Origin of the sequence: Sporosarcina sp. P20a, assembly GCF_002743175.1 — a bacterium.
In the GTDB taxonomy this organism is placed as follows: domain Bacteria; phylum Bacillota; class Bacilli; order Bacillales_A; family Planococcaceae; genus Sporosarcina.
Genome location: NZ_PDYT01000023.1, coordinates 1 through 49,293, shown reverse-complemented (window position 1 = coordinate 49,293; position 49,293 = coordinate 1). Strand labels below are relative to the sequence as shown.

Here is a 49,293-nt window from a genome sequence, read left to right as displayed (position 1 = left end):
GCGATCATTGGCCCCACTTCGGCGGTGGTGGATGGCTTCCGCAATGAGCCAGACAGGAAGAGCACCTGGCTGTCTCATTACTACGCCTACCACGTGCAGCCGCCTTCGTTAGATAATGTGTAGGACAGTTCAGGTACTCGTTTTTCGAGGACTTGGATAAAATGTTCGCACAAGTAAGTAGGATACGATGTTAGGTAGTTGTTTATGTAACCCCTTACTCTTCTTTGTTTTATGCAGAGGTAGTTGTTTGACTGGCAGTGTAAGTGGAGCGATCATTGGCCCCACTTCGGCGGTGGTGGATGGCTTCCGCAATGAGCCAGACAGGAAGTGCGCCTGGCTGTCTCATTACTACGCCTACCACTGGCAGCCGCCTTCGTTAGATAGTGTGTGTCAGTTCAGATACTTGTTTTTGCAAAAATAGGAACTAGTACTACCCTGTCACAGGTTTTCTTCTTTTATAAACCGCAACTTGACTTGGCAAGTACTTAGTAGCGCAGGCACAACTGCGGGGTAGGCCGTGGCCAGGTTGCAATCCCCACATGCCTGCGCGTGTCCAAAGCTTGACACTCACTACCTTCAATGACCAAGCCAAATTCGAGCAACGCCCCCACGCCAGTCAATACATCCAAATACATTTTTAGACACAAAAAACGCATGCTCCATTGTGCGGAACATACGTATAGGATGTCATCTGATTTTAGTTTACAGTTGAATCAGTCAGCAAGTTATCCTCTTCTGGCTCCACGACCGCCACGCTTGGACTCTGTCGCTCTCTTTAAGGTAGTTAGACGTTCTTCGCTGTCCTTCATGAATTTTGCCATCTTTTGCTCAAAATTCTCTGGTCGTTCAAAGCTCGGTTTGCTTCCTTGACGAGGTCTAGTTGGACGTTGTGGACGCTGTGGACGTTGTTCTGACTCAGGTTTAGCCTTACGGATGGAAAGACCGATTTTACCGTCAGATCCCACATTCATTACTTTGACTTCAACCATATCGCCGACTTTTAAATGATCATTAATATCTTTGACATAATTGTCAGCTACTTCACTAATATGGACTAATCCTGTGGATCCGCTTGGCAATTCAACAAATGCCCCAAAATTTGTGATCCCGGTTACTTTACCTTCTAACTTGCTGCCTACTTCAATTGACATAAAAAAAATGCTCCTCCTTAAGTTTTAAGCGGCTCGTAAGCCTATCAACCATATTGGCAGTGCCTGTATTTTACAGGCTCCTACCTATATTATAGCCAACAAAAAAAGAGTGTCAACATGACTACTCTTTTCTTATGTCTTTTTCTGACTCTTTTTTCTTATCGGGAATGGAAAAAATGATCTCATTGGACTCAGAAAGAAAATATTCTTTCCGTGCGAGTTTAGCAATATACTCGTCATCATCCAATCGAATCAACTGCGTATTTAGTTGTTCTTGCTGCTCTTTCAAATCCTCTAGTGTAGCTGTTGCCTCGGCTTTTTCCTTATGTTTGGCAGCCAGGATTTCTTTCTGTCCGGCATTCATATTGAATAAACTTCCAGCAACCACACAGACGATGACAAAAAATACAGCCAACCTATTTCGCAGACGTTTTTGTTGTGCTTTTTTAAAATTTTCTTTTTTTTGCATGGAGCGCACATAGTCTGTATCGATTGATGTCACATTCTTCGTTGAGGTCTTCTGTGTTTTTTTCATGGCGCACACACCTTTCTAGCGTAATTCTACTATTGCACTCTATTATATAGTACTCTGCATTTATTTTGAAGGTATTTCCCTATGTTCTTTACTAATCTTATAAACGGCGACGTGATTAGTGTCAGAATAGAGGCAATTAAATAGAGAATACGTTGAATCGTTAGGTAGACAAGACGAATGATGAGCCAAATCGGCCTAAGCACCACAAGTAACAGTAGTCTACCTACGAATCTCACAGGATAATGGAAGATGGCTGCGTACAATAACAAGCCACTAACCTGCGCAACAGGGTCATACATTCTCCATGCCCCGTCGCGTACCATGATTAATACCCAAAACGACCCGATTCCCAACACAATCCAGATCAGGCATTCCAACCAGAATGCCCATCTTCTTATGAACGAACGTTTATCGCACCCTGCGACAATCGTTCCGAATAAATCCATTACAATTCCAGCAGTAATCCCTGTCCCGATCATCGCCAATAGACTGAAGAACTGGACGGTTAAGCTCATCCGAATAGTTTATGGAGGAAATTGCGTGAGCCTGCTTCTTCATCATCGTATTGAAGTGTTTGGACGGTACCTTCAAGCGTGAGCAGGCCCTTGTCCACATCTAAATGTACAATACGCAGTTCCTCCCCACGGATTTGCAGTACGCCAAGCGATGTTCTAACAAGAAATTCCTCCTGGTCAAAGCGGTCAATCGTTTTCACGGATGTGAGGTCCATTCTTTTACGATTGCGCATCGTCACTACGTGGTCTCCTGATGGAATAGTATACATCGAGCTGTCTGTTTGAATCTGCATATGCGTCCCCCTTCTCTAGTACGTTCCCCTTATCATATGCAGAGGCTTGGCCAAACATGACAAGCTGTTTTGATAATGAGAGGTTTTGAGTTCAAGATCTTTAGCGAGTTAATTAGGGAGTACGAGGGAATTGAAGCGCCAGCCGGGGACCCTTTCCGGGGAACCCCCCATACCCTTAACACTTTTTACTTCTATATGAAAAAAAGACAGCCTGATGTCAGACTGTCTCTTCCTTAAATAAGCATTACTCTTCGTCATCAACAAACTCAGGTTCCACTTTCTCTAAGCGCTCTTCGCTAGTGATCGTGTACATACCTGCCGCATCTTCCTTTTTAGTCGATGCCTTCAGCTCATTTACCGTAGCATTGACAATCTTCTGTCCAAAGCGAATTGAAAGCTCATCGCCTGGCTTAACGACCGACGAGGCTTTGGCTACTTTCCCATTAATCGTAATTCTGCCTTGGTCAGCCACTTGCTTCGCAAGCGTCCGGCGTTTGATAAAGCGTGATACTTTCAAAAACTTATCGAGTCTCATTTGGATTCTTCCCTTCGTTTGGCCTGTTGCCAGAACTTTTCCAGTTCATCTAATGTATAGTCTGCAAATTTTCCGCTTCCTTGTTTCACAGATTGCTCTACGAACTGGAAGCGGTATTTGAACTTTTCGTTTGTGTGCCACATGGCCTCTTCTGGTGAAATCTTCAAAAACCTTGCGATGTTGACGATCGTGAACAGTACGTCTCCAAGCTCGTCTAGCTGTTGCTCAGGCCCGCCATTTTTCACTTCGTCTTGAAACTCTTGCCACTCTTCCTGGAACTTGTCGAAAGCCCCTTCAATAGAAGGCCAATCAAATCCTACTTTAGCTGCGGTCTTTTGATAATTATAAGATGTCAGCAAGGAAGATGCCAAACGTTCTTGTCCTTCTAACAACGTAGTTGGTTTCGGTTTTTCTTGTTCCTTGATAGCTTGCCAGTTCGTCAACACTTCTTCCGTTGTGTCCGCTTGCGTTTGTGCAAATACGTGTGGGTGACGACGGATCATTTTGGAACCGACAGCTTCGAGTACATCTTCCATAGAGAAGTACCCATTGTCTTCACCGATTTGTGCATGAAGGAAAACTTGCAGTAAAACATCTCCTAGTTCTTCGATGATTGCGTCGTCATCTTCTTCATCGATGGCTTGGATCAGCTCAAAGGATTCTTCGATTAAATAGCGCTTCAATGATTCATGTGTTTGCTCGCGATCCCAAGGACAGCCGTCCGGGCCTCGCAACGTTGCAATGATGTCCCTAAATGAACTCCACTCTTTCAGTCGTTGTTCGTGATCAAGTAAAGGTGGCACGTAGACAGTCGTTAAGTTATTTAATGTCACTGTACGGTCAAGCTCAAACAGCGGTATTTCAGTCAACTTTTCATCGCGGGAACCCGCTGACGTAACAATTGTGACAACATGATGATCGGGATATTTCTCCATCAAAGACAATTTCACGTCTGAAGCGACGAAAGCATCATAGACTTGTCCAATTAATACGTGCTGATCCATGCGTACGTCGTCGCGTTTCAAGTCCGTACCGTCAAGCAACTGGAATCCTTCAATCGGATCGATACGCAGCGCTGTGAAAATCGGATCCAAAAAACTACTGCCGCCTGCGATATGAAGTTCAATCTCACCCATACGATCTTTTTCAATCAATAGTTGAACTGTACGTTCCGCTACAAGCGGGTGTCCTGGCACAGCGTATGTAATCGGCTGTTGCGTACTCAGTTCAAGAAGTTTATCGACGATTTGTTGATAGACGTCTTCAAATGCATCATTTTCTTCATAAATCGAATCAAAGCTTTCCATTTTTAATCCTTCTGAACGCAACTCTGCTACGACGGGATGTTCTTCCGTACGAATATAGAGATGGTCCGCTTGTTTCAATAATCGGTACGTGCCTAGTGATAGCTGTTCCAAATCACTTGCGCCAAGTCCGATAACAGTTATTTTATTCACATAATTCACCTTCTATTTTTAGTTAGCCATAGTTGTGCAGTCGCCAATCGTTTTCCAAAAGGCAGTAAATACCACTCTTTTTCTTTCATTATACGTGATTTCAAGATGACGAAAAGGAATATGATTGCTCCAATTGCGACAGCAGATAGTGCCGTTAACGCTGAGCTTATTCGTGAGGATAATCCGTCAAAAAGCCAATAGTCCGCTATAAGCATCCAGGGAATCAATACCACTGCCATTGCAACGCCTGCGCTAATCAGCACGGTATAAAAACGTCGCGAGGCCAGCGGGAACTTCCAAAATCTCTTAAAGTAAATAATTAATAACACAGCAACGACCGCGAACGCAATAGTGCCTGATGCCGCTGCACCTTCAATTCCATACTGGCGAACCATCAATGGTGTAGTCGACAGTTTTATTACGACGCCAAGCAGCATGAGTAGTAGCGGTCCACGCACTTTTCCGCTTCCTTGAAGAATAGCCGTCAAGGGTAAAATAATCGACAACCAGAAAATCTGAATGCAGAAGATGATTAGCGCAACCGATCCTGTTCGTGTTTGGAACAGCATTTCATTGACGAAAGGTAGGACGAGAACCAATCCGATCGTCGCAGCCCAGCCGAATAAAATAGATGTACGGAACGTTAAGCTAATGAACGGTAACGCGCCTCGTCCATCCGTTTTGGATGCATGGTGTGCGATTAACGGCACGAGTGCCAACGCCAAAGTAGATGCAAGCAAAATACCCATTTGCGCAAGCGGCTGTCCTCTGTCATAGACACCTTTCATTTCCATAGCAGCCTCACTCATTGCACCCGCTTCGACTAATGCGTTATAGATCGTGAAAGAGTCGACCAATTGAAAGACTAATAATATTAGTGAACTCGCACTGACACCGATGCTAATCTTAGTCAGATCTTTGATCACTTGCCATGGTTTTATAGTAGCTACCGCCAAACTTTCCCGTCGCAGGAAGAACCATGTCAAAATCAAGACACCTACTGCTTCACCTGCGACCGCTGCCCACATCGTAATTTCCCCTATTTTATAAAGCGACGTTCCAGCACGTATCGCAAACCACGTACCCGCCAGTACGATGATCACCCTGAACAACTGCTCTGAGACATTTGAGATCGCTACAGGTATCATTTGGCCTTCCGATTGAAAGACGCCCTTCAGTACAGCCAGGAACGGTAGTACGAGAACTATATATGCACCGGTCTGCAAAACGGGTGCCAGTGCGATGTCTCCCATTAATTCGGCAAAAAAAGATGAACCCGAACGCAATAATAGAAAGATTCCTACCGATAAAACGAGAAGATATGCGAGTGACACACGTAAAATCCCACGCGATTCTCCAGGACCTTTGCTTTCCGCAAGCATCTTAGACACCGCAACGGCAAAACCCGAAGACGTCCAAACGATAAATATTCCGATGAACGGATACACTTGCTGATAAATATAGAATCCTTTATCTCCAACTAAGTTTTGAAATGGCACACGATAGACCGCGCTCAACACTTTTACAATAATAGCGGCAATAGTTAAGATCGATGCACCTTTCATAAACGACTTCATATTCCATTTAGTCAACGCCATATACGCGCCTCTTTCATTTGATGATGATTTCTAGTATACCATCACATCAGAGTAGTCGCGTGATTGCAATCAATAAAATAATAACACCACTCATGAATGTTCCGAACTGACCAACTGACATCTTACCAATCTGCACCCCTGCCAGTTTTGCGCCCAGTCCCACACCAATAGACAATGTAATATAACTGCCAACCGCTGCTGATAATGCGATTGTAATCGGGGATAACGCCAAGAGACCTGCTCCGACACCATTCGTTAATGCATTCGCAGAAAGCGCAATACCGAGCAGTAAAGCTTCCCCCAAACTAATATGCGAGGATCCATCAAAATCCATCTTTTCCGGTTCACTGAACACATTTGCTTGGTTTTTTCTTTGTTGACGAAACGCGATAATCATAATTCGGATTCCGATAATACTTAGTACAGCAAACGCTATAAGATCAGGTAGTATGCCTGGTAACATTTCAGCTAGCCAGACACCCGATACGATGCCAATCAAACTGAAGATAAAACAAATTACCGCAATAAGTGCATTCGACGTGAATGGAATGCGGACTCGCTGTACCCCGTAAGAAAGTCCGACTCCAAAGTTGTCAATGCTAGATGAAATTGCAAAGCCTGCGATCAGTAGCCAAGTCATTCCGCTCCCCCCAGCCTATTTGGTTTTATCATACTATACGTGCGCAACAGAGCAGGCGTGTGTGCGCTAGGCGCATAGAAGAACTAGTTTTTTCTATGCGCGAAGGGAGGCTGGGTTGGGATTTGTGCTGCAGACTACAAGTAGCTCGAGACTTCATTGTAGGCGTTGACTGAATTTGTAGCGTCCTTTGACTTGCTTGAGGTCAAGACCAAACAAGTTCGCAAACGTATTGAGCGGTTGGGCGCGAAGTATGATCGGTTGTAGAGTGTGATAGAGCGGTTGTGCATGTAGATAGAGCGGAAGGCGCGCATCATAGAGCGGATAAACATGAACTATGAGCGTTTGTGAGAATTTATGAGCGCCGTCCCCCCGCCCACGTTAATAATCCGCAAGCCAATGACCAAGAGTCCACCTAAAACATCGAACAACGCTTCATCCTGTTCATCCATTCATTTCATAAAATAAAAAACGTCTTCCCTATACTTGATAGGAAAGACGGGTCATTATTCATCTTCATCTGGGAGTAGGCAAGATCAGTTCCTTTACAACGGATACGCCTGTACGCATTGCTGCTTTTCCTACAGCATGTGCAACAATTGTCGGGATACGATCATCAAATGGATCCGGAATGATGTAATCATCACGTAGATCTTCATCCTTGATCAAATCTGCAATTGCATACGTAGCAGCAAGCTTCATCTCTTCATTAATCTCTGTCGCTCTAACGTCCAAAGCTCCACGGAAGATCCCAGGGAATGCCAAGACGTTGTTGACTTGGTTAGGATAATCGGAACGGCCTGTCGCAATAATACGCACACCGTACTCCTCTGCCAATTCAGGCTTCAACTCAGGCATTGGATTCGCTAGTCCGAATACGATAGGATCTGTATTCATTAGTGCAATTAATTCCTTCGTCAGCAAGTTCGCAACGGATACACCAACGAATACATCAGCGCCCTTCATTGCAGCTGCTAATGAACCTTCAATTTTCTCGAGGTTCGTGACGCGCGACATTTCATGCTTGATGTCATTCATCGAATTCTCGCGGCCTTCAAAAATAATGCCTTTTGAATCACACATAATAATGTTTTCGAAGCCCATACTCAACAATAGTTTCGTAATCGCAACTCCAGCCGCACCCGCGCCATTCAAAACGATTTTCACGTCTTCTTTCTCTTTTCCGACTACTTTTAATGCGTTTAGCAATCCCGCACCTACTACAATTGCTGTACCATGCTGATCATCATGGAAGATTGGAATATTACACTCTTCACGCAATCTACGTTCAATTTCGAAACAACGTGGGGCTGAAATGTCTTCTAGGTTTACAGCACCGAATGTGGGGCTGATCGCTTTTACAATGTTAACAATCTCATCTACATCTTTCGTATCCAGACAAATCGGGAATGCGTCAATCCCTGCGAATTGCTTCAACAATAGAGCTTTCCCTTCCATTACCGGCAAAGCTGCTTCAGGGCCGATATCTCCGAGTCCAAGTACAGCCGTTCCATCTGTCACAACTGCAACTAAGTTCCCCTTAATTGTATATTCATACGCAAGAGAAGGATCCCGAGCGATTTCTACACAAGGTTCAGCAACTCCTGGCGAGTACGCTAAACTCAAATCCTCTTTATTTTCTAATGGCACTTTCGAAACAACTTCCATTTTTCCATTGTGAATTTGATGCATGTGTAAAGAAGATTTGTATTTCCTGTTCATAATATCGCTCTCCCTGTCTGGTTTTTTATTGTTCATTCGTGTTGGTAGTGATTATAAGCGTAAACACGAAGTAATTACAAGCAGCAATATTCTGCCAACTCCAAAAATTGAGAATTCGTAAGCGGTTACATTGCCTTTATCTCGGGTTTTTCAGCGCATAAAAAAGTTTTGAAAAAAGTTTTGACTTTTATGCCTTTTCGTAGTATGTGAAACCTTTCACTTTTCAATTTATGCCTTGTGAAGCCCTTCACTAAGGGCTTTTGTGAAAAGCTTCACGTAAAGAAAAGTGGTCCTAAAAAAACGATTTATGTATATAGTATGTGAAAATCTTCACTTTTTAATTGATGAAAAATATTGAAATGTATTTGGTGTTATAAACACACAAATGGTTTTTTGTGTAAAATGCTCGGCTGTGTATACTCCAATTTATAGATTGAATGAAACTTTTTCATTTGTTACTGTTCTAAAAAAACATGCTGAAATAAATTTTTAATATATTTCACGCAAAAAAACTCACAGTAGATTTTTCTACTGTGAGTTTTGGCTGAAAGTTTAACTTTTTTATAAAAAATGTTTAGCTTTCCATCTGTTTTGCCAGGAAGTTGGCAGCTGTCTCTGCTGCTTTTTGCTCGACGTCTCCAACAAAATGTACTTTGGACAGCAAATAGACGGCACCGATTGCGTCGCCATTTGTAATGATTGGCGCAATACAATAAGATTTAATCTGTTCTACTTGACCCGGCACCCATTCTACCGTCTTCTCATGCTTCTCCATGACAGTAGATCGGCCGTTTAGGATTTCTTCACATATTGGGGCCAACTGCCGGTTCATATAATCCTTCTTGGCAAGTCCCGCTACCGCCAGCATTTCGTCACGGTCACTGATTAGCGCAGGTGTACCAATCGTTTCATAAAGTGATTCTGCATATTCCACCGCAAATTCGCCAAGCTCTGAAATAGGTGAATACTTCTTTAAAATGACTTCCCCTTCTCGATCAGTGAATATCTCCAAAGGGTCCCCCTCACGAATGCGAAGTGTCCTTCTAATTTCTTTTGGTATAACTACTCTTCCCAAGTCATCAATTCTGCGGACAATACCCGTTGCTTTCATGTATAATGCCTCACTTTCTCGAAATTAAATGTATTTCTGAGAATAGTATGCATCAACATTGGTCATTTTATGCAATCAAGGTGTTACAAGGCATCCGTAGATTCTATTTCCTTTGCTGTTTCCTGCATCGTGTGTACCATATCTTCTACCATATCGAATTCTGTAAATTGATTGGACTTCTTTTCATTCACAGTTACAGTAATTTGTCCGTTGTCAATCGTCAGTCCAACCGCGTGACCAAACTTCAAGGAACTTTCCATAAGCTTTGCACCGTCAGCGCGAGCTGTTCCTTCTGCTGACAAGCGAATTTCTACTATTCCCTGTACATTCTTGATAGAAACTACGCCAGCGTCACGTCCCCACGCTTTCATACGTCCAACGCGGAGTAGTAAATCGGCTTCAAATGGCATATCACCGAATCGATCGATCATCTCATCGACAAGCTCCAGATAATCCTCATCGCCCGTAATCGCTTTTACGCGTTTGTACATTTGAATCTTTTGATAACCGTCATGAATGTATGATTCCGGTAAGTAAGCATTAATAGGCAAGGAGATTTCGACATCTGCTTTGTCTTCTTTCACGACACCTGTCTGTCTCTCTTCTATCGCCTCTTGTAGTAATTGGGAATACAGATCGAAACCAACAGAATCAATGAATCCATGTTGTTGCGAACCAAGTAAATTCCCTGCTCCGCGAATGGATAAATCACGCATGGCAATTTTAAAACCTGAGCCTAACTCCGTAAACTCTTTGATTGCCTGCAAGCGATTTTCTGCTACTTCCGTTAGCACTTTATCGCGCTGATAAAGCATATAGCTGTATGCTACGCGATTGGAACGGCCGACCCGGCCACGTAATTGATAAAGCTGTGATAGCCCCATGCGATCTGCATCATGGACAATCAACGTATTGACGTTTGGAATATCGATTCCAGTTTCAATAATGGTAGTTGTCACCAGTACATCAAATTCTCCTTCTAGAAAACTTAATATGACTGCTTCGAGAGCCGCCTCACCCATCCGACCATGTGCAGAGGCGATACGCGCTTCTGGTACCAAGTCACGAATTTCCTGAACCTTACGATCCATATCTTCTACACGATTATATAAATAGAAGACCTGTCCGCCACGTCCCATCTCCCGTTCAATTGCTTCACGAACGAGTCCACCATTATGTTCCATGACATATGTTTGGACAGGGAAACGATTGGCTGGCGGTGTTTCGATTACGGATAAATCGCGTACTCCGACCATCGACATATGCAAAGTCCTTGGTATCGGTGTTGCAGTCAACGTCAGTACGTCTACGTTGTTTTTCAACTGCTTCAATTTTTCTTTATGCGTTACACCAAAACGTTGCTCTTCATCGACAACGAGAAGCCCAAGATCCTGATAAACAACGTCTTTCGACAATAAGCGATGTGTACCGATGACAATGTCAACAGTACCCGCTTTCAATCCTTTAATTGTATCATCTTGCTCTTTCTTAGAACGGAAACGATTGAGTAATGAAACCGTTACAGGATAATCTGCGAACCGTTCTTTCATCGTCTCGAAATGTTGCTGTGCAAGTATCGTAGTGGGCACCAAGAACGCCACTTGTTTACCATTCGTTACTGCTTTAAATGCTGCACGGATCGCAACTTCCGTTTTTCCGTATCCTACGTCACCGCATAATAATCGATCCATAGGTCGTATACGTTCCATATCTTTCTTAATTTCCTCTATGGATTGTAACTGATCCTGTGTCTCTTCATAAGGGAAAGCATTTTCGAATGAACGCTGCAAATCGTCATCTTCACCAAAAGCAAAGCCTTTTTCTGCTTCTCGTCTGGCATATAACTTGATCAAGTCATCCGCAATATCCTGAATGGCCGCTGTTACTTTACGTTTGGTTTTTACCCAATCCGTCCCGCCAAGTTTATGTAGCTTTGGCTCTTTCTCTCCTGTAGCTACATACTTTTGAATTAAATCAATCTGGTCAGCCGGCACGAAGAGCTTATCCTCACCGCGGTAACGAATATCCAAGTAGTCTTTCTGGATACCTTTAACGTCCAATGTTACGACGCCATAGTATTTCCCGATCCCGTGATGAACGTGGACAATATGATCCCCTGGCTTGATCTCTGAATAACTTTTGATCCGTTCGGCATTCGTTAGTTTAGAGGGACGCGCTTTACGTTTCGGCTTACCAGTAAACAATTCTGCATCTGTAATGACAGCTAGCTTCTGGAACGGTAATTCAAAACCTGCCGACAAATCACCTTCTATAATGGACAACACGCCCTTTTTACTAGGCCTGCCGTCAATCGCTGCTTCAATTTCATATTCACGTAAAATCTCTTGAATAGCCTTCATTCTCTCAGATGAAGAAGCCAAGAGAAAAACATTATAGTTCCCTTGTTTCCAACGCTCTAATTCACTTTTCAATAGGGGCATCTGACTATGGAACTGTTGCATCGGCTTACAAGAAATCGAAATGAACTTCTTAATAGTGAAGCCAGGCACTGTACGTGTAAACAAAGACAAATAGAGTCGTTGTTGATGAATATCCGATAGTACTTGCTCGTATTTCCACGCAAGTTTCGTATCATGCAACATTTTTCCATCTTCGAGCATTGAAAGCTGGTATTCCTGCTCCTCTGACTCCAAAGTAGCCACAGATTCTTGTATTCGCCCCAGCTCGTCAAATAAAATGACACCATTTTCGGGGAAGTAGTCAGTCAGCATGGCGCTCGCTTCGGAAGAAAACGAAGCATATTTCTTCATCGTGTCCGGCACAATCCCGTCTTTCATCATGCTGATATCCTGCATGATCGTCATCAATAATTGCTGCTGTAATTCTTCACTTTTGATTCTAGACAAGCTTTCACCAAGTGCTTGCTCCACCTTTTGTGATACTTGCTGCAATTCTTCAGGAGTCCAGATGAATTCGTTCGCCGGCAATAACGTAAGCGATTCCAATTTGCCTGTTGAACGCTGGTCTTCCGCCGAAAACGTTCGAATGGAATCAATTGTCGTATCGAATAACTCAATACGAACTGGTTCTGCCATCGTAAGCGGATATATATCCAGTATTCCACCGCGTAACGCAAATTCACCCGGTGCGCTCACCAGGTCTTTTCGTATATAGCCCATGGATACTAAGTTTTTCAGCCAGACACCTATATCAATCTCTTCATCTGTTGAAGCCGTTACGTAATGAGCTAACCATCGTTCCTTTGATGGCAACAACTTCCGCAACCCTGCAACCGGTGTAATATAAATACCACTGCCTGTACGCGCCATGTGATCCAACGTATCAATCCTACCAGCACGCAATTCATAGCTCGCGAATGAAAAGTCTGCTGCAACGAGTTCTTCTGCCGTATATAAGTGAATATGTTCGTCACCGACCAACTTGCTCAAGTCTTCATATGTTCGCTGCGCTTGAAGCATATTGGGTGAAACAATCAAGACAGGACGTGTCAATGACTGCTGAATCAATTTAAAGAAAACCGCTTTGGAACCGCCTGATAGACCTGTGATCAACTGCTGATCCTGCCCGTCTTCCAAGTCGTTCAGCAAACCTTGAATCTCTTTCTCTTCTAGAAAAAGCTGTTCTATTACTCCCACTTGACTACCCCTCCTTATCTATCAACTTAGTCTCTTTATATATATTGAACAGAATGCTTTATGCACAAAAAGCTTTGGCTATCAGCGCCAAAGCATCTGTTACTTATTGTAACCATTTTTTTAAGGTGTAATAATCCGGGAACGTCTGCAATGATTGCTCGCAGTGTTCACAAATACATCGTATATGCAGGCCACCATCTGGATCTACGGACAAAAATGTATTTTTATCAGCAGCGTCTATTTGACTTAGGGTATCCTTGGCCGATTCAAATGGAATGGAACCGATTTCCGTATGACAGTGATTACAAGAATAACGGATCATATTCTCTTCACCTTCCTTTTTCAAAGTATAGGCAAAGAGTCGATGTATTATGCTTATCCGTTAAATTTATTCATCACTTCAAGGAATGGCATCTTTTTTGTTGTCCATTCTTCACAGGCCTCTGCACTCTTTTGTATTGCGTCTTGGATCAATGGTTGCTCGTCCTTGCTAAACGGAGATAATACATAGTCAGCAACCTTCATACCACCAGTAGGACGGTCAACACCAATACGAATTCGGTTAAATTCAGAAGTGCCTAGATGTGCAATAAGGGACTTCATGCCATTATGACCGCCCGCACTTCCCTTTTGACGAAGTCGGATTTTCCCTGCAGGTAAATCCAAGTCATCGTATAGCACGACGATTTCTTCATCATTCACTTCAAAGTAGTCTGCTAAAGGACGGACGCACTCGCCAGACAAGTTCATATAGGTCATCGGCTTTAATAATATCACTTTACCTTCGGCTGTATGGACAGTCGTAAATTGGCCATTGAATTTTTGCTGAAATGCTGGAGCTTGCCAGCGCTTAGCCAATTCATCAATGACTTGAAAACCAATATTATGACGCGTGTTTTCGTAGTTTTTCCCGGGATTTCCGAGACCAATTAATAATTTCATGTTCTTCTCTTCCTTTTCTAAACGATATATATACATAGAAAAGGAGCGCACGGTTCAAACTCGTGCGCCCATTTTGTAACTTATTTCTCTTCTTTAGCTTCACCGATTACTTCCGGCTCAGCTCCAGTGTTTTCAGTTGCTTCATCTAATGCTTCTAGTTCTTCTTCAGTACGTGGTGCAGAAATAGTTACTAATCCTACTTCATCTTCAGTCAAGATTTCGAATTTCACTTTATCACGGATATCGCCAACAAGAATTGTTTCCCCAATTTCAAGTGCTGAAACATCTACATCGATATGATCAGGAATATCAGATGGCTTTACGCGAATTGTAACTTCCCATACCGGTTGTTGAATTGTTCCGCCTGCTTTTTCACCTGGCGCGTCTCCAACAAGGTTGATCGCTACGTCTACTTCAAGCTCTTCTGTCATGTTGATAGCCAAGAAGTCAGCGTGTGTTAGGAAACCAGTCAATACGTCAGCCTGATAATCGTTTAATACGACGTTTACATCTTTTCCATCAACAGTCAATTTGATTACACCGTTTCTTCCTGTTTCATGAAGTGTGTCTAGAAGGTCACGTTCTTTAACTGCAATTGGTGTGCTTTCTGTTTTGTAACCATAAACTACGGAAGGAATCCATCCACTTTTGCGTAATTCGCTTACTGTCTTCTTGTCAGTTTCTCTTAAATTAGAATTAATTGTGCTCATTTGTATAGTCACCTATCCCATCAAAAAGTTTTTTTAGTAAATCTTTGGATTTTCAAAATCACAAGATATCAGATAACTGTTTATCACTCAAATAATGTGCTTACAGACTTGTTCTCAAACACCCGAACAATTGCTGATGCCAATAAAGGCGCAATCGATAGCTGTTTAATTTTTGGAGATTGTTTACTTTCCGGCAATTTAATAGAATTCGTAATCACCAATTGCTTGATTTTAGAATTATTAATGCGCTCAATCGCTGGTCCAGATAAAACTGGGTGTGAACAACAAGCATACACTTCTTTTGCTCCACTTTCAATTAGGGCGCTCGCAGCAATCGTGATAGTACCAGCTGTATCAATAATATCATCAATTAGAATGGCCGTTTTTCCTTCTACATTGCCAACAATATTCATCACTTCCGCTACGTTCGGACGCGGACGTCGCTTATCAATTATTGCAATTGGCGCTTTCATACGATCCGCCATTTTACGCGCACGCGTCACACCGCCATGGTCAGGTGAAACGATAACAAGATCATCGCTTGCTAATCCTTGGCTCTGGAAGTACTCCGTTAAAATTGGTTCTGCAATCAAGTGATCGATTGGAATATCGAAGAACCCTTGAATTTGTGGTGCATGTAAGTCTACTGCAATGACGCGGTCAGCGCCTGCTTTTTCAAGCAAGTTTGCAACTAATTTAGCCGTTATAGGTTCACGTGAACTCGCTTTACGGTCTTGGCGTGCATACCCGTAATAGGGCATGACTACGTTAATCGTACGCGCGGATGCACGCATTAAGGCATCTAGCATAATGAGAAGCTCCATCAGGTTATCGTTGACCGGATTAGAAGTTGATTGAATAACAAACACTTCACAGCCACGGATGCTTTCATCGATATTAATTTGGATTTCTCCGTCACTAAAACGTTTGACTGAGAGCTTGCCGAGCGGAAGCCCGACTTGATCTGCTACTTCTTTTGCAAGTGGTTCGTTCGCAGTTAAAGAAAAGATTTTCAGTTTGTCGTTTGGATATTGATTTGCCATGATGGCCCTCCTGTTGGTTGGGTAAGATTAGTTTTTTACGTATCCTTCTTTATTCTCTTGCCGAACGCGTCCAATTGCAAGTGAATTTTCCGGAACATTTTTTGTGACTGTGGATCCCGCTGCCACAATCGCATTCTTTCCTATCGTGACCGGTGCAACCAAATTGGCATTGCAACCAATAAATGCATTATCTTCTATCTCTGTTTTGTACTTGTTTTTACCATCGTAATTCACTGTAATCGTACCACAGCCAACGTTAACATTCTTGCCTATTTCTGTATCCCCTATGTAACTGAGGTGAGAAACTTTACTATCGTCACCAAGCTGAGACTTTTTCACCTCAACAAAGTTACCTACTTTGACATGATCACCAAGCTGTGTGTCGGGACGCAAGTGTGCAAATGGACCAACTGCCGTCTGATTCCCAATCATACTATCACGAACTACGGATGAGTGAATCGTCGTGTCGTCACCCACTGTACTGTTTTGTATATGACTGTTCGGACCAATGACACATTGTGACCCGATCTTTGTAGCACCTTCAATGATTACGCCAGGTTGGATGACAGTGTCACGTCCAATTTCAGCTTCTGCACTGATCACTGTCTGCTCAGGGCTGATGATTGTGACACCGTTGCGCATATGCTTCTCCGCAATTAATTGGCGCATGCTTTTTTCTGCTTGTGCTAGTGCCACACGGTCGTTGACGCCTAATGTTTCATGGAAATCTGGCGTTGTATAAGCCGAAATCCGCTGTCCTTCAGATTTCAAAATTCCTAATACGTCTGGGAGATAATATTCGCCTTGTGCGTTATCGTTGTTCACTTTTTTCAGTGTTTCAAATAACACGCGGTTGTCAAAACAGTATGTGCCTGTATTAATTTCCTTAACGAGACGCTCACCGTCGTTTGTGTCTTTATGCTCGACGTTTCGCATTACGTCACCATTCTCTGCACGGATGATGCGGCCGTAACCTGTTGGATCATCTGCTATTGCAGTAAGTATTGTCGCTTTTGCTTCCGTTTCATGATGCTGTGCGAGGAGCGCTGCCATCGTCTCCGTGCTAATCAATGGTGTATCACCGCAGACAACTAGTGTTGTGCCTTCAAGATCCGCAAGTACCGTCTCAGCTTGTTGCACGGCATGTGCTGTGCCCAGTTGTTGCGCTTGCAACGCGTATTCACTTTTGTTACCCAGTGCCTGCTCTACCATTTCGGCACCATGACCGACAATCGTGACGATACGATCTGAGTGGAGGTCACGAATGTGATCGATTACGTGCTCTACCATCGGCTTGCCACAGACTGGATGAAGTACTTTATAAAGATCCGACTTCATTCGCGTGCCCTGTCCTGCTGCTAGGACGATCGCATATGTATTTGTCATCTGCCAGCCTCCATCCTTGTTTGATAAATTCATAATTGACTATATCGGAAATGACTGATTTTTTCAAGCATTTCCCCTTGACAATTACATAACTTTATTTTATGATTGTTAATCTTTTTGCGATTATATTGGTATAGGAATAAAAATTTTAAGTAAATATAGATGAGGTGTTCAAAGTAAGTTTGGTTGTGGGTGTGGTTGAACTTATTTAAGTTCAAAAGCACTTTCTCAGTAATAGTAAATGAATTTGTGAGTGCGAGGGGATGGAAGCTCCAGTTGGCGGACGCTTTCCCATGGGCCCGCGGTGAGCCAACCAGGTCGCGGGCTCCCTTTTGGTTGGCTCACTTGATGGGGCTGATCCTGCGGGAAGAGCCGTTACGAGGAACGGCTTTTGCTAGTAAAAGCAAAGCGTTAGGAGCACATCTTTGCACTTCGCCGCCAACTTCCGCTTCCATCCTACGTTGATAGTGTGGGTACTTAGATCACTTACTGTAGGTGGTATGTGAATTAATGTTTTGTCTTAACTTATTTAGATTCAAGTACTGTAGATCAAAACCTTTAACAACACTAACTTTAATGCACAACAAAAAGTATCACCCACTTACATTGCTAGGAATTGGCGCGTAGGAGGGGGCGACTCCCAGAGGATCAGCTCCAATCAAGGGAGCTACGCGACTGGTTGGCTCACCGCGAGCCCTCTAGGAAAGCGTCCCCCTCCGAAGTGCGAATTCCTCCCCTAACCCTTTGCCAACTCCTCCACTTCAACACGACAAAAAGGCCATCTACTCGAATAGATGGCCTTTTATGGATACGACATATGGTAACGCTTTCTCTTACATTATAAAATTATAGAACAGCCTCTTGCAATTCCCCTTGCTGTTCGTCTACTTGATGATAAGCTGCCAGGATGGACTCCTGTACCTTTGTTCGTGCATCTGAATTGATTGGATGTGCCACGTCACGAAACTCCCCATCTGGTGTGCGCTTACTCGGCATTGCCACGAATAATCCGTCATTCCCCTCAATGACTCGGATATCATGGATGACAAACTGATCGTTAAGCGTAATGGAAGCAATTGCTCTCATTCTACCTTCCGTGTCTACCTTGCGTAATCTCACATCTGTGATTTCCATTTTCCCCACTCCCTTGTTGTCGTTTTCACACTGAACGTATTCTAGGTTAGTTGGTATGATTACTTTTTTAACCATAATACTGGTGCTGATTCTATAATACTAGTTTTCACTGCAAATGAAAATAGAATCTTTTGTGATTTTTTAATATTTGTATATTATTTCAAATCTATAGCTACTTTCAACCTAATCATTTTCTAACAATAAGAAAAACCCGACCGGATCTTGACTAGATCGGGTCGGGTTTCACATCCAATTATTCACAAAGCGCAATTGCTTCGATTTCTACTCGTACGTCTTTTGGTAGTCGAGCCACTTCCACTGTCGAACGAGCCGGCTTATGCTCCCCGAAATGTTCTTCATAAATGGCATTTAATGCTCCAAATTCATTCATATCCTGAATGAATACTGTCGTTTTAATGACTTGTTGTAAACTTGAACCTGCTTCTTCCAGTACTTTACTTAAGTTTTGGAGAACTTGGTTTGTCTGTTCTTCTATGCCGCCACTTATTACTTCACCAGCAAGCGTCAAAGGAATCTGTCCTGACGTGTACACCACGTCGTTCACTTTTACTGCTTGTGAATAAGGTCCAATTGCCTGTGGTGCTTGTTCTGTTTTTACGTATTCCATAACTCATTACCGCCTCTCGTGAAATAATTCCCTTCTTCCAACTCAATCTTACGGCGTTTCTCATCGACTGCATGCAATTTCACTAATGAAAGATAATCATCTACCAGAACTTCTTCAAGGTGTTCGGCTTCTACTAACACAGCCACACCAGCCAGTTCACAGTTGAATTCTTCAAGTAGACTTTTCATACCTTGCATCGTGCCGCCCACTTTCATAAAATCATCTGTCAACAATACTTTTTGACCGCTTTGCATACTTCTCTTTGACAACACCATTGTCTGGATTCTGCGCGCAGAACCAGAAACGTAATTAATGCTGACAGTAGGACCTTCCGTCACTTTGCTGTCCCGTCGAACGACGATAACAGGTACGTTCAAATGACGGGCAATAGCATGAGCAATGGGAATTCCTTTTGTTGCAACTGTCATAATCGCATCGATTTCTTTATCAAAGAAAGCAGTTGCAATCACTTTGCCAATTCGATCGAGAAACCGAGGATTTCCTAACAAGTCAGTCATATACAAATAACCGCCAGGAAGCAATCGATCCGATTTTCTTAGTTCATTCATCAATGAATGAATGACTTCCTTTATCTCCTCACGACCGACTAACGGAATATATTTAATACCGCCAGCAGCACCTGAAATCGTCACTAGACGACCCGTGCCGCTCTCTTCAAATGTCTCTTTCAAAATACCAAGATCTTCACTAATTGAGGACTTGGCGGCTGAATACCGGTTCGAAAAAAACGTCAAAGAAATGAGTGTGTGTGGATTTTCCAGCAAATGACGTGTCATATCGACAAGCCTTTCACTTCTTTTCCATTTCATATAATACCGACTCCTAAATCCGAATGATTTATAAGTAGATTATCATAATCGTCCGGTATTAATCAACTACAATAGGTTCCCCAAGCATGCGCACGGCATGTACGTCTTGGCAAAATCCCTTCAAGGCATTGACAATTTTCGGTACACGCGATTCATGTTTCACCAGTCCGAATACCGTTGGACCGCTACCGCTCATTAAAACGGCATCTGCCCCAAAACGCTCCATTTGTTCCTTGAGTATAACAACTTCCTCATGAAGTCCCATCGTGACAGGCTCCAGCACATTCCCAAGTGATGCACACATCTTGTCATAATCACTTTCTTGCAATGCTTCCATCATACGCTCCGTTTGCGGATGCGTAATAGAAGACAAGTTCAACTGTCCGTAGATATTGCCGGTCGATACACCGATTGTCGGCTTCGCCAGCACGACCCAGCAGTTAGGTGGAGCAGGTAGATGCGTGATGTCTTCTCCTCGCCCTCTTGCAATAGCAGTGCCGCCATAAACGCAGAATGATACATCTGATCCGATTTCAGCACCCAGGACTGCCAGCTCATCTAAAGATAATCCGAGTTCCCAAAGTCGGTTTAATCCACGAAGCGTTGCGGCAGCATCTGAACTACCACCGGCTAGTCCTGCAGCAATCGGAATATTCTTATCCAGAGTAATTTCAACTCCGTAATCCAAGTGATAGCGTTTGCGCAATAAATCCGCTGCTTGGTACGCCAAATTTTTGCGATCATTCGGCACAAATCGATGAGATGACTGAATTGTAATGGCATGATCCGTCGTAGGACGAAGCCAAATACGGTCAGCCAAATCAACCGTCGTCATAATCATCTCGACATCATGATAGCCATCCGGTCGTTTGCTTAACACATCTAATGTTAAGTTGATTTTCGCAGGCGCCTTTTCGTAAATCATGATAAAAGCTCCCTCCCCACTGCATTGTTCTTGCTCATATATTACCACAGAATGAATAGAACATAAGGGGATTAAATAAAAAAAAGAACTGCAAAGGCTTCGCAGTTCTTTTTGTCACGTTAATTTTCGTTCCATAGTTCAGAAGTAGATGTTTTCCTACAGCTATTTTTGAACACTTAGAATTCCATTTGTTATTTGCGCAAGATTTTTTCCATTGCTTTTCCTTTTGCCAACTCATCAATCAGTTTATCCAAATAACGTATTTCCTGCATCGTTGATTCTTCTATATCTTCCACTCTAACCCCACATATAACACCTTTAATTAGTGTACGTGATGAATTCAGCCCAGGTGCTTCCGCAAAGAATGTCTCGAAGTCTGTCTGGTTTTCCAACTGGACTTCCAGTTCTTCTTGGCTGTATCCTGTCAACCAACGAATAATTTCATCAACTTCTGATTTTGTACGTCCCTTTTTTTCTACCTTGTTAATATAGAGCGGATAGACTTTGGCAAAACTCATAGTATAAATCTTATGTGTAGTCATCATTCACCCTCCAATTATCTAGTACTTATTATATTTTCTATTTGAAAAACGATGTCCGTCAGCAAATCCGCGACATGTTGTCTAGTACTTAAGCGAGGAGACTGTCCGCTCCAAAGATGGATCCATTCAGGACGATTTTGCTTGGCAGCTTCACTACGAATCGCTGTCGTTAATGTGTTCATTATAGGATAATCCGGCAGATCTTCTTCGTATGGTTTTAGTTCACGAATAAAGTCATTCTGAATCCCTCTTGCAGGCTTACCACTAAATACGGATGTAATGACGGTTTGATCTTCCGTACTTTTAAGAATAGCTTCGATATGTTGAATTTTCGCACCGCTTTCAATAGCCGTCACGAAAGCTGTTCCCATTTGAACCCCTTGCGCTCCAAGTGTAAGAGCTGCCAAAACACCTCTTCCATCCATAATTCCTCCAGCAGCAATAACAGGAATCTGGACATGGTCTACAGCTTGAGGAACAAGCGACATTGTTCCAATCATAGAGTCAGTGAAACTTCCTGAAAACGTACCACGATGTCCTCCGGCTTCGCTTCCTTGCATTACGACCATATCAACTCCGTACTCTTCATTGACAGCTGCCTCTTTCACAGTTGTAGCAGTCCCCATCACGATGATGTTCTCTTCTTGTAATTGTTGGATAGTCTCTTTAGATGGCACGCCGAATGTGAAACTACAAACCGCTATATGTTCTTGAATAATGACTTCCACTTGCTTATCAAAATTTGTGGTAGATACTTCCTTTATTTCAGGCTCAGCTACACGTAACTCTTCACGATAAGATCGTAATAATTCATTGGTCTTTTTAACCTTATCTTCGGATATCTCTGATGCTTCAGGAATAAACAAATTGACCCCAAAAGGCCGATCCGTTAATTCCTTAATCTTCTTTATCGCTTCTCTCATATCTTCTGCATTCATATAGCCTGCCCCGAGCGTACCCAGGCCCCCCGCATTGGATACTGCAGCTATCAATTCAGACGTGGTCGTACCGCCAGCCATTCCCGCTTGAATGATGGGGTATGTAATTCCCAGTATTTTTGTTACGTCATTTTCATTCCACATCTTGTTGGACCCCCTCTAGCATAATTATGTATTTTACATAGTCGTTTTGCTACTTTTCTCTCCCTGACGCTTTAGCAACACTTTATTTCCCAGAAAATAACCCATTATGGCGGCCACTACCATAAGTAAAATCGACAAAAATGAGTGCATGTCAGGATAAAGTAACTCCTTGATAAAGCTGACCATACCGACAAACACTCCCACAAATAATGCTCTGCCTAGATTTCCTTTCTTCACACTCTCACCTCCTACTTTTTCAGAACTACCATAACCCTCCAAAGAATCCTTTTACTTATAATGAATATTCTCTCCATCATAACGTAAACCACAAAAAATTGGTGCTCCCTTGTTCGTTCTAAGTAATAGAAAAAGAGCTGCAAATGGGATTCACTTTGCAACTCCGATAATCTACACACTATTTTATCATTGAATTCGGTAAATAAACTAAATTTGCCGTTGTACTGACATCGTCATCATTCACTGTCAGTATGACCACGTAGCCGGTCTTTTCCCATCCTGAATTAAAAGTAGTTTCATAGTCAGTGTCAGAATAATAGTCCGCCCCAAATTCACGTTGGGCACGCTCGTTTAATTCATTGTACATCGCAAACATCTCATCTGAAGTATGATAGTAATCTTCTCCGCCCATAAAGTCATAGGTTATGAACTGCAACTTGTTATTTTCGAAGTAATAAATTAAATCTGTATAGTAATTATACTTTGTAGTTCGGTAGATCAATAATCGTTTATTCCCCTCACGTAAATTTGAAAGCAATATCGCCGGTGACTTCGATTCAACACTCATCACTTGAGCTGGATCCATTCCAAAGTGAATGCCTCTCGTCACCATGACAGGTGGTGCAGGTCGGAAAGCCGGATCCATAGCTCTTGCCACGAATGCAGCAATATGCGAACGTGTTAATGTTTCATTTGGTTTAAATGTACCGTCAGGATAGCCCGAGGTGATATTTTCAAATGCTAGTTTACGCACGGCACTATACGCAGTAGAACTCTTGGACACGTCTTTAAATCGAATATCTTTTTCCTTGCTAAGCTTAAACGCATTCGCAATGAAGGCAGCCATATGACCACGTGTCACTTTTTGCGTGGGCTTAAATGTACCATCAGGATAGCCATTGATGATTTTTGCTTTCACGGCAGAGTTGATATAACCAGAGGAATACCTGCTCGCGGGAACATCTTTAAATTTCGTCTTTGCTTTCTTTCCATCCAATCCCGTAGCTTTAGCCACCATGACAGCGACTTCTTCGCGCGTCACTTTATCATTTAATCCAAAGCGTGCACTAGGCTCAATCACTTTATTCTCTAATAAATACATAATAGCCGTGTAGTTCGGATGATTTTTCGGGACGTCTGTAAAAATTTTAGAAGAAGCTTGTGTTTTTGGAGCTACTGAAAACGTCAATAGGAGTATTAAAATTATTGCAAAAACCTTTTTCATACGTATTTATCCCCTTTTTCCATAAGATGTAACGACTATATCATGTTAAATGGTTAAAAAGTTGAATACACGAAAACATGTTATTTTACTACACAAATGGACTAAATTTGCTAACATATAATGATAAGTAGCGTATATAAACTCCTATAGGGTCTACTTTCAATTTGTTTTATTAATAGAATGCTATAAAAAAGAAGCACGTAGTTAGAGTGAATTCTGTGTGTTATGTTATGCAATACACAGAAAATAAACCGCATAAATATAATAACTTACTCTAACTTTTACTATTAAATAGTGCTGTTTTCCAACCATTAATTTCTACAAATAAAAATGCTATGACTAAATGTAGTTTTACCAAACTCTGTAGCAAAAAAGGAACTGCAAAGCAATTTCCCCTTTGCAGTTCCTTTTGTCAGCCTGTTTTGGATTCTACGGACATTGGTTGGATTATTTCTTTTCCTCCACTTGTCTACTCGCCATTTCAATTGCATGTTTTACCATGTTTCCTGCATCACGTGAGCGAATACCGCCCCAGCCTTCTTTCTGTACTACATCATAGAAGCCAAGCTCTTTCGCGATTTCTACTTTCAATTGATCTGACATGACGCCTTTTCTCGCCATTATAGTTTCCTCCTTTTCGGCTGACATATGTAATGTGTGCCATTCAGGGGAAATTACACTTAGATTATGTAACATAATAAAAAATCCGCCAGAACATTCGGGCGGATTCACTAGGAAATAAATTAAAATAGCATGATGAATTATTTGATGATAAAGGCCGTTTGGTCCGAACCATCAAGGACTGTTATTTCAACCGCTTCGGTTAAAATATCAGCATAGCTGTAAGAAACTCTTTCAAACGCATTGTCATCCTGATCCAACTCTACTACGAAAACGGCACGATACGTATCGCGCAAGACTCCAGCATGTTCGATCGTCTTCTTACGACCACCATTTGCTTTCAAGTGGAGACGTTTCCCTAAATGAGCGTCCAGTGACTTTTTAATGTCTGCTAATGTTTTTGGCATGTTACTTACACCTCACTAAATATAAGCATAACATTTTCACATGCGTTCGTCAACAAAATTTTTATTTTAACAGTTTGCCTATGTCTTTGTCAATCACTTTATGATGAATTTCACTATTTTTTCATATAAAATTGTCATTAATTTTATTCCGGTTTTAGCTTGCCAAAGTGAGGGTATAGTGCATTGGCCAGTTTGATGAACTCTGGAATCGATAATGTTTCCCCTCTTCTGATCGGATCTATGCCTGATTGTTCAAATGCTTGTTGAATCAACTGCTTTTTTTCCTTACCTTCAGGGAGTGAAGACTGAAGGTTGTTCCACAGCGTCTTGCGGCGATGCAAGAACGATCCTTGTGTCACAGTGAACAAGAAGTCTTCATCCGCTACAGGAGCGTGTGGCTCTTCTCTGCGCGTCAAACTAAGTACAGCTGACTCTACATTCGGTTGCGGAATGAACACTGTCTTTGGGACAATCATAGATACTTCTGCGTCCATATAGTACTGGACAGCGATTGATAACGAACCATACGCCTTCGTGCTGGGTACTGCTGTAATTCGATCTGCTACTTCTTTCTGCATCATGATGACAAGCTGACTTACGCGGGCTTTTTCCATCAAGAATTTCATAATAATCGGCGTTGTAATATAATACGGTAAATTGGCCACGACTACGATGTCTTCGTAGTCTGCGAACTGTTCTTCAATCACTTGATGAATATCCGCTTTTAGTACGTCTTGGTGAATCACCGTAACATTCGGATAAGGTGACATCGTATCTTCAAGTACAGGTAACAGTCGGCCGTCTATTTCAAATGCTACAACCTTCCCCGCCTGTCGTGCGAGATGCTCTGTTAACGCACCGATTCCTGGTCCTACTTCAATGACTCCTGTGTCTTTCGTAATCGCTGCATGAGAGACGATGTTATGCAATACGTTCGAATCCACCAAGAAATTCTGACCTAAACTCTTCTTGAATGAAAACCCGTGTTTTTGCAAAATTTCTTTCGTTCTCACTGGCGTTGCTATATCTTTATACATCTGTTTTCATTTCCTCCTCATCGAGAATTTGTATCGCTTCGTTCAACTTTGCGACAGAAATCCGGAACATCTCTAGCCGTTTCTTCAATCCTTTGCCGTTTACCTGTCCAATATGCAATAACTCCGACAGACGTTCTCTTCGTTTTCTGGAGTCCATGTGACCGATTAGTCTAGCCTCTAGTAAAGCCGCCATCGGGATCTCTTCTATTGTATGCTCACTCACCGTATAAACAGAAGCCAAAGCTTGACGAATCGCTTCGTCATTCGCATGTTCAATTCCTACTCCACGTCCGTTTTTTGCTATGGTTTCTTTCTTCGGTAAAAATGCATGCTTTACATCGGGAATCTGTTCTTCGATAATTGCCCGAATACGGCGACCAGGAAAGTCCGGATCGGTAAAGACAATGACTCCACGCGTCTGCTGTGCGTGGCGTATCCGCTCGATCGTCTTGTCTGAGATCGCCGAACCGTTCGTTTCAATTGTATCCGCTCCTGTAGCACGTTTGACAGCCACCGTGTCGGATTTCCCTTCCACCACAACTACTTCTTCTATATTCACACTATTCCTCTTTTCTTACGATATCATTCTTACTATTTTACTGTGTTTTTTCAATTCTGTACAACCATACCGGCAGGAAACAGAAAAAACCGATAAGGGGAAGAGTTTTTCTTCTCCTTATCGGTATACTACTATTAGTTGATGACTTTAATCTTTACTTGACGACGACCAAATGAATAAGCCGCTTCTTTTGTAGGCATGTGTAAATCGATACGGTTTCCTTTGATTGCTCCACCTGTATCTCCTGCGACTGCATAACCATAACCCTCCACCCAAACCTTAGATCCTAGTGGAATCACTCGTGGATCAACTGCAATTAATTTCATATTCGGGTTCGCGCGCAAGTTAATACCTGTCGCTGTGATTCCTGAACATCCATTACAATAAGCTGTATATGCACTTGCATTCGCGTAAAATTCTTTTCCACCGCTTGGCTCGCTACTGTTACCACGTGATACTGCCACTTGCGCTTTTGCTGGTGTACTTGTAGATGCATTTGCAGTCGCTTTTGCTGCAGTCGGAGCTGCAGTTGCTACTTCTACCTTCGGTGCTTTAGCTCCTACATGAACTACTTTATGTGTAGGTTCTTCTACCATTGTCTTACCAACTAATTCACGAGAAACAACTTTTCCATTCTTTTTCGTAATTTCAAATTTTTTTTGTAGTTTACCCTGTTTTCCGTTAGTGACAACTTTCTCTTTACCTTGAAGCATAGTCATATCTGTTTTTCTTTTTGTTTTGAAATCTGCTGTCTCTTCAATTACATCTGTGATCTTTTCTACACGGGCAATGTTAACCACTGCATTAGATGCCGCCAACTTTGCATTTGTATCGCCTTCTACTTTATCTAAGTTTGAAAGACGGATATTTTGATCTGTCAAAAACTTTCTAACTGTAGTTTGAGTCGACCATACTGTGCGCTCTTTACCACCGTCTTTAACAGTAACGGGGAATGCTTTAGCAATCGCAATCGGTTGATTTTCTGTAATCTTCGTTTCTAGAGCTGGTTCAATTTCGTCATGTGTAGCAACTTCAATTTCTGCTGTTTTAAGTACATCATTTACGGTAGCTTCTGTTGTCCAAAGCTCTTGTGTCTTACCATCTACGTCAATTACTACTTTGTTTGCTTTTTGCCATTTGATCTCTGTATCGTTTTCAAGCGGCGTGTTGACTGTCGGTTCTACTAGATCATGCTTTTGTACGTTTACGTCATTAGCCGCAAGTACTTCTCCAACTGTAGATGCTGCTGTACGTAATTCTATTTGCTTACCATTAAGGTCCATTGAGATGTTCTTCTTTTTTCCGTCAATCAATACGAGTGACGTTGTTGCTACGAATAATGCCATTGCCATTAATAAAACCCCAATGCGCATAAACTTAGTATTCTTCTGAGACATGTTAAAAAATTCCCCTTTCATTACTCGGCTGAGTATATAGCGTTTAAATTACACTGTCAAACTTCCAAACTACTAACCGTTCCTTACTAGAGACATTTCAGATCTGTAAGACAAATAATTGCCATAAGTCGTTCACTGAATCTTAAACAGTTGTAATGCATTTGCAGTCGTTTGCTTTGCTACTTCCTCAACCGACACTTCTTTCAACCGTGCAATTTCCTCCGCCACTAACGTGACATAGGCAGGTTCGTTGCGCTTCCCTCGATAAGGATGCGGTGTTAAATACGGTGCATCCGTTTCGATCAACAGCTTGTCTAGTGAAATCTTTGTCGCTACTTCTTTTGGCATTCTAGCATTCTTAAATGTTACAGGTCCGCCTAGCGAGATAAGAAAGTTCATTTCTATACATTGTTTAGCTGTTTCAACACTACCGCCGTAACAATGCATAATCCCACCGACTTCCGCCGCATTTTCTTCCTGTAGAATACGAACTACGTCGCCTGTTGCGTCGCGATTATGAATGATGATTGGCAACTCTACTTCCTTTGCCAGTCGTATCTGTTTACGGAATAACTTTTGCTGTATATCTTTCGGTGATTTATCCCAGTGGTAATCGAGACCGGTTTCTCCAATGCCGACAACTTTCGGATGGGCCGACAACTCCTTGATCCAGTGTAGATCATTTTCTGTGCAATCTACTGCATCAACAGGATGCCAACCAATAACACCATAGATGAATGGGTATTGTTCTACTAACTCCATGGCTTTGTTGATAGTTTTTGTATCAAACCCAACTACGACCATTTTTTCTACGTTTGCATCAATTGCACGTTGAATGACTTCTTCCACGTCTTCTTCGTATTGATCTGCATTTAAGTGAACATGTGTATCAATAAACATAGTATCTCTCCTAACACTGTTTTCTATTCTATTGTCTTTGATTGTGTCTTTCATCTCAGTTGTATTACAGTTGTGTAACAAATAGATTGTTTATTCCGTTTATATAACTAAAAACGCTTTACTACTAGACATGCTCAATCGTTAAGGGCTATGTGGAATTTTTTTAGTTTTTATAGGTTTGTTGTAACTTTTGTGACATAGAATTAAGCAAAGTGGGTATATTGCGAAAGCCACCCGTTAGTATAGAGGCGAGGATAATGAATATTCCACTCTTCGTGTCAGCAGAACCAGTCTCCCATAAAATAGCCGACTAGATAATCATGTGCAACAACAACATAACTCCGCATCCTACTATCCAATTTCTCACTTGATGCCTAAACAAAAAAACTGCCACCAGAAGTCGTTGATTGCGACCTCTCATGACAGCTTTATTACGTGATCAATTATTTTACTTGCGCACCATTCTCTAATGCAGGATCAACTGTTGCAAGTTTTAGCACGCCATCTTTTTCGCCTGCTAAAATCATACCTTGTGATAATTCTCCACGAAGTTTGACCGGCTTTAAATTCGCAACGACAATTACTTTCATGCCTACTAGATCCTCAGCATCGTAATGTTGCGCTATGCCCGACACTACTTGACGTTGCTCGTAGCCTAAATCAACTTGTAGCTTTAATAACTTGTCGGCTTTCGGCATTTTTTCACATGCCGTGACAGTAGCTACACGCATGTCTACATTCATGAATGCGTCAAACGTGATCTCATTCGTTTCCTCTTTCACTTCTTCCACCTTCTCTTCCACTTCAGCAGGTGCTGTGATCGCCATTTGCTGACGGATGTACTCAACCTCTACTTCTGTCTCCAGACGCGGGAAGATAGGGACACCTTTGTTGATGACAGTTGTACCTGCAGGAATTGCATAGCCCTCATCTAATGTATCCCATCCTAATGAATCTTTAGAAAGACCAAGTTGTTCTATCATCTGTTTCGGCGCGTTTGTCATAAATGGCTGCAAGAGTACCGCTGTATGATGAAGCGATAGCGCTAAGTGATACATAACTGACGCTAATTTCATGCGATCTTCTTCTGATTTCGCCAATACCCACGGTGATGTTTCATCAATATACTTATTTGTACGAGAAATTAATGCCCATACATCGGAAAGTACGACGCTGAACTGCATCTTTTCCATAGAAGCCTCATATTTCTTCACTGTATGCTGAATCATGTCGCGTAATGGTGCATCAAATTCAGTCGGTACAAGACCTTCCGTCAAAACTTCACCATTGAAGTATTTATTGATCATAGAAATCGTTCGGTTCAATAAGTTCCCTAAGTCATTCGCCAAGTCATAGTTAATACGCTCGACAAATGCCTCCGGTGAGAATACACCGTCTTGACCAAATGGTAATTCACGAAGCAAGAAGTAACGTGTAGCGTCAAGCCCATAACGTTCAACGAGCATTTCTGGGTAGACCACATTCCCTTTAGACTTGGACATCTTGCCATCTTTCATCATGATGAATCCATGTGCAAATACTTTCTTTGGCAATGGTAAATCGAGTGCCATCAAGAAGATTGGCCAATAAATTGTATGGAAACGAACGATATCTTTACCAACCACGTGAACATCCGCTGGCCAGTATTTATTGAATAAAGACTCGTCATTAGACATATAACCAAGGGCCGTAATGTAATTCGTCAATGCATCAACCCAGACATAAATCACATGTTTTGGATCTCCTGGCACTTTAATTCCCCAGTCGAACGACATACGGGAAACAGATAAATCTTCAAGTCCTGGCTTAATGAAGTTATTGATCATTTCATTCTTACGTGATTCAGGCTCAATGAACGTTGGGTTTTCTTCATAATACGTAAGTAGACGTTCTGCATACTTTTTCATATTGAAGAAGTATGACTCTTCCTCTACTCGATGAACCGGACGACCACAGTCTGGACAGTTCCCATCAACCAGTTGCGACTCGGTAAAATAAGATTCACACGGAACACATTTCCATCCTTCATACTTTCCTTTATAAATATCTCCATTTTCAAGAAACTTCTTAAATATCTTTTCAACAATTGATTTATGACGATCTTCCGTCGTACGGATCAAGTCGTCATAAGAGATATCCATCAGTTTCCACAGATCTTTCGCGATGTCTGCAATGCCATCAACATATTTAATGGGAGACTGACCTTCCTCTTCTGCCTTTTCCTGGATCTTCTGACCGTGCTCGTCCATTCCAGTTAGGAATCTGACATCATAGCCACGTAAACGCTTATATCGCGCCATTGCATCCGATGCAATTGTCGTGTATGCAGTTCCTATATGAAATTTCCCACTTGGATAATAAATAGGTGTAGTGATATAAAACGTTTTTGATTGATTCTCCACGCGTAATTCCTCCAAATAATTAATGTATACTTTCATTTTATAGGATGTTGCACAAAAGTGCCATGTTCTCCTCCAAACCCTTATATTTTTATAACTTTCTTCAGCTTGCTCACTGCCCGCAATCCCCATACCTTCACCATCTCACATTTTTTACCTATCAAAAAATTAATAAAAATTAATAGTGTTTATTTGAGTTATGATGATTGACGGTTATTGGAAGAGTTGGTATGATATTTAACAGACAAGAGAATCATGTCGAATTTTGACGAATGTTAAATTTGGAGTGTAGGAGGAATTTTTTCCATGAAGTCTACTGGAATTGTAAGAAAAGTTGATGAGCTAGGCCGTGTTGTGATACCGATTGAACTCCGTCGTACGCTCGGTATTGAGCAAAAAGACGCATTAGAAATATACGTGGACGACGACAAAATCATCTTGAAAAAGTACATGCCTAATATGACATGTTCTATTACGGGGGAAGTATCGGATGATAACCTTCGTTTGATCGACGGCAAGTTAATTTTGAGTCCTGAAGGCGCAAAACAATTGATGGATGAAATTCAAAATAAAATCAATTGATTTGTAAAAGTCCTGAACGTTTAACACGTTCAGGACTTTTTTGTCTTATTCTACGTGATATGCCTGATAAACATCTCGTTTACTTACCTCGCGAAGATCGGCTACTTCTTTTATCGCATCTTTCGAACGAATTTCTTTTTCTTCTATTATATGTTCAACATGCTCCTTGATCGACAAATCTGTCCACCAGGCAGTCGCAACTTCCTGTTGGATGTCCTGATTACCTTCCACGACCAAACAGAACTCTCCTCTAATTTCATTGGAATCTGCCCACTCAATTGCTTCTGCAATTGTCCCTCTCAAGAATTCCTCAAACCGCTTCGTCAATTCGCGGGCCATTACAATCTTTCGTTCATCCCCAAACTGTTCTGCTAAGCCACGCAATGTCTGTTTTAAACGATGAGGGGCTTCGTAAAACAATAAGGTTTCCTCATAGCGCTGTAATTTCTCGAGCTGGATTTTTAGTTCCTTCTTTTGACGCGATAGAAAACCAAAAAACAAGAACGGTTGTGGTGTAATACCTGATGCTACTAATGCTGTAATGGCTGCGTTTGGTCCTGGAACAGGAACGACAGCAATTCCCTGTTCAATCGCCAATTCCACTAGATCTGCACCAGGATCTGAAATACACGGCATTCCTGCATCACTGACAATAGCAATATCCTTCCCTTCTTGAAGGAGTTCTATAATCTTTTCTCCCGCCACACGTGTATTGTGTTCGTGATAGCTGATCATTTGTGTAGTAATCTCAAAATGATTACATAATTTTATCGTATTACGCGTGTCCTCCGCCGCAATATAATCTGCTTCCTGTAAGATTCGGACTGCACGGAATGTCATGTCCTCGAGGTTGCCGATTGGTGTGCCTACGATGAACAACTTCCCGAACACTGTTGCTTCGGCACTCTTTTGTGACGTAATCATGTGGACCGCTCCTTTTTTATATAGTGTTCTTTTTGTTTTCTGGTCAATTGCTTAAACTGATACTCTGCTTGCATTGCTTGTCGCTGCGTTTCAAACGATTCTTGATAAATGTACTTTACAGGTAAGCGCCCCCTCGTATATTTAGCACCTTTTCCTTCATTATGTACACGCAAGCGACATTCTAAATCATTCGTATATCCAGCATAATACGATCCATCATTACATGTCAGCACATAGAAGAAGTGTTCATTCTTCTCCATACAATAACTGCCTCACTTCTTCTGTATACTCCCCATTTTCGCGGTAGACATATAAAGGAGGAAGGATTTTCAGATCAGGTTTTCCATCCTTAATTGCTTCAATCAACAGTGTATTCGCATCTTTCCCTGCTTTTGGATAGACAAAACGAATACGCTTTGGTTCCAGACGGTACTGTCTCATAGATGTAATGATGTCGAGAAGTCTGCCAGGCCGGTGGACAAAAGCCGCTTTTCCACCTTGCTTCAATAATTCACTTGCGGATTTCACTGCTTGATCTAGTGTTAGCTCCACTTCATGCCTAGCGATCGTATAGTGCTCACTTTTATTTCTAGCACTTGCTTCATTTGCCGGGAAATAAGGCGGATTGCATGTGACGGTGTCATATACTTCGTAACCAATTTTCTTTGCAATCCCTATGACGTTTTCATGTTCAATTGCTATCTGTTCTTCGAGACCGTTAAGCGCTACGCTTCTGTGTGCCATATCCGCTAGCCGTTCTTGCAACTCAATACCGATGATTTCACCTTTTGTTCGAGCACTCATGAACAATGGGATTACACCATTCCCCGTACACAAATCCACAATCTTGCCTCCACGGATCGGCATATAGGCAAAACGCGCCAGCAGCACCGCATCTAGTGAAAAGGAAAAAACGGAAGGACTTTGAATAATCCGCAAGTCCTCTGCTAATAAATAATCCAATCGTTCATCACTTTGTAGGTTCACAATCTACACTCCTTCAATCAAAAGAAAAAGCCAATACCTAAAAATAGGAATTGACCTCTCAACCGTTCTGTTTATTTAAGAATGACAGGCAGAATAGACAATCCTCACCTTTACGACTGCTGCCATAGTGGACATTGCACACATGAAAACCTTCATTGTACAAACGAGCCAGATTGTCTACGCCTTCGCCCACATCAAGCTTCTTTGGACGTTCATCACGCGCGGCCTCTTCTATTTCTTGTGTAATCTTATCGATTTCATCGAGTCGCGTTCGTAGATGATGGTTTTCCAGACGAAGCGAGTGGTTTTCTTCAGTCATCTTTGCAACAAATCCAATGAGTTCCCTGAATTGTTTTTGCATAGAATCCAACTGTTGTTCAAAATCCATTACCCTGTCAAGGAAGTTCACTTCTTTCAACTGTTCCACCTCATCATTTAGTCAATTGAGCTGTTTCTTTCTGTAAATCCTCAATCTCACTCCACGCATATTCCACTACTCGTTCAAATGCCGGCATATTCACTTGAAGCACACGCTCCAATAAGTTCAGTCCGACTACCTTCCCTACTCCATCCTGTGTAACTACTTGTTTACCAAGATCGGGCATGAGCGCTTTCGCTTCTTCATATGCGTCATTTTCATACTTTAAACAACACATCAAGCGACCGCATAGACCAGAAATCTTCGATGGGTTCAATGAAAGATTTTGATCTTTCGCCATCTTAATGGATACTGGTTCAAAATCACCTAAAAATGTTGAACAGCAAAGCATTCTACCACATGGACCAATACCGCCTAGCATTTTCGCTTCATCACGCACACCGATTTGGCGCAATTCGATTCTTGTCCGGAAAATCGCAGCGAGATCTTTCACTAAGTTGCGGAAGTCCACTCGACCTTCAGCAGTGAAGTAAAAAACAATTTTATTACGATCAAATGTATATTCTACATCTACTAAACGCATATCTAATTGATGTTCCATGATTTTTTCCACGCATACATCAAATGCTTCATTAGCTTCTTGCTCATTCTCTTTGACGCGTTCACGATCACCTTCATCTGCAAGACGAATGATCTTTTTCAATGGCAAAACGACATCTTCATCATCTATTTCATTACTTCGACTGGCTACTTTACCGTACTCTACGCCTCTCGCGGTTTCCACAATGACATAGTCACCAATTTCAATCGGCATATCCAATGGGTCGAAATAATATAATTTTCCCGCCTTTTTAAAGCGGACGCCTACGACTTTAAACAAACAATAACCCCTCCTGCATAGTAAGCACCAATTGTTCTAGTAAAAGCGTACGATTCATATTTTGATGCAATCGTTTTTTCGCCTGCAAGACGGCATCTATTTTAACAGTTAAACTGCTATAAGTATTTTTGACAGAATGTCCTGTGAAGACTTCTACTTGATCGGGATAGGATATCGTCGACTGCAACCCTGCTTTTACCGCCACAATATCACGGTATGCGAAGAGAAGCAAATCGAGTCCTTGTTCACAATCACTTTTCTCCTTCATGGAAGGCATCCAATCTGTCTGAATGAACAGCAATGCCTCACCCGGAGTTCTCTGTTCAATTGCCTCTACTAATTTTAACACTAATTTCCGTCTCTGTACAAAGGAATCTTCTTGAGCCATTTCATAAGCTACTTCGACATTTGCTGTCATCATCGTTACAGTAGATGCCATAGAGGCTGTAACTCCTTTTTCCACAAGACTTTCAATACTATTCTGGTGATTCATTGGCTGTAGTGAAATTCGCTGACAACGTGATTGAATTGTCGGCAAAATGGATGGATAGGAATTTGTAAGTAAAATAGCTGTGACGCTTCCTTCAGGTTCTTCTAGGAATTTCAGCAATGTATTGGCTGACGAAGCATTCATTCTTTCCGCATTAACAATCACATATACTTTCCGTCCTTCTTCATACCCTTTTTTCGTCATCTTCATAATTAATTCGGACATTTGATCCTTTTTGATATCCTGTCCGTCGGGTCTAATCCAAACTAAGTTCGGATGGTTACCCGATTCTATACGTTTACACGAATGACATGTTTCACATGGAACATTTTCTTTCGGATTCATGCATAATAGCAGTTTTGTGAAATATTGTGCAACCGCTTCTTTGCCTGCCCCATTTGAACCGTCAAATATATAGGCATGTCCAATACGCTGTCTTCGGTGAATCATAGTTAATTTATCAATAACCTGCTTCTGAGACTGCAATGCATGGTCGTGCAACTTCTGTGACATGCAAGCTCCTCCTTAGTTAGTAAAGATGTTGCAAAAAACCCCGTGCTACATGTGAGTGCGGCACGGGATCACGTATATAAATTGATCAGTAGACCTTTGATTTCACCTATTTTGGCAAGTAAATCAATGGATGACGCTTCTTCATCCAACAGTGCTTCCGTCAACGCAATTAGTTTTTCATCTATTGTTTGGACAAGTTTTAATCGGCGGCCTTCACCGAATTGGTTCCATGTATGAGATTGTGTTAGCTCAATACCTGAATCTACCGCTTCTTTCAAAAAACGTTTAATCAACATCTTGTACTTCGCCATATCACGTAAATTCCGGGACCTAGCGAGTCGATCCCCAGCACTTGAGATATCCCCAAACAACCGTGCGATCTGTTCTCCTTGCAGACGAGATCCATGTTTTTCTACCATTTGTCCAAACTTGGCATTACCTTGTGCATGCCGAAGAGGGTCAGGCGGTAACTTATCCATCCCTGTACGGTATTCACCATTGACTTTCATCAGCATTCACCTCTAGATTAAAAATGGTGGAACTGTTCAATTGGCAAGACGAATACAGTAGCTCCGCCTACTTCTACTTCAATTGGATACGGAATATATGAATCCGCATTACCACCCATTGGTGAAACCGGTGCGACCATTTGATCGCGGGAACGGCAATTATCACGAATTAAATCCAGTGCTTTGGAGACTAACTCATCTTCCACACCCATTAGAAACGTTGTGTTACCAGCGCGAAGAAATCCGCCTGTACTGGCTAACTTTGTATTCCGAAAATCACTTTTAGTCAATGCAGAAGATAATCGGTTACTATCTTGGTCCTGTACCACTGCTACAATCAGTTTCAATGTACTCTCCCCTTTTCCGATTTCTTATAAAAACATGTTTCTTTTTTATTATATCATGAATTCTTATGTAAGTTGACTTCTGAACTTACAATTTGCCAAACATTTTCAATTACTTGTGCTGGTAATTGTTGTGCGTCCACCACCTGGATTCGCCCTTCATCCCGTAGCATTACTTCTTGATAGCCTTTATACACTTGTTCATGAAACTCCAGTTTTTCCAAATCTAGACGGTTCTGTTCACGCTCTTGATCTTTCCATATACGGGCTAGCCCCACTTCGGGCGGCACATCGAAGAAGATGGTGCAATCCGGCATATATTCCTCAATCGCGAACAAGTTGATTGCCAGAACTTCGTTGATGCCAAGTTTACGTGCAACCCCTTGATAAGCCAATGAACTATCAATGAAACGATCGCATAGCACGATTTTATTCTGCTTGAGTGCAGGGATGATTTTCTCTACTAAATGTTGTCTCCGCGCAGCTGCATACAGCAACGCTTCCGTCTTACCGTCCATCGCACTGTGGTTTGAATCCAAAATGACTTCACGGATTTTTTCAGCAATAGGAATGCCACCTGGTTCTCGTGTCATGACTACATCTTGTCCTTGTGCTTTTAGGCGCTCTGCAATTTCTTGCAATACAGTCGTCTTACCAGCCCCTTCTGGTCCTTCAAAACTAATGAATAATCCTGCCATCTTCTTATCCCCTATCTATTCAACAACTACTTTTATTTGTTTCGTCTCCCTATTAATTGCTCCTTGAAATCTACAGCCAGCCATTAATAGATCCTGTATTTGTTCCATGTGTTCATGGCTAATGCGCTCTCCCGCACATAAAAGCGGAATGCCTGGTGGATACGGAATAATCGCATCCGCTGCCACTCTTCCAGTTGCGCTCTGCATGTTTACCCATCCCATATCCATCGTATGAAGCTGACTTGCTGTATATACTACCGATGATGGAGAACTCTTAGATAAATAGTTGTGGAGCCGTACTGATGTAGTTTTTTTCTCCGCTAAGCAGTCCATCGCTACCTTAAATTTGTCCACCACGTCAACACAGCGTTTTTCATCCCGTACTTTCACTAAAGGCAGGACAAGCAACACTTGGTATAGATCTGCCAACTCTGGATAAATGCCCCGCATCTCCAATGCCTTCTGCAAGACGAACCCCGTATGACCTGTTGCGCGTATGAGTAACTTCAGTTGATCGTCAGTTTCCACTACTTCGACGCCCGCCAAGTTGCACAAATCTTGAATTAAATTCCTTCTATATAATTGAAAGCTTTCATAGTCTTTTTCATCATACGTCTCTGCATAATACCTTGCATCATCCAAAGATGCCATCAATAAATAAGATGGACTGCTGGACTGTAACATCTGGAGGTAATGTGCGACTCTTTCCACCTTCACAAATTGCGAATGTATATGTAAAAAAGAGGCCATCGTCATCGCGGGTAATGTTTTATGCGCTGACTGAACGACCAGATCTGCTCCGAGTTCGAGTGCGCTCGTTGGAAATGCATCATGTACTATAAAATGTGCCCCATGCGCTTCATCAACTAGAACCGGTATGCTAAAACTATGACACACTTCTATAATCTGTTCTAGATCTTTATTTAGTATGCCGTAATAAGTAGGCGTCGTGAAGACGGCTGCTTTTACATTTGGATACTGTGTAAGCGCCTCTTTTACGGTCTTCAAAGATACCGTTCCAGCCGTTTGTGTCAGCTCATCCCAATCTGGGGATAGAAACACCGGATTGGCCCCTGTCAGTTCCAGTGCATTGAATATCGATTTATGTGCATTGCGTTGTACCATTACCAAGTCACCCGGTCGAACGGTTGCATACAGCATAGCCAGGTTTCCAACAGTCGAACCATTCACTAAAAAGAAACTCCGTTCACTGCCGTAAAGACATGCCAACTTGTCTTCTGCTTCTTTAATGGCTGCTGACGGTTCATGCAAGTCATCAAGTCCTGTAAGCTCCGTCAAATCATAGGCAAGTGCTTGACGCACAGTAACTGGCAAATTGGATAATACGCCGCCTTTATGTCCTGGCACATGGAATGATACAGGTTTCCGGTCATGAAAGTTCTGCAAGGCTTGCACAAGTGGACGATCTTGATACTTCATCTATTACGCACTCCTTTACTTTCATTCAGTATAGCAAAAAGCGACACTCCTGAGTAAAGGAGAATCGCTTTTTGTATCAACCCATACTTTCAGCTGTGATGGCTTGCACAATATTCCATTGCTTAGAGTGTATTTGGGTTAGTTTTTATGTAGTACTACCACAGACTCCCTTGAATGTGTTTTCTGTAATATTGGTTGTAGCACGACGGAAAAAAGTGGTAGAACTATCATAATGTATAACTACTTCTATGTCACTCTCTATAAAAAACCCCTCCAGATTCTTCAAACGAACGAGACTTTCCTTATTCCATAGAAATGTGTCCCAAATTCTTTGATTCGTTGTATCTAGGATGAATGCCGCCAGAAGAAATAGATATGCGGTGCTTGGTTGCTCCACATATCTATAGTTAAAGCATTCATAGTGATATGTGTGTCCTCACGAAATATCTGTGTTAAAAAATATTTCGCCGATGGGTTTATTGAGTACATCGGAGATTTTCTTCATTGTCTTGGCGCTTGGATAGTAAGCTCCATTCTCTATTTTGGATAAAGCTGTACGTCCGATGCCCACCCGCTCAGCCAATTCAGCCTGCGTAAGGTTCATTTGTTTCCTGATTTCTTTTATATGATTGGCAAACATCTCGTTTTCTCCTCTCGCTCTCGCTTTATAATTGACTGCCTTATTTAGAAATTCCAATGTGGATGTTTCCATTCCACCCATACGCCATAGAGAAACCCTCATTTGTCCCTCTTCAGCTGCAACTTTCATCCATTGATACAAAGTCTGCTGATCTCCGTACCAAACTGTGAACGCATCACCGTGTTCATCTTGATAATCAAAGTACATACCTCCACTGGATGGATCTCGTCTCGGTAAAACTTTACTTTTCCCGGCAAGATCTTCTGCTTCTGTTTCAGTGAGGGGTTTCGTCTCATCTTTTCCAAGTTTCCAACTAAAACCGCCAGCCGATAGTGCGATAACCGGTTGCCCCGGAAGTGTACTCATTTTATTCACTACTTTGCGGATGAAATCATCATCTGCCTTTGGACCGGGCTCTGAATGGCCGCCAAATAAGTTATAGGCCATCATGACGTAAACTGGTCCAATTGGAAAATTGTATTGTTCGACGGGTAAATTAGGTTCCAATATAATACGCAGTGACTTTCCTTGTGCTAGAAGAACGTCATATAGTTCTTTATAAAATTGAAGCAAGTTTGGCAGATCTTCTTCATCTATATTTTCATAGTCTATTTCTAAGCCTTCAAATTGATAGGCACCGATGTACGCCAAAATATCATTAATATGCTTTTTGCGACTTTCTGGCGTTTCTACCAAGCGTCCAATTAACTCAGAATCTTTGTGAACGACCGTTCCATCAGGTAGAAACTGATCATTTACAATCGTTAAATCGAGAGGTATATTACGTTCCGTTGATAATTTCTTCATAGCATCAATGGCATCGTCCATTTTGTTCCGCAAATATACGTGATCCTCACCATCAAAATAGGCTGCAAAAACCTGTGCCCTATCCAGACCTTGAACTTGTCGGAGGTCATCCACACCACTTTGCCACTGCCATTCCGTCACCCAAGCTGAAAATTCTAATTCGTCTAGAACTGATAAATCCATAGTTTGCTGTTTTCTTTCCTGGCATCCACTAAAAAAGAAGCAGGAAATTACAATGAGTAATATTCTTTTATTAGTAAGCAATGAAATCTCCGCCTTTTCAGTTCATCCCAGTTATTAGAAATTATCAACTACCCAGTTCATTGCCGACTTGATTGATCCAACAAACGTATACATGAGTTGCTGTGGTTTTTGTATTTCATTTGTGAACAATGTCGTCTGCACAACATCACTGTCCGGCAAGGAAGCGATTGTCACATCACTAAACTGTGCATCATGTATTGGATCATTGAAATCTCCTGGTACCCATGTAGAACCTAGTGCTAGCTTTCCAGCCACGATCTCTTGATTGACGACCAGATTGTTAACAATCTTTTTATCATTCAGCTTGATGTTTAATTTATTATCCTGAAGTACAATTTTTATATTCTTTTCATTAAGTAATTTTTCATGCTGTACTATGTCTTCTTTTTGTGAAGCTGTTTGATCTTGGACTGTTGTTTGCTCCATTGTGGCTTTCGGTATGGGTTTTGTTTCAAGTAACTCTTTCAACTGCCCCGCCACCTTTTCTTCAATCACTAGATGATCATTTTCAAATGCAATTTTTACATATGAATCACCATTATCACTACGTCGTAAGTAAATCGATTGTTGACCTTCAGCAGTACCTCCCACTTTTCCTGTGAACTGTATATCCTTGTTAGTACTTTCTGTCAGTACCAGTTTTCCATACTTTCTAGCTTTTGACGTAAGAGTAATTGTATTATCATGAAACTCCGCTGCACTTTCAATTGTCTTCCACTGTTTGGCCTGTTTTACATTACCTTTTACGAAATTCACCTTTTGATTAGTATCACTTAGAATCTTCATGAGTAAATGATTCGTTGACCAAGATGTCTTTGGCTGGACGCGGGTTAGGTTATATAGTTCTTTATCTTTTGTGTTGTATGCATGCCCTTCTTGATTGAAGTGCATATCAAATGTCTTTCTAATCTCTTTGTCATTGACTTCTGTAACCAATTTATTCGCTGTATTATACAGACCGTTTGCATGCATAATCATGTAGACGCCAGGCATAGCACCCAATTGTTTTTGATACACATCGCGCATCTCTTGATAGTCATTTGTAATACGCTTCTCCATTTCCACTCGGTTCTCACTCGGAATCAAGTACTGATCACGAATGAAATCCATTGAAAAGTGATTGTACGAATCGATTTCGTCTTTACTTATTACTTCTTCATCATCTCGAATATTCAAGAATGTACCTTCCTTATTGAAGATGTTAATGTATGTTAAACGGTTACCGTTGCTACCTAATTCCCAAAATCCGCTTTTTTGCATCTGTTTTAGATGTGAAGGTTGAAGAAAACGCTTATCGTTCTCGTCTAATTTGTTGGCAAAAGAGAGCAATGTCGCTTTGTAGTTATACTTCTTCAACAATGGATTGACGAATACGCTCGTATCCGTACGTCCATCTTCGAAGGCAAGGAACAATGCTTTTTCAGGTAAAGGTTTCTTGTTATTGTAGAAATTCAAAATATCTTGTTGAGAAATCGTTTCGTATCCTTGGTCTGTCAACGCTTCTAGCTGTCGTTGCAATTGTTTTTTTGCAAACAGTGAGTCTGATCCATCCCTTGATACACCTGGATATGAAAGAGCAATAAATCCCCCCTTGTTCTTCCAATCTTTAGTATTCGATGCATCATAATGATTTATTTCGACAAACGTTTGGAACACAAGGAAAACAATAACCAATAAAATACCCAATTGAAAAATTGATCGTCTGACTTTCCGTCGATTCTTCTTTTCATAATCTAATATTTCATTACTTTTTCGTTTCATATTTCATTCTCCTTGTCTACAAACTCATATAGTTATGATTTGATAGTTAGAGGATCTTTTTTCAGCTTCTTCCCCAACTTCTTCTCACGCGCTTCAATATCTTGTGGTGTATCGCGCGTTCCCCAAGTAGATTTCCAGAACGTTACCCACGCAACAGGCATCTGCCATAAAAGAACAGCCTCATACATCAAAACGAAGACAAATCCGAAAATCCACAGACTGCTTTTCCTAAAGAACAAGTACGCGACACTCATCATAAAGGCCATAAGGAATAGTCCCATCAAGAAGGTTATCGGGATTATACCGTGAAACAGCGGCACATAGACTAAGTTGTACAGTACGACAACCGGTGCTGCAATTGGTACAATCAGGCCCACGTAAAAGAACAGAGCCATGAATACCTCTTTCCTCCAAATAAATGTTCCCGCTCGTAGTGATTCACGTAACCAAGAGCGTTTCCAGCGCATTTGCTGTTTCAAAAAGACACCAAATTTGTCTGGTACAACTGTCGAACAGATTGCTTTATCTTGGTATGCTGTGCGGTGTGTTTGTAGAATATAATTGGTCATACTGCGATCATCTCCAAATGTTGCTGGCTGCCCTAAAAACGTTTGATTAAGCCAATCCTCTTGATTCTCAAGAATCAAAGACTTTCTATAGCAAGACAGTGGACCGGATAAACAAGTGACACAGTCAAAGTATGATTCGGCTGCTTTCATTACGCGGAATGCGATGTAGTAGCGCACGACTTGTAATTTAGTAATATTGTTTGTATATTTATTTTCAACATCCGTCCGTCCTGAGACGCCACCCATTTTAGGATCTTGGAATGGCTGAACTAAATTCAAAATAGCATTTGGACCCAAGAAGCTATCCGAATCGACAAAAACGACGAGATCATGTTTGGCCATTGCTACACCATCCACTAAAGCTTTCCGTTTCCCGCCGTTTTTCGGCATTACGTATACTTGTAAACGTTCTTTAATTTTGTATACCTCATCTTCTTGTTCTAGCCTTTCGACTGCTTTCCAGATATTTTCAACCGTGAGATCGGTAGACTGGTCATCTACGACAATTACCTCTAGCTGTTCGATTGGATAGTTTTGATTTAGACAACCGAGTATTGTTTTATGAATCCATTCTTCTTCATTAAATACTGGAATAATAATGGAAACACCTGGGCGATAATTTGAATTGATTGGTACATTCCTATAGAATGCACCAAATATATACCGAGTTAGCAAAAACGTAGCTGCAATCAGACTGTAGAAATAAATGAACTTATTAAATTTAAAATAAACTAGACTTTCAAAGCGCATTAATACGATAAAAAATGCCACAAGTAAGAGACTGGCAAGTGTGAAGGTCGTAATAAATCTCCACTTCGTTCGTTGAAAGTAGGAATCCAGCGACTCGACGAATTGGAAGACCATTTTCCAAGTGATTTCGTTATTCGACGTCTTCACTTCTTGCCAAGTAACTATTCCTCGGATCCTCACCGTGGACTCGTAACCTTCCTCCATCGTCCCTTCAGGAATTTTGAAACGTAAGTTGACGACATCTCCTGACTTCAGTGAATTCATGGACGGATCGAAGTCTACAATTAGCTCTGTTTTAGATATTTCGATAGCTCTCGTTTTCATTTTGGTACTGCTTTTTTTGTTTCTCATTGTTACGTTGAAATTACATGAGTAGGAATCTTTCAACAGACGATTGGTTTCGACCATTTGGCCTTCTTCATTTCTTTGCATTATTGGGATATTTGGAAGAAGGGTCGATTCACTAGTGTGTCTAATTATTGTTTTGGCATTTGATTTTTCTTTCACCATAATTCCACACCTTTCTTATAAACTCCAATACCGTATATTCTCATCTTGAAATTCTTTTTTATTATAGATCCCCTTAACATCTACCAGTAATTTAGTAGTTTCCATTTCGAACATTCTTTGGAAGTCTTCCAATGTGAGTCCTCTATATGCTTCATGTGGTACTGCTACAATCACTGCGTGCAAGTCTTTGAATTCATCTATGGAAGCAAGTGTGATATCGCATTGTTCCTTTACCGCTTGGGGGTCTGCCAATGGATCTGCGACAATTGGTTCGATTCCATACTCTTTTAATTCCTTGATGATATCGAGTACTTTTGTATTACGAAAGTCAGGACAATCTTCTTTAAAAGTTAGACCTAATACACCTACTTTGATAGTATTCATATTCATTTTCTGCTGCACAAGAATCTTGAGGATGTGCTGGGAAATATATGCTGCCATCGAATCATTGATATGGCGCCCTGCAAGTAATATTTTAGATCGGTAACCGCAGTCCTCTGCTTTATACGTTAAATAATAGGGATCGATTCCTATACAGTGACCGCCTACTAATCCCGGAGAGAATGGTAGGAAGTTCCACTTCGTTTTTGCTGCACGCAATACTGCCTGTGTATCGATCTTCATTTGATTAAACAACATGGAGAGTTCATTCATGAAAGCAATATTAATATCCCGCTGTGCATTTTCGATAACTTTTGCTGCTTCCGCTACTTTGATACATTCCGCTCGGTATACGCCAGCATCGATAATCATTTCATAGACACTTGCGACTGTATTTAGAGTTTCCTCATCACTGCCAGAAACAATTTTAATAATGTTTTCCAGTCTATGGATTTGATCACCTGGATTAATGCGCTCAGGCGAATAGCCTACTGTAAAATCCGTACCAAATTTCAGGTTGGATGCGACTTCGAGCTCAAGAATGCACACTTCCTCTGTAACTCCGGGATATACAGTTGATTCATAGACCACGACTGAACCCTTCTTCATATTTCGTCCTACCACTTGGCTGGCTAACTGGAGAGCTTTTAGGTCGGGAAGGTTTCCAGACTGAATTGGCGTTGGAACTGCCACGACGAAAAACTTGGCGTCTTGCAAGTCCCTTTCGTTTGATGTAAATAACATGCTCGTATCGCGGACCCGTTCATCTCCAACATCACCTGTCACGTCAATTCCAGCAAATAACTGATCAATCTTCTTTTCGCTAACATCAAAACCAATGACATCAGCCACTTCAGAAAAAGCGATAGCTACCGGTAGTCCGACGTAACCTAAACCAACCACTGCAATCTTTTCTTGTTTATACATGATTTGCTCGTATAATGAATTCGTCATTCATACCATCTCCATCTTTTAGTTATTCTTCATTCGCATCAATTCTGTCATGTGTTTAAATGTGTAGCCTTGTTCGCGTAATGTATGGATCACTTTAGGAAGTGCATCAATCGTCTGCGTACCATCCAAGATATGAAGTACTATGACACTTCCTTCTCCGCGTTTATTGAGAATACGTTTAACGATCTCATCTGCATCATTTGCTGTATCCCAGTCAAATGGTGTGACATCGTACAATGCAATACTTTTATAACCTGTAGCCATCGCAATTTTCGCTGTATTTTCATCTATTTCACCAGTTGCAGGTCGAAACAGCATAGTCGGTTTGGCTTGTATCGCTTCAGTAATGACCTGATGCGCTTTAACTAAATCCTCTTGCAGTTCTTCCGGTGTCATTCCAGTTACTACTTGATGACTGTATGAGTGGCTTGCAACTTCATGGCCTTGCTCATAAATAGCGCGTGCTAAGTTTGGATTCTTCTCAACACCTTTACCAATCAAGAAGAATGTGGAAGGTACTTTCTCCTCTTTCAAGATGTCGAGAATCTTTGATACTGTGTAATCGCTTGCCCAGTCGTCAAATGTCAGTGCAATTACTTTATCTTCTGTAGGGGCATCGTAGAAGATATTTGGTTTAATATCTTTATAGTTTGGATTGATTTTAATTTGATCATAGCCTGTGATTTGTTCTAATGGTTTACGCTTGGTACCTCTATCAACTAGTTCTTTTAGTGGGACTAATTTATAACCTGTTTTTTCAACAGCTTTTGCGATATACGGAATAGCACCAACAATCTCAGGATTAATATCCGTATGCATAGAAATGATTGACCCGCGTGTTATATATCTTTCAATATATTCGCCAATTGATTTTGCTCCCTGCATATCCCCTTCTCGCGGGTTGATCGTGTAATTAATAACCGCATCCATACCCAGCTGTGCAGTTATAGCTTGAAGATCCTCATTGTATTCACCTGATCTTGTTCTGACATAACGAGGCGATACACCGGTTTCATTGCGAATTACTTCATTACTGAGTTTGACTTCTTTATACAGTTGCTCATAACTTATATTGCGAAGATCCTTTTGGTTTAGTGTATTATTTTCTATTTCATGACCATGTTCCAAAATCATTTTGGCGATTTCCGGCTCTTCTGCTACCCGAATGCCCGGCAAAAAGAATGTAGCTGGCATATGATTTTCTTCTAGTGCATCCAAAAGTGAAGTCATCGTTTTTTTATCCGCCATTCCGTTAAAAGTAAGTGATACTTCCTTTCTAGTAGTCCACACATAGGAAAGAACTTCACTTTTCTCCCCCATGTATGGATCTACCTTTTCACTGGCTAGGGCAACTGCGGCTGAATTGTTACTCTTTTTTCCACCAAATAATGGTGAACATCCACCTATCACCAATAAAGAACTAAGAAGTAACAAAAGTGAAGTAGATTTAAATTTGCTAAGACTATAAGATTCTTGATTTTCATAACGCATTCTCAACACCTACACTTTCCGTATCATGTTAATTTTTTATACTGTTGTACGTAATCTTTTAATACATAGTGCAGAGTTTGTTTGATGTATGCTAATCGACTCGTGTTAATAGGAAATTCGGATCTGCTGAGATGTTTATTTATAAGTACATTTAATCTACGTTACAGACTCATAACTTTCTTTTCATTGCAATGCTTATTGTTCATGCCTGACATTACTAGCACTCCATTGGAACCAAACTACGAACCTAGTAAATACAGATGACTGTAAAACTACCATTTACATATTCCAAAGTAGTTTTCAATTACAACAAAGTTATTTACGATCTCCTTTCTATTACTTATGTTTGTGTTGTTTTTCTAAACAAATAGAGTAAAAAAACCTTTTTGTTTAGCCTTACAACACATATTATGATGTTTTGTTCTTTTTGTCAACACATTTATTAATTCTGCGACTGTTTTAGTATGAAATACAAAGCAAAGTTTTATATTCTTTAGCTATTGTTAATGTGTTTGACATTACACAATAAATTATTAAGATTAGGGATATGAAGTATAGTAGTAAATATAAAAAACGTGTAAAATGATTATATAGCATAAAACATGGATTGTTAGTAGTAGATTATACAATCGTCCTTTTAACTTCAATTCACTAGGAGTATAGACCTTCAAATTTAATTATAGTATTGTTTTATATTTTTTTAGGTATAGTCTTTTTACCTAAAAAAATTAAAACTACTATTTCTGTTATTTATCAATATATAGGTTATGATAGTAGCACATACTCTTCAATAATGATTTGCCAATAGCTAAGGAGGAGATATATTTGAATGAATTTGGAATACGCCTACGGAAATTACGTGAACAGAGACAAATGACTTTACGTTATTTAGCGGACCTGGCTAACCTAAGCTACTCCTTCATCTCTTCATTGGAAAAAGGTAGATACAACCCTTCTCGTGAAACGATTTGTGCACTAGCAGCTGCATTAGAGGCAGATAAAAATGAGTTACTAATATTGGCTGGTTACCTGCCTAATGAGACAGTAGATCAAGCTATTTCTTCATCAAAAAATAATAAATCGTCTAAAGTACTTGAACTAGAGAATTTATTGCAAGAACAAATATCCTTTAATGGCGTAAAGCTATCGGACGCAGATAAAAATGCATTGTTAGCTTTCATGCAAACAATGTATAGTTTAAAAAAATAATCTTTTCACCCAATTTAGATTTTCTAACAATACTCAATAGTATTTTACATCATTCTACTATATAATAACTGTAGAATGATTTTTCTATTCACAAGTATGCATGTTGATGCATTTAGTATACTTCACGCTTTATCATTTGAACCCAGCATTCCAGTACTTGCTGAATAGATAGATGTTTGCTACCCCTCCTGTCGCTCGAGTCTTCATTCTATTTATTTAGGAGTTGAGCAGTATGCCGGCTTATATGGTTAATGAGTATTATGTTTTTACGTCGTACGAAGAGATGTCTTCTCTTATTCATGATATCATCCACTACTCTCGTCTACCCACACAACAAGACCGACATTCGTTTTCAATACTTACTGGTGATCTAGACACTACCACACTTAAGTTCCAATCAGACAATGGGCATTGCATTACTGTACGCTACGAAAGCGAAGACGACATTTACTACTCCGTATGATTAGTTAGCCCGCTTCAATGAAATTGAATAGAAATATCTGCTATCTAATCCATGGGCTTTCCGACATGGATTCTTTTGTGTATTGTCGCGGTTATTTAGTGAGTTCTGGCTGCTATAGCAAGTAGAACGTCATAGTAGATGGTTGGCGTGATATTTAAAGGGGAAGTTGCGACGCTATGTGATAGAGCGCTTGATGTGGTTTAGTGAGCGGGTACGTGGGCCCATTGAGCGTTTGCTGGGATTCATTGAGCGGATAAGCGGGAAGATTGAGCTCTTACCGGGACTCATTGAGCGGATAAACCGAGCAATAGAGCGCTCGCCGAGACTCATTGAGCGGTTAAGCTGAGAGATTGAGCGCTTGCCCTCATACATAAAGCAGATATTGAAAATTTATGAGTGCGTGAAGTACGAGTTCCCCAATCCTAAATTCAATCAATTTCCATTATAAAACACAAAAAAGCCACTCCCCAAAGGGAATGGCTTCGCGTGCCTAGCAACGTCCTACTCTCACAGGGGGAAACCCCCAACTACCATCGGCGCTGAAGAGCTTAACTTCCGTGTTCGGTATGGGAA

The 49,293-nt window shown here is 41.3% G+C and carries 49 protein-coding genes and 1 rRNA gene; 2 read left to right on the top strand and 48 right to left on the bottom strand.

Annotated features, from left to right (window positions below):
• Nucleotides 1-229 precede the first annotated feature (229 nt).
• From CSV72_RS17185 to metG, 32 genes are all read right to left on the bottom strand, one after another.
• Nucleotides 230-361, bottom strand: a complete 132-nt coding sequence (locus CSV72_RS17185; protein ID WP_255407603.1) for a hypothetical protein — start codon at nucleotides 359-361, stop codon at nucleotides 230-232.
• Between the two features lie 364 nt (nucleotides 362-725).
• On the bottom strand, nucleotides 726-1,151 hold the full coding sequence (locus CSV72_RS14165) for a S1 domain-containing RNA-binding protein (protein ID WP_029054887.1): 426 nt from the start codon (nucleotides 1,149-1,151) through the stop codon (nucleotides 726-728).
• Nucleotides 1,152-1,272: 121 nt separating this feature from the next.
• Complete coding sequence (locus CSV72_RS14160; RefSeq protein WP_099678900.1) at nucleotides 1,273-1,686, bottom strand: FtsB family cell division protein; 414 nt, start codon at nucleotides 1,684-1,686, stop codon at nucleotides 1,273-1,275.
• Between the two features lie 29 nt (nucleotides 1,687-1,715).
• Entirely contained in the window at nucleotides 1,716-2,201 is a 486-nt protein-coding gene (gene yabQ, locus CSV72_RS14155; RefSeq protein ID WP_099678899.1) for a spore cortex biosynthesis protein YabQ, read from the bottom strand.
• Nucleotides 2,198-2,494, bottom strand: coding sequence for a sporulation protein YabP (yabP, locus tag CSV72_RS14150; RefSeq protein ID WP_029054884.1), 297 nt, complete (start codon nucleotides 2,492-2,494; stop codon nucleotides 2,198-2,200). The genes yabQ and yabP overlap by 4 nt, the downstream gene beginning before the upstream one ends.
• A gap of 244 nt (nucleotides 2,495-2,738) precedes the next feature.
• Nucleotides 2,739-3,029, bottom strand: coding sequence for an RNA-binding S4 domain-containing protein (locus CSV72_RS14145; protein ID WP_099634833.1), 291 nt, complete (start codon nucleotides 3,027-3,029; stop codon nucleotides 2,739-2,741).
• Nucleotides 3,026-4,486, bottom strand: coding sequence for a bifunctional methyltransferase/pyrophosphohydrolase YabN (gene yabN, locus CSV72_RS14140; RefSeq protein WP_099678898.1), 1,461 nt, complete (start codon nucleotides 4,484-4,486; stop codon nucleotides 3,026-3,028). The genes CSV72_RS14145 and yabN overlap by 4 nt, the downstream gene beginning before the upstream one ends.
• A 5-nt stretch (nucleotides 4,487-4,491) precedes the next feature.
• On the bottom strand, nucleotides 4,492-6,084 hold the full coding sequence (locus CSV72_RS14135) for a putative polysaccharide biosynthesis protein (protein ID WP_099678897.1): 1,593 nt from the start codon (nucleotides 6,082-6,084) through the stop codon (nucleotides 4,492-4,494).
• Between the two features lie 46 nt (nucleotides 6,085-6,130).
• Nucleotides 6,131-6,724: a sporulation membrane protein YtaF gene (gene ytaF, locus CSV72_RS14130; protein ID WP_099678896.1), complete on the bottom strand. Its 594-nt coding sequence runs from the start codon at nucleotides 6,722-6,724 to the stop codon at nucleotides 6,131-6,133.
• A gap of 513 nt (nucleotides 6,725-7,237) precedes the next feature.
• On the bottom strand, nucleotides 7,238-8,443 hold the full coding sequence (locus CSV72_RS14125) for an NAD(P)-dependent malic enzyme (protein ID WP_099678895.1): 1,206 nt from the start codon (nucleotides 8,441-8,443) through the stop codon (nucleotides 7,238-7,240).
• A 574-nt stretch (nucleotides 8,444-9,017) separates the two neighbouring features.
• Entirely contained in the window at nucleotides 9,018-9,554 is a 537-nt protein-coding gene (gene spoVT, locus CSV72_RS14120) for a stage V sporulation protein T (RefSeq protein WP_099678894.1), read from the bottom strand.
• Between the two features lie 83 nt (nucleotides 9,555-9,637).
• Nucleotides 9,638-13,171, bottom strand: coding sequence for a transcription-repair coupling factor (mfd, locus tag CSV72_RS14115; RefSeq protein ID WP_099678893.1), 3,534 nt, complete (start codon nucleotides 13,169-13,171; stop codon nucleotides 9,638-9,640).
• Between the two features lie 103 nt (nucleotides 13,172-13,274).
• Nucleotides 13,275-13,493, bottom strand: a complete 219-nt coding sequence (locus tag CSV72_RS14110; RefSeq protein WP_099678892.1) for an anti-sigma-F factor Fin — start codon at nucleotides 13,491-13,493, stop codon at nucleotides 13,275-13,277.
• A gap of 53 nt (nucleotides 13,494-13,546) precedes the next feature.
• Nucleotides 13,547-14,113: an aminoacyl-tRNA hydrolase gene (gene pth, locus CSV72_RS14105; RefSeq protein WP_099678891.1), complete on the bottom strand. Its 567-nt coding sequence runs from the start codon at nucleotides 14,111-14,113 to the stop codon at nucleotides 13,547-13,549.
• An 80-nt stretch (nucleotides 14,114-14,193) separates the two neighbouring features.
• Nucleotides 14,194-14,823 (bottom strand): 50S ribosomal protein L25/general stress protein Ctc, encoded by a 630-nt coding sequence (locus tag CSV72_RS14100; RefSeq protein ID WP_099678890.1) that lies wholly within the window; start codon nucleotides 14,821-14,823, stop codon nucleotides 14,194-14,196.
• 83 nt (nucleotides 14,824-14,906) lie between these two features.
• On the bottom strand, nucleotides 14,907-15,866 hold the full coding sequence (locus tag CSV72_RS14095) for a ribose-phosphate diphosphokinase (protein ID WP_099678889.1): 960 nt from the start codon (nucleotides 15,864-15,866) through the stop codon (nucleotides 14,907-14,909).
• A gap of 27 nt (nucleotides 15,867-15,893) precedes the next feature.
• Entirely contained in the window at nucleotides 15,894-17,252 is a 1,359-nt protein-coding gene (glmU, locus tag CSV72_RS14090) for a bifunctional UDP-N-acetylglucosamine diphosphorylase/glucosamine-1-phosphate N-acetyltransferase GlmU (protein WP_099678888.1), read from the bottom strand.
• Nucleotides 17,253-18,098: 846 nt separating this feature from the next.
• Nucleotides 18,099-18,386 (bottom strand): septation regulator SpoVG, encoded by a 288-nt coding sequence (spoVG, locus tag CSV72_RS14085; protein ID WP_099632522.1) that lies wholly within the window; start codon nucleotides 18,384-18,386, stop codon nucleotides 18,099-18,101.
• A gap of 253 nt (nucleotides 18,387-18,639) precedes the next feature.
• On the bottom strand, nucleotides 18,640-19,014 hold the full coding sequence (locus CSV72_RS14080) for a RidA family protein (protein WP_099678887.1): 375 nt from the start codon (nucleotides 19,012-19,014) through the stop codon (nucleotides 18,640-18,642).
• Nucleotides 19,002-19,844, bottom strand: a complete 843-nt coding sequence (gene purR / locus CSV72_RS14075) for a pur operon repressor (protein WP_099678886.1) — start codon at nucleotides 19,842-19,844, stop codon at nucleotides 19,002-19,004. The genes CSV72_RS14080 and purR overlap by 13 nt, the downstream gene beginning before the upstream one ends.
• 58 nt (nucleotides 19,845-19,902) lie before the next feature.
• On the bottom strand, nucleotides 19,903-20,769 hold the full coding sequence (gene ispE / locus CSV72_RS14070) for a 4-(cytidine 5'-diphospho)-2-C-methyl-D-erythritol kinase (protein WP_099678885.1): 867 nt from the start codon (nucleotides 20,767-20,769) through the stop codon (nucleotides 19,903-19,905).
• A gap of 191 nt (nucleotides 20,770-20,960) precedes the next feature.
• Nucleotides 20,961-21,311 (bottom strand): DUF2200 domain-containing protein, encoded by a 351-nt coding sequence (locus tag CSV72_RS14065; protein ID WP_099678884.1) that lies wholly within the window; start codon nucleotides 21,309-21,311, stop codon nucleotides 20,961-20,963.
• Between the two features lie 14 nt (nucleotides 21,312-21,325).
• Nucleotides 21,326-22,393 (bottom strand): NAD(P)H-dependent flavin oxidoreductase, encoded by a 1,068-nt coding sequence (locus CSV72_RS14060; RefSeq protein ID WP_099678883.1) that lies wholly within the window; start codon nucleotides 22,391-22,393, stop codon nucleotides 21,326-21,328.
• A 33-nt stretch (nucleotides 22,394-22,426) separates the two neighbouring features.
• Nucleotides 22,427-22,630 (bottom strand): hypothetical protein, encoded by a 204-nt coding sequence (locus CSV72_RS14055; protein ID WP_099678882.1) that lies wholly within the window; start codon nucleotides 22,628-22,630, stop codon nucleotides 22,427-22,429.
• Between the two features lie 178 nt (nucleotides 22,631-22,808).
• Nucleotides 22,809-23,855, bottom strand: a complete 1,047-nt coding sequence (locus CSV72_RS14050; RefSeq protein WP_099678881.1) for an S-layer homology domain-containing protein — start codon at nucleotides 23,853-23,855, stop codon at nucleotides 22,809-22,811.
• Nucleotides 23,856-24,302: 447 nt separating this feature from the next.
• On the bottom strand, nucleotides 24,303-24,476 hold the full coding sequence (locus CSV72_RS14045; RefSeq protein WP_085427746.1) for a small, acid-soluble spore protein, alpha/beta type: 174 nt from the start codon (nucleotides 24,474-24,476) through the stop codon (nucleotides 24,303-24,305).
• 140 nt (nucleotides 24,477-24,616) lie between these two features.
• A complete protein-coding gene (gene veg / locus CSV72_RS14040) occupies nucleotides 24,617-24,883 on the bottom strand; it encodes a biofilm formation stimulator Veg (protein ID WP_029054863.1) in 267 nt (88 codons plus the stop codon).
• Nucleotides 24,884-25,026: 143 nt separating this feature from the next.
• Entirely contained in the window at nucleotides 25,027-25,920 is an 894-nt protein-coding gene (gene rsmA / locus CSV72_RS14035; protein ID WP_099678880.1) for a 16S rRNA (adenine(1518)-N(6)/adenine(1519)-N(6))-dimethyltransferase RsmA, read from the bottom strand.
• The gene (gene rnmV / locus CSV72_RS14030) at nucleotides 25,913-26,479 is read right to left on the bottom strand and encodes a ribonuclease M5 (protein WP_099678879.1); all 567 of its coding nucleotides are present in this window, start codon (nucleotides 26,477-26,479) and stop codon (nucleotides 25,913-25,915) included. Before rnmV ends, rsmA begins: the two co-directional genes overlap by 8 nt.
• A 134-nt stretch (nucleotides 26,480-26,613) precedes the next feature.
• A complete protein-coding gene (locus CSV72_RS14025; protein ID WP_233191306.1) occupies nucleotides 26,614-27,876 on the bottom strand; it encodes a G5 and 3D domain-containing protein in 1,263 nt (420 codons plus the stop codon).
• A 132-nt stretch (nucleotides 27,877-28,008) separates the two neighbouring features.
• The gene (locus CSV72_RS14020) at nucleotides 28,009-28,776 is read right to left on the bottom strand and encodes a TatD family hydrolase (protein WP_099678877.1); all 768 of its coding nucleotides are present in this window, start codon (nucleotides 28,774-28,776) and stop codon (nucleotides 28,009-28,011) included.
• A gap of 443 nt (nucleotides 28,777-29,219) precedes the next feature.
• Complete coding sequence (metG, locus tag CSV72_RS14015) at nucleotides 29,220-31,214, bottom strand: methionine--tRNA ligase (protein ID WP_099678876.1); 1,995 nt, start codon at nucleotides 31,212-31,214, stop codon at nucleotides 29,220-29,222.
• 267 nt (nucleotides 31,215-31,481) lie between these two features.
• On the opposite strand from metG, the gene CSV72_RS14010 reads away from it, so the two are divergent.
• Nucleotides 31,482-31,757 (top strand): transition state genes transcriptional regulator AbrB, encoded by a 276-nt coding sequence (locus tag CSV72_RS14010; RefSeq protein WP_029054857.1) that lies wholly within the window; start codon nucleotides 31,482-31,484, stop codon nucleotides 31,755-31,757.
• 45 nt (nucleotides 31,758-31,802) lie between these two features.
• Here CSV72_RS14010 and rsmI read toward each other — a convergent pair whose 3' ends face one another.
• From rsmI to CSV72_RS13935, 15 genes are all read right to left on the bottom strand, one after another.
• Nucleotides 31,803-32,678, bottom strand: a complete 876-nt coding sequence (gene rsmI / locus CSV72_RS14005) for a 16S rRNA (cytidine(1402)-2'-O)-methyltransferase (RefSeq protein ID WP_369802927.1) — start codon at nucleotides 32,676-32,678, stop codon at nucleotides 31,803-31,805.
• Nucleotides 32,678-32,941 carry a GIY-YIG nuclease family protein gene (locus CSV72_RS14000; protein WP_099678874.1) on the bottom strand — a complete coding sequence of 88 codons (264 nt, stop codon included), beginning with the start codon at nucleotides 32,939-32,941 and terminating at the stop codon, nucleotides 32,678-32,680. The genes rsmI and CSV72_RS14000 overlap by 1 nt, the downstream gene beginning before the upstream one ends.
• The gene (locus tag CSV72_RS13995) at nucleotides 32,928-33,671 is read right to left on the bottom strand and encodes a tRNA1(Val) (adenine(37)-N6)-methyltransferase (RefSeq protein WP_099678873.1); all 744 of its coding nucleotides are present in this window, start codon (nucleotides 33,669-33,671) and stop codon (nucleotides 32,928-32,930) included. The genes CSV72_RS14000 and CSV72_RS13995 overlap by 14 nt, the downstream gene beginning before the upstream one ends.
• Before the next feature lie 55 nt (nucleotides 33,672-33,726).
• Nucleotides 33,727-34,086 carry a DNA replication initiation control protein YabA gene (yabA, locus tag CSV72_RS13990; RefSeq protein ID WP_099632507.1) on the bottom strand — a complete coding sequence of 120 codons (360 nt, stop codon included), beginning with the start codon at nucleotides 34,084-34,086 and terminating at the stop codon, nucleotides 33,727-33,729.
• 13 nt (nucleotides 34,087-34,099) lie between these two features.
• Nucleotides 34,100-34,927, bottom strand: coding sequence for a PSP1 domain-containing protein (locus CSV72_RS13985; protein WP_099678872.1), 828 nt, complete (start codon nucleotides 34,925-34,927; stop codon nucleotides 34,100-34,102).
• A complete protein-coding gene (gene holB, locus CSV72_RS13980; protein ID WP_099678871.1) occupies nucleotides 34,920-35,930 on the bottom strand; it encodes a DNA polymerase III subunit delta' in 1,011 nt (336 codons plus the stop codon). The genes CSV72_RS13985 and holB overlap by 8 nt, the downstream gene beginning before the upstream one ends.
• Before the next feature lie 68 nt (nucleotides 35,931-35,998).
• On the bottom strand, nucleotides 35,999-36,439 hold the full coding sequence (locus CSV72_RS13975) for a YaaR family protein (protein WP_099678870.1): 441 nt from the start codon (nucleotides 36,437-36,439) through the stop codon (nucleotides 35,999-36,001).
• Nucleotides 36,440-36,456: 17 nt separating this feature from the next.
• Nucleotides 36,457-36,786, bottom strand: a complete 330-nt coding sequence (locus CSV72_RS13970; RefSeq protein ID WP_009499399.1) for a cyclic-di-AMP receptor — start codon at nucleotides 36,784-36,786, stop codon at nucleotides 36,457-36,459.
• 53 nt (nucleotides 36,787-36,839) lie between these two features.
• Nucleotides 36,840-37,481 carry a dTMP kinase gene (gene tmk, locus CSV72_RS13965; RefSeq protein WP_099634805.1) on the bottom strand — a complete coding sequence of 214 codons (642 nt, stop codon included), beginning with the start codon at nucleotides 37,479-37,481 and terminating at the stop codon, nucleotides 36,840-36,842.
• A gap of 15 nt (nucleotides 37,482-37,496) precedes the next feature.
• The gene (locus CSV72_RS13960) at nucleotides 37,497-38,921 is read right to left on the bottom strand and encodes an aminotransferase class I/II-fold pyridoxal phosphate-dependent enzyme (protein WP_099678869.1); all 1,425 of its coding nucleotides are present in this window, start codon (nucleotides 38,919-38,921) and stop codon (nucleotides 37,497-37,499) included.
• Nucleotides 38,922-39,357: 436 nt separating this feature from the next.
• Complete coding sequence (locus tag CSV72_RS13955; protein WP_099678868.1) at nucleotides 39,358-40,551, bottom strand: helix-turn-helix domain-containing protein; 1,194 nt, start codon at nucleotides 40,549-40,551, stop codon at nucleotides 39,358-39,360.
• Between the two features lie 114 nt (nucleotides 40,552-40,665).
• The gene (locus CSV72_RS13950; RefSeq protein ID WP_099678867.1) at nucleotides 40,666-42,393 is read right to left on the bottom strand and encodes a polysaccharide deacetylase family protein; all 1,728 of its coding nucleotides are present in this window, start codon (nucleotides 42,391-42,393) and stop codon (nucleotides 40,666-40,668) included.
• Between the two features lie 32 nt (nucleotides 42,394-42,425).
• Nucleotides 42,426-44,144 (bottom strand): glycosyltransferase family 2 protein, encoded by a 1,719-nt coding sequence (locus tag CSV72_RS13945; RefSeq protein WP_369802926.1) that lies wholly within the window; start codon nucleotides 44,142-44,144, stop codon nucleotides 42,426-42,428.
• A 93-nt stretch (nucleotides 44,145-44,237) separates the two neighbouring features.
• A complete protein-coding gene (locus tag CSV72_RS13940) occupies nucleotides 44,238-45,557 on the bottom strand; it encodes a nucleotide sugar dehydrogenase (RefSeq protein ID WP_099678865.1) in 1,320 nt (439 codons plus the stop codon).
• A gap of 18 nt (nucleotides 45,558-45,575) precedes the next feature.
• On the bottom strand, nucleotides 45,576-47,048 hold the full coding sequence (locus tag CSV72_RS13935) for a polysaccharide deacetylase family protein (protein WP_099678864.1): 1,473 nt from the start codon (nucleotides 47,046-47,048) through the stop codon (nucleotides 45,576-45,578).
• A gap of 825 nt (nucleotides 47,049-47,873) precedes the next feature.
• Between CSV72_RS13935 and CSV72_RS13930 the strand changes: the two genes are divergently transcribed.
• Nucleotides 47,874-48,257, top strand: a complete 384-nt coding sequence (locus CSV72_RS13930) for a helix-turn-helix domain-containing protein (protein WP_099678863.1) — start codon at nucleotides 47,874-47,876, stop codon at nucleotides 48,255-48,257.
• 951 nt (nucleotides 48,258-49,208) lie between these two features.
• On the opposite strand, the gene rrf is transcribed toward CSV72_RS13930, so the two are convergent.
• Nucleotides 49,209-49,293, bottom strand: a 5S ribosomal RNA gene (rrf, locus tag CSV72_RS13920); the annotation flags it as partial.

Bases quoted from the DNA above. Each gene is read 5' to 3' on its own strand.
- CSV72_RS14145 (WP_099634833.1), bottom strand. From the start codon at position 3,029: ATGAGACTCGATAAGTTTTTGAAAGTATCACGCTTTATCAAACGCCGG.
- CSV72_RS14165 (WP_029054887.1), bottom strand. From the start codon at position 1,151: ATGTCAATTGAAGTAGGCAGCAAGTTAGAAGGTAAAGTAACCGGGATC.
- spoVT (WP_099678894.1), bottom strand. From the start codon at position 9,554: ATGAAAGCAACGGGTATTGTCCGCAGAATTGATGACTTGGGAAGAGTA.
- CSV72_RS14110 (WP_099678892.1), bottom strand. From the start codon at position 13,493: ATGATCCGTTATTCTTGTAATCACTGTCATACGGAAATCGGTTCCATT.
- CSV72_RS13950 (WP_099678867.1), bottom strand. From the start codon at position 42,393: ATGAAACGAAAAAGTAATGAAATATTAGATTATGAAAAGAAGAATCGA.
- veg (WP_029054863.1), bottom strand. From the start codon at position 24,883: ATGCCAAAAACATTAGCAGACATTAAAAAGTCACTGGACGCTCATTTA.
- CSV72_RS14160 (WP_099678900.1), bottom strand. From the start codon at position 1,686: ATGAAAAAAACACAGAAGACCTCAACGAAGAATGTGACATCAATCGAT.
- metG (WP_099678876.1), bottom strand. From the start codon at position 31,214: ATGAAAGTATACATTAATTATTTGGAGGAATTACGCGTGGAGAATCAA.
- CSV72_RS13960 (WP_099678869.1), bottom strand. From the start codon at position 38,921: ATGAAGTATCAAGATCGTCCACTTGTGCAAGCCTTGCAGAACTTTCAT.
- spoVG (WP_099632522.1), bottom strand. From the start codon at position 18,386: ATGGAAATCACAGATGTGAGATTACGCAAGGTAGACACGGAAGGTAGA.
- CSV72_RS14125 (WP_099678895.1), bottom strand. From the start codon at position 8,443: ATGAACAGGAAATACAAATCTTCTTTACACATGCATCAAATTCACAAT.
- CSV72_RS14095 (WP_099678889.1), bottom strand. From the start codon at position 15,866: ATGGCAAATCAATATCCAAACGACAAACTGAAAATCTTTTCTTTAACT.
- CSV72_RS14020 (WP_099678877.1), bottom strand. From the start codon at position 28,776: ATGTTTATTGATACACATGTTCACTTAAATGCAGATCAATACGAAGAA.
- pth (WP_099678891.1), bottom strand. From the start codon at position 14,113: ATGAAATTATTAATTGGTCTCGGAAATCCCGGGAAAAACTACGAAAAC.
- tmk (WP_099634805.1), bottom strand. From the start codon at position 37,481: ATGGCAGGATTATTCATTAGTTTTGAAGGACCAGAAGGGGCTGGTAAG.
- glmU (WP_099678888.1), bottom strand. From the start codon at position 17,252: ATGACAAATACATATGCGATCGTCCTAGCAGCAGGACAGGGCACGCGA.
- holB (WP_099678871.1), bottom strand. From the start codon at position 35,930: ATGTCACAGAAGTTGCACGACCATGCATTGCAGTCTCAGAAGCAGGTT.
- CSV72_RS14060 (WP_099678883.1), bottom strand. From the start codon at position 22,393: ATGTGGAATGAAAATGACGTAACAAAAATACTGGGAATTACATACCCC.
- CSV72_RS14025 (WP_233191306.1), bottom strand. From the start codon at position 27,876: ATGTCTCAGAAGAATACTAAGTTTATGCGCATTGGGGTTTTATTAATG.
- CSV72_RS14050 (WP_099678881.1), bottom strand. From the start codon at position 23,855: ATGAAAAAGGTTTTTGCAATAATTTTAATACTCCTATTGACGTTTTCA.
- CSV72_RS14045 (WP_085427746.1), bottom strand. From the start codon at position 24,476: ATGGCGAGAAAAGGCGTCATGTCAGATCAATTGAAAGTAGAAATCGCG.
- CSV72_RS13945 (WP_369802926.1), bottom strand. From the start codon at position 44,144: ATGCAAAGAAATGAAGAAGGCCAAATGGTCGAAACCAATCGTCTGTTG.
- CSV72_RS13975 (WP_099678870.1), bottom strand. From the start codon at position 36,439: ATGAAAGTCAATGGTGAATACCGTACAGGGATGGATAAGTTACCGCCT.
- CSV72_RS14000 (WP_099678874.1), bottom strand. From the start codon at position 32,941: ATGGAGAAGAATGAACACTTCTTCTATGTGCTGACATGTAATGATGGA.
- CSV72_RS13935 (WP_099678864.1), bottom strand. From the start codon at position 47,048: ATGCGTTATGAAAATCAAGAATCTTATAGTCTTAGCAAATTTAAATCT.
- purR (WP_099678886.1), bottom strand. From the start codon at position 19,844: ATGAAATGGAAAAGAAGTGAAAGGCTTGTCGATATGACACGTCATTTG.
- CSV72_RS14100 (WP_099678890.1), bottom strand. From the start codon at position 14,823: ATGAGCACAATTAATTCTAATTTAAGAGAAACTGACAAGAAGACAGTA.
- yabQ (WP_099678899.1), bottom strand. From the start codon at position 2,201: ATGAGCTTAACCGTCCAGTTCTTCAGTCTATTGGCGATGATCGGGACA.
- CSV72_RS13940 (WP_099678865.1), bottom strand. From the start codon at position 45,557: ATGACGAATTCATTATACGAGCAAATCATGTATAAACAAGAAAAGATT.
- yabP (WP_029054884.1), bottom strand. From the start codon at position 2,494: ATGCAGATTCAAACAGACAGCTCGATGTATACTATTCCATCAGGAGAC.
- CSV72_RS14065 (WP_099678884.1), bottom strand. From the start codon at position 21,311: ATGACTACACATAAGATTTATACTATGAGTTTTGCCAAAGTCTATCCG.
- CSV72_RS14080 (WP_099678887.1), bottom strand. From the start codon at position 19,014: ATGGAATACGTAAAAACAGAACAAGCACCACAGGCAATTGGACCTTAT.
- ytaF (WP_099678896.1), bottom strand. From the start codon at position 6,724: ATGACTTGGCTACTGATCGCAGGCTTTGCAATTTCATCTAGCATTGAC.
- CSV72_RS13955 (WP_099678868.1), bottom strand. From the start codon at position 40,551: ATGGATTTATCAGTTCTAGACGAATTAGAATTTTCAGCTTGGGTGACG.
- rsmA (WP_099678880.1), bottom strand. From the start codon at position 25,920: ATGTATAAAGATATAGCAACGCCAGTGAGAACGAAAGAAATTTTGCAA.
- ispE (WP_099678885.1), bottom strand. From the start codon at position 20,769: ATGATTTACGAAAAGGCGCCTGCGAAAATCAACTTAACATTAGATGTG.
- CSV72_RS14010 (WP_029054857.1), top strand. From the start codon at position 31,482: ATGAAGTCTACTGGAATTGTAAGAAAAGTTGATGAGCTAGGCCGTGTT.
- CSV72_RS14135 (WP_099678897.1), bottom strand. From the start codon at position 6,084: ATGGCGTTGACTAAATGGAATATGAAGTCGTTTATGAAAGGTGCATCG.